At 63.0% G+C, this 53,500-nt stretch carries 58 protein-coding genes, 1 pseudogene and 1 riboswitch (2 of these 60 cut by a window edge); of the genes and pseudogenes, 29 read left to right on the top strand and 30 right to left on the bottom strand.

Annotated features, from left to right (window positions below; all coding sequences use genetic code 11):
• Positions 1-936 carry the beginning of a methyl-accepting chemotaxis protein gene (locus QZ497_RS04595; protein WP_295471471.1) on the bottom strand. It extends 1,203 nt beyond the left edge of the window, so the window shows 936 of its 2,139 coding nt (coding positions 1-936); the start codon lies at positions 934-936; its stop codon lies beyond the left edge, outside the window.
• A gap of 223 nt (positions 937-1,159) precedes the next feature.
• On the opposite strand from QZ497_RS04595, the gene QZ497_RS04590 reads away from it, so the two are divergent.
• Positions 1,160-1,978, top strand: coding sequence for a M48 family metallopeptidase (locus QZ497_RS04590; protein ID WP_295471469.1), 819 nt, complete (start codon positions 1,160-1,162; stop codon positions 1,976-1,978).
• Positions 1,979-2,020: 42 nt separating this feature from the next.
• Here QZ497_RS04590 and QZ497_RS04585 read toward each other — a convergent pair whose 3' ends face one another.
• The 3 genes from QZ497_RS04585 to QZ497_RS04575 form a co-directional block, all read right to left on the bottom strand.
• Entirely contained in the window at positions 2,021-2,605 is a 585-nt protein-coding gene (locus tag QZ497_RS04585) for a TMEM165/GDT1 family protein (protein ID WP_295471467.1), read from the bottom strand.
• 15 nt (positions 2,606-2,620) lie between these two features.
• Positions 2,621-2,815, bottom strand: a riboswitch (yybP-ykoY riboswitch).
• A 39-nt stretch (positions 2,816-2,854) separates the two neighbouring features.
• Complete coding sequence (locus tag QZ497_RS04580) at positions 2,855-3,853, bottom strand: class I SAM-dependent methyltransferase (RefSeq protein WP_295471466.1); 999 nt, start codon at positions 3,851-3,853, stop codon at positions 2,855-2,857.
• A 60-nt stretch (positions 3,854-3,913) separates the two neighbouring features.
• Complete coding sequence (locus QZ497_RS04575) at positions 3,914-4,879, bottom strand: 2-hydroxyacid dehydrogenase (RefSeq protein WP_295471464.1); 966 nt, start codon at positions 4,877-4,879, stop codon at positions 3,914-3,916.
• A 113-nt stretch (positions 4,880-4,992) separates the two neighbouring features.
• Here QZ497_RS04575 and QZ497_RS04570 point away from each other — a divergent pair, with 113 nt between their 5' ends.
• The 4 genes from QZ497_RS04570 (at position 4,993) to QZ497_RS04555 (ending at position 11,124) form a co-directional block, all read left to right on the top strand.
• Positions 4,993-5,622, top strand: coding sequence for a LysE family transporter (locus tag QZ497_RS04570; RefSeq protein WP_295471462.1), 630 nt, complete (start codon positions 4,993-4,995; stop codon positions 5,620-5,622).
• Positions 5,623-5,768: 146 nt separating this feature from the next.
• Positions 5,769-7,451: a fatty acid--CoA ligase gene (locus QZ497_RS04565; RefSeq protein ID WP_295471460.1), complete on the top strand. Its 1,683-nt coding sequence runs from the start codon at positions 5,769-5,771 to the stop codon at positions 7,449-7,451.
• A gap of 345 nt (positions 7,452-7,796) precedes the next feature.
• Positions 7,797-9,734: a DUF1302 domain-containing protein gene (locus QZ497_RS04560; protein WP_295471458.1), complete on the top strand. Its 1,938-nt coding sequence runs from the start codon at positions 7,797-7,799 to the stop codon at positions 9,732-9,734.
• 25 nt (positions 9,735-9,759) lie between these two features.
• A complete protein-coding gene (locus QZ497_RS04555; protein WP_295471456.1) occupies positions 9,760-11,124 on the top strand; it encodes a DUF1329 domain-containing protein in 1,365 nt (454 codons plus the stop codon).
• A 26-nt stretch (positions 11,125-11,150) separates the two neighbouring features.
• Here QZ497_RS04555 and QZ497_RS04550 read toward each other — a convergent pair whose 3' ends face one another.
• Entirely contained in the window at positions 11,151-12,320 is a 1,170-nt protein-coding gene (locus QZ497_RS04550) for an HD-GYP domain-containing protein (protein WP_295471455.1), read from the bottom strand.
• A 444-nt stretch (positions 12,321-12,764) separates the two neighbouring features.
• Here QZ497_RS04550 and QZ497_RS04545 point away from each other — a divergent pair, with 444 nt between their 5' ends.
• Complete coding sequence (locus QZ497_RS04545; protein ID WP_295471453.1) at positions 12,765-13,475, top strand: OmpA family protein; 711 nt, start codon at positions 12,765-12,767, stop codon at positions 13,473-13,475.
• 64 nt (positions 13,476-13,539) lie between these two features.
• Here QZ497_RS04545 and QZ497_RS04540 read toward each other — a convergent pair whose 3' ends face one another.
• The 3 genes and pseudogenes from QZ497_RS04540 to QZ497_RS04530 form a co-directional block, all read right to left on the bottom strand.
• On the bottom strand, positions 13,540-14,442 hold the full coding sequence (locus QZ497_RS04540; RefSeq protein ID WP_295471451.1) for an acyltransferase: 903 nt from the start codon (positions 14,440-14,442) through the stop codon (positions 13,540-13,542).
• Positions 14,443-14,500: 58 nt separating this feature from the next.
• Positions 14,501-16,591 (bottom strand): phosphate acetyltransferase, encoded by a 2,091-nt coding sequence (gene pta, locus QZ497_RS04535; protein WP_295471449.1) that lies wholly within the window; start codon positions 16,589-16,591, stop codon positions 14,501-14,503.
• An 88-nt stretch (positions 16,592-16,679) separates the two neighbouring features.
• Positions 16,680-17,031: pseudogene (locus QZ497_RS04530) on the bottom strand (DUF3565 domain-containing protein).
• Here QZ497_RS04530 and QZ497_RS04525 point away from each other — a divergent pair.
• Both QZ497_RS04525 and QZ497_RS04520 read left to right on the top strand, forming a co-directional pair.
• Positions 17,000-17,485 carry a peptidylprolyl isomerase gene (locus tag QZ497_RS04525; protein WP_295471447.1) on the top strand — a complete coding sequence of 162 codons (486 nt, stop codon included), beginning with the start codon at positions 17,000-17,002 and terminating at the stop codon, positions 17,483-17,485. The pseudogene QZ497_RS04530 and the gene QZ497_RS04525 sit on opposite strands and share 32 nt — an antisense overlap.
• A gap of 198 nt (positions 17,486-17,683) precedes the next feature.
• A complete protein-coding gene (locus tag QZ497_RS04520) occupies positions 17,684-18,166 on the top strand; it encodes a glutathione peroxidase (RefSeq protein WP_295471445.1) in 483 nt (160 codons plus the stop codon).
• A 39-nt stretch (positions 18,167-18,205) separates the two neighbouring features.
• Here QZ497_RS04520 and QZ497_RS04515 read toward each other — a convergent pair whose 3' ends face one another.
• On the bottom strand, positions 18,206-19,378 hold the full coding sequence (locus QZ497_RS04515; protein WP_295471443.1) for a glycosyltransferase family 1 protein: 1,173 nt from the start codon (positions 19,376-19,378) through the stop codon (positions 18,206-18,208).
• A gap of 282 nt (positions 19,379-19,660) precedes the next feature.
• Between QZ497_RS04515 and QZ497_RS21850 the strand changes: the two genes are divergently transcribed.
• Positions 19,661-20,083 (top strand): flagellar protein FlhE, encoded by a 423-nt coding sequence (locus tag QZ497_RS21850; protein ID WP_365354963.1) that lies wholly within the window; start codon positions 19,661-19,663, stop codon positions 20,081-20,083.
• Between the two features lie 12 nt (positions 20,084-20,095).
• Here QZ497_RS21850 and QZ497_RS04510 read toward each other — a convergent pair whose 3' ends face one another.
• A complete protein-coding gene (locus QZ497_RS04510) occupies positions 20,096-20,590 on the bottom strand; it encodes a hypothetical protein (protein WP_295471442.1) in 495 nt (164 codons plus the stop codon).
• 331 nt (positions 20,591-20,921) lie between these two features.
• Positions 20,922-21,677 (bottom strand): sulfate transporter CysZ, encoded by a 756-nt coding sequence (gene cysZ / locus QZ497_RS04505; protein ID WP_295471440.1) that lies wholly within the window; start codon positions 21,675-21,677, stop codon positions 20,922-20,924.
• A gap of 422 nt (positions 21,678-22,099) precedes the next feature.
• Between cysZ and QZ497_RS04500 the strand changes: the two genes are divergently transcribed.
• Positions 22,100-22,699, top strand: coding sequence for a peroxiredoxin (locus QZ497_RS04500; protein ID WP_295471438.1), 600 nt, complete (start codon positions 22,100-22,102; stop codon positions 22,697-22,699).
• Positions 22,700-22,821: 122 nt separating this feature from the next.
• Positions 22,822-23,784, top strand: coding sequence for a thioredoxin-disulfide reductase (gene trxB / locus QZ497_RS04495; protein WP_295471436.1), 963 nt, complete (start codon positions 22,822-22,824; stop codon positions 23,782-23,784).
• Positions 23,785-23,853: 69 nt separating this feature from the next.
• Here trxB and QZ497_RS04490 read toward each other — a convergent pair whose 3' ends face one another.
• The 7 genes from QZ497_RS04490 to QZ497_RS04460 all read right to left on the bottom strand — a co-directional run bounded on the left by QZ497_RS04490 (position 23,854) and on the right by QZ497_RS04460 (position 27,708).
• Positions 23,854-24,195, bottom strand: coding sequence for a HopJ type III effector protein (locus QZ497_RS04490; RefSeq protein ID WP_295471434.1), 342 nt, complete (start codon positions 24,193-24,195; stop codon positions 23,854-23,856).
• Positions 24,188-24,484 carry a DUF1244 domain-containing protein gene (locus QZ497_RS04485; RefSeq protein ID WP_295471432.1) on the bottom strand — a complete coding sequence of 99 codons (297 nt, stop codon included), beginning with the start codon at positions 24,482-24,484 and terminating at the stop codon, positions 24,188-24,190. Before QZ497_RS04485 ends, QZ497_RS04490 begins: the two co-directional genes overlap by 8 nt.
• A gap of 30 nt (positions 24,485-24,514) precedes the next feature.
• Positions 24,515-24,886 (bottom strand): dihydroneopterin triphosphate 2'-epimerase, encoded by a 372-nt coding sequence (gene folX, locus QZ497_RS04480; protein ID WP_295471430.1) that lies wholly within the window; start codon positions 24,884-24,886, stop codon positions 24,515-24,517.
• Entirely contained in the window at positions 24,886-25,449 is a 564-nt protein-coding gene (gene folE, locus QZ497_RS04475; protein WP_295471428.1) for a GTP cyclohydrolase I FolE, read from the bottom strand. The genes folX and folE overlap by 1 nt, the downstream gene beginning before the upstream one ends.
• 20 nt (positions 25,450-25,469) lie before the next feature.
• Complete coding sequence (folM, locus tag QZ497_RS04470; protein WP_295471426.1) at positions 25,470-26,180, bottom strand: dihydromonapterin reductase; 711 nt, start codon at positions 26,178-26,180, stop codon at positions 25,470-25,472.
• Between the two features lie 176 nt (positions 26,181-26,356).
• Positions 26,357-26,926 (bottom strand): antibiotic biosynthesis monooxygenase, encoded by a 570-nt coding sequence (locus QZ497_RS04465; RefSeq protein ID WP_295471424.1) that lies wholly within the window; start codon positions 26,924-26,926, stop codon positions 26,357-26,359.
• 176 nt (positions 26,927-27,102) lie between these two features.
• Complete coding sequence (locus QZ497_RS04460) at positions 27,103-27,708, bottom strand: hypothetical protein (protein WP_295471422.1); 606 nt, start codon at positions 27,706-27,708, stop codon at positions 27,103-27,105.
• A gap of 199 nt (positions 27,709-27,907) precedes the next feature.
• Here QZ497_RS04460 and QZ497_RS04455 point away from each other — a divergent pair, with 199 nt between their 5' ends.
• A complete protein-coding gene (locus QZ497_RS04455; protein ID WP_295471420.1) occupies positions 27,908-28,360 on the top strand; it encodes a flavodoxin in 453 nt (150 codons plus the stop codon).
• 43 nt (positions 28,361-28,403) lie between these two features.
• On the opposite strand, the gene QZ497_RS04450 is transcribed toward QZ497_RS04455, so the two are convergent.
• Entirely contained in the window at positions 28,404-30,014 is a 1,611-nt protein-coding gene (locus QZ497_RS04450; protein WP_295471418.1) for a hypothetical protein, read from the bottom strand.
• 72 nt (positions 30,015-30,086) lie between these two features.
• Entirely contained in the window at positions 30,087-30,530 is a 444-nt protein-coding gene (locus QZ497_RS04445; protein WP_295471416.1) for a hypothetical protein, read from the bottom strand.
• A 367-nt stretch (positions 30,531-30,897) separates the two neighbouring features.
• Between QZ497_RS04445 and QZ497_RS04440 the strand changes: the two genes are divergently transcribed.
• Positions 30,898-31,461 carry a hypothetical protein gene (locus tag QZ497_RS04440; protein ID WP_295471414.1) on the top strand — a complete coding sequence of 188 codons (564 nt, stop codon included), beginning with the start codon at positions 30,898-30,900 and terminating at the stop codon, positions 31,459-31,461.
• 7 nt (positions 31,462-31,468) lie between these two features.
• Here QZ497_RS04440 and QZ497_RS04435 read toward each other — a convergent pair whose 3' ends face one another.
• On the bottom strand, positions 31,469-32,269 hold the full coding sequence (locus QZ497_RS04435) for a transglutaminase family protein (RefSeq protein ID WP_295471412.1): 801 nt from the start codon (positions 32,267-32,269) through the stop codon (positions 31,469-31,471).
• A 166-nt stretch (positions 32,270-32,435) separates the two neighbouring features.
• Between QZ497_RS04435 and QZ497_RS04430 the strand changes: the two genes are divergently transcribed.
• The 4 genes from QZ497_RS04430 to QZ497_RS04415 all read left to right on the top strand — a co-directional run bounded on the left by QZ497_RS04430 (position 32,436) and on the right by QZ497_RS04415 (position 36,749).
• Positions 32,436-33,458, top strand: a complete 1,023-nt coding sequence (locus tag QZ497_RS04430; RefSeq protein ID WP_295471410.1) for a Glu/Leu/Phe/Val dehydrogenase dimerization domain-containing protein — start codon at positions 32,436-32,438, stop codon at positions 33,456-33,458.
• Positions 33,459-33,550: 92 nt separating this feature from the next.
• Positions 33,551-34,651 carry a pyruvate dehydrogenase (acetyl-transferring) E1 component subunit alpha gene (gene pdhA, locus QZ497_RS04425; RefSeq protein ID WP_295471408.1) on the top strand — a complete coding sequence of 367 codons (1,101 nt, stop codon included), beginning with the start codon at positions 33,551-33,553 and terminating at the stop codon, positions 34,649-34,651.
• Entirely contained in the window at positions 34,641-35,627 is a 987-nt protein-coding gene (locus tag QZ497_RS04420) for an alpha-ketoacid dehydrogenase subunit beta (protein ID WP_295471406.1), read from the top strand. The genes pdhA and QZ497_RS04420 overlap by 11 nt, the downstream gene beginning before the upstream one ends.
• A gap of 18 nt (positions 35,628-35,645) precedes the next feature.
• Positions 35,646-36,749, top strand: coding sequence for a dihydrolipoamide acetyltransferase family protein (locus tag QZ497_RS04415; protein ID WP_295471405.1), 1,104 nt, complete (start codon positions 35,646-35,648; stop codon positions 36,747-36,749).
• A gap of 81 nt (positions 36,750-36,830) precedes the next feature.
• On the opposite strand, the gene QZ497_RS04410 is transcribed toward QZ497_RS04415, so the two are convergent.
• On the bottom strand, positions 36,831-37,094 hold the full coding sequence (locus QZ497_RS04410; protein ID WP_295471403.1) for a YebG family protein: 264 nt from the start codon (positions 37,092-37,094) through the stop codon (positions 36,831-36,833).
• Positions 37,095-37,318: 224 nt separating this feature from the next.
• Between QZ497_RS04410 and QZ497_RS04405 the strand changes: the two genes are divergently transcribed.
• A complete protein-coding gene (locus tag QZ497_RS04405) occupies positions 37,319-37,792 on the top strand; it encodes a phosphate-starvation-inducible PsiE family protein (RefSeq protein ID WP_295471402.1) in 474 nt (157 codons plus the stop codon).
• Positions 37,793-37,880: 88 nt separating this feature from the next.
• Here the strand turns inward: QZ497_RS04405 and QZ497_RS04400 are convergent, their stop codons facing one another.
• Both QZ497_RS04400 and QZ497_RS04395 read right to left on the bottom strand, forming a co-directional pair.
• Positions 37,881-38,219, bottom strand: a complete 339-nt coding sequence (locus tag QZ497_RS04400; protein ID WP_295471400.1) for a DUF3509 domain-containing protein — start codon at positions 38,217-38,219, stop codon at positions 37,881-37,883.
• A gap of 219 nt (positions 38,220-38,438) precedes the next feature.
• Positions 38,439-38,861, bottom strand: coding sequence for an HPF/RaiA family ribosome-associated protein (locus QZ497_RS04395; protein WP_295471398.1), 423 nt, complete (start codon positions 38,859-38,861; stop codon positions 38,439-38,441).
• 74 nt (positions 38,862-38,935) lie between these two features.
• On the opposite strand from QZ497_RS04395, the gene QZ497_RS04390 reads away from it, so the two are divergent.
• From QZ497_RS04390 to QZ497_RS04375, 4 genes are all read left to right on the top strand, one after another.
• Positions 38,936-39,202 (top strand): hypothetical protein, encoded by a 267-nt coding sequence (locus QZ497_RS04390; protein WP_295471396.1) that lies wholly within the window; start codon positions 38,936-38,938, stop codon positions 39,200-39,202.
• Positions 39,203-39,533: 331 nt separating this feature from the next.
• Positions 39,534-39,851, top strand: a complete 318-nt coding sequence (locus tag QZ497_RS04385) for a DUF3649 domain-containing protein (protein ID WP_295471583.1) — start codon at positions 39,534-39,536, stop codon at positions 39,849-39,851.
• Entirely contained in the window at positions 39,848-41,437 is a 1,590-nt protein-coding gene (locus QZ497_RS04380) for a PepSY domain-containing protein (protein WP_295471394.1), read from the top strand. Before QZ497_RS04385 ends, QZ497_RS04380 begins: the two co-directional genes overlap by 4 nt.
• Positions 41,437-41,778 carry a DUF3325 domain-containing protein gene (locus QZ497_RS04375; protein ID WP_295471392.1) on the top strand — a complete coding sequence of 114 codons (342 nt, stop codon included), beginning with the start codon at positions 41,437-41,439 and terminating at the stop codon, positions 41,776-41,778. The genes QZ497_RS04380 and QZ497_RS04375 overlap by 1 nt, the downstream gene beginning before the upstream one ends.
• A gap of 62 nt (positions 41,779-41,840) precedes the next feature.
• Here the strand turns inward: QZ497_RS04375 and QZ497_RS04370 are convergent, their stop codons facing one another.
• Positions 41,841-42,710 carry an AraC family transcriptional regulator gene (locus tag QZ497_RS04370; protein WP_295471390.1) on the bottom strand — a complete coding sequence of 290 codons (870 nt, stop codon included), beginning with the start codon at positions 42,708-42,710 and terminating at the stop codon, positions 41,841-41,843.
• 134 nt (positions 42,711-42,844) lie between these two features.
• On the opposite strand from QZ497_RS04370, the gene QZ497_RS04365 reads away from it, so the two are divergent.
• Positions 42,845-43,747, top strand: a complete 903-nt coding sequence (locus QZ497_RS04365; RefSeq protein WP_295471388.1) for a DMT family transporter — start codon at positions 42,845-42,847, stop codon at positions 43,745-43,747.
• On the opposite strand, the gene QZ497_RS04360 is transcribed toward QZ497_RS04365, so the two are convergent.
• Positions 43,748-44,722, bottom strand: a complete 975-nt coding sequence (locus tag QZ497_RS04360; protein WP_295471386.1) for a D-glycerate dehydrogenase — start codon at positions 44,720-44,722, stop codon at positions 43,748-43,750. It lies immediately after the preceding gene.
• Between the two features lie 142 nt (positions 44,723-44,864).
• Positions 44,865-45,803: a LysR family transcriptional regulator gene (locus QZ497_RS04355; protein WP_295471384.1), complete on the bottom strand. Its 939-nt coding sequence runs from the start codon at positions 45,801-45,803 to the stop codon at positions 44,865-44,867.
• Positions 45,804-46,003: 200 nt separating this feature from the next.
• Between QZ497_RS04355 and QZ497_RS04350 the strand changes: the two genes are divergently transcribed.
• From QZ497_RS04350 to QZ497_RS04325, 6 genes are all read left to right on the top strand, one after another.
• Complete coding sequence (locus QZ497_RS04350; RefSeq protein WP_295471383.1) at positions 46,004-47,503, top strand: efflux transporter outer membrane subunit; 1,500 nt, start codon at positions 46,004-46,006, stop codon at positions 47,501-47,503.
• Positions 47,504-47,604: 101 nt separating this feature from the next.
• Positions 47,605-49,779 (top strand): FUSC family protein, encoded by a 2,175-nt coding sequence (locus tag QZ497_RS04345; protein ID WP_295471381.1) that lies wholly within the window; start codon positions 47,605-47,607, stop codon positions 49,777-49,779.
• The gene (locus QZ497_RS04340; RefSeq protein ID WP_295471379.1) at positions 49,769-49,969 is read left to right on the top strand and encodes a DUF1656 domain-containing protein; all 201 of its coding nucleotides are present in this window, start codon (positions 49,769-49,771) and stop codon (positions 49,967-49,969) included. Before QZ497_RS04345 ends, QZ497_RS04340 begins: the two co-directional genes overlap by 11 nt.
• Before the next feature lie 23 nt (positions 49,970-49,992).
• The gene (locus QZ497_RS04335) at positions 49,993-50,877 is read left to right on the top strand and encodes an HlyD family secretion protein (protein WP_295471377.1); all 885 of its coding nucleotides are present in this window, start codon (positions 49,993-49,995) and stop codon (positions 50,875-50,877) included.
• 71 nt (positions 50,878-50,948) lie between these two features.
• On the top strand, positions 50,949-51,329 hold the full coding sequence (locus QZ497_RS04330) for a type II toxin-antitoxin system RelE/ParE family toxin (protein WP_295471376.1): 381 nt from the start codon (positions 50,949-50,951) through the stop codon (positions 51,327-51,329).
• Positions 51,313-51,615: a helix-turn-helix domain-containing protein gene (locus QZ497_RS04325; RefSeq protein ID WP_295471374.1), complete on the top strand. Its 303-nt coding sequence runs from the start codon at positions 51,313-51,315 to the stop codon at positions 51,613-51,615. The genes QZ497_RS04330 and QZ497_RS04325 overlap by 17 nt, the downstream gene beginning before the upstream one ends.
• A gap of 119 nt (positions 51,616-51,734) precedes the next feature.
• On the opposite strand, the gene QZ497_RS04320 is transcribed toward QZ497_RS04325, so the two are convergent.
• From QZ497_RS04320 to QZ497_RS04310, 3 genes are all read right to left on the bottom strand, one after another.
• Positions 51,735-52,556 carry an SDR family oxidoreductase gene (locus QZ497_RS04320; RefSeq protein ID WP_295471372.1) on the bottom strand — a complete coding sequence of 274 codons (822 nt, stop codon included), beginning with the start codon at positions 52,554-52,556 and terminating at the stop codon, positions 51,735-51,737.
• Between the two features lie 269 nt (positions 52,557-52,825).
• The gene (locus QZ497_RS04315) at positions 52,826-53,290 is read right to left on the bottom strand and encodes a multidrug transporter (RefSeq protein WP_295471370.1); all 465 of its coding nucleotides are present in this window, start codon (positions 53,288-53,290) and stop codon (positions 52,826-52,828) included.
• Between the two features lie 68 nt (positions 53,291-53,358).
• Positions 53,359-53,500, bottom strand: the final stretch of a protein-coding gene (locus QZ497_RS04310) for a hypothetical protein (RefSeq protein WP_295471368.1). The gene runs 224 nt beyond the window's last position; 142 of the gene's 366 nt are visible here — the last part of the coding sequence; the start codon falls outside the window, past its right edge — the gene reads right to left on this strand; the stop codon is at positions 53,359-53,361.

Raw genomic sequence — 53,500 nt, 5'->3', positions numbered from 1 at the left:
GTGGCCGTGCTCTTCGTCCAGGTCGTAGCTGACCTGGTCGTTGGACAGCTTGGCGAGGTTGGCGATCTCGTTGGCGTCGAACAGGCTGCTGGCCTTCTGGCCGAGCTTGCTCTTGTCCTTGGTATAGGCCACCAGGCCGCCATTGCTGGCGATCAGGGCGATTTCACCGGCACCGTTGTAAAGACCCTGATCGGCCTTCTCCAGCATGTCCTGGATGAAATCCACTGAAAGGTCGGCACCGGCAATGCCCTGGAACTGGCCGTTGACCATGATCGGCGCAATGAACGAGGCCAGCATCACGGTGCGGTTGCCGATGGGGTAGGGCGCCGGGTCGACCACGCAGCCCTTGCCGGTTTCCTTGGCGCACATATAGAACTCGTTGGCGCGCACACCGGTTGGCAGCAGGGCACTGTTGTCCAGATCGGTGACCTTGTTCAGCTCGACGCTGCCATCGTCGTTGCGGTACCACAACGGAATGAAGCGTCCGTCGGTGTCAATGCCAGGGTATTCACGGTCGGTATACGCCGCGTCGTTGTGCAGCAGGCCATTGCGTTCCCAACTGATGTAGCTGTCGATCAGCCGTGGATTCTTCTCAAGGGCATCGCGGGTCAGGGTGATGAGGGCTTCGCGGCTCATTTCCAGTTGCGCACGGCCCTGTTTGTCAGGGGTTCCGGCCAGGGCGTTGACCTGTGCCAGGTTGGCGGCGATCTGCAGCGGTGTCTCCAGTTCGCGGCGTATAGCCTGGGCCTGGCTGTGGGCCAGGGCCTCGAGGCGTTGCCTGACCGCCAGCTCCGACTGCTCTCGGGTGCGCTGCTCGACCAGTGCCTGCGTCCGTGCTCCGGAATACAGGGCGTAACTGATGAACGCTACGGCCACACCCAGCACGACGGCGCCGGCGAGAAAGGCGATGGAGAACTGGATCGACTTGAATTTCATACCCGCTCCCTGGAAAAAAGGACGCTGTGCCTTAAGCGCTATCGCCCAGTGGGCGGAAATCATTAGGCCTATTCATGCACCTTTTACCGAGTTGATCTGACAGTTTGGCGGGCAGGGAACCAGTGGGCGGGGAGAAGAGACAAATACGGCAATTGGCCGGTATCTGGCGCGCCAGCGTATCGCGGCCTAGGATGAGCGCCACGTGAGTAAGGAGAACCCAGTAATGCGTCAGACTTTTGCCATGTGTGCCTTGGGCGCCGCCCTGCTGCTTGCCGGTTGCCAGGCGGTGAATACCACCGGCGGCGATTCGGTCGGTGTAGAGCGCAAACAGTACATGTTCAGCATGTTGTCTACCGATGAGGTGAACAAGATGTACGCGCAGTCCTACCAGGAGACGGTAGGCGAGGCGTCGAGCAAGGGTGTGCTGGACACCACCAGCAACGATGCCAAGCGAGTGCATGCCATCGCCGACCGGCTGATCGGTCAGGCACCGAAGCTGCGCCCGGATTCGGCGCAGTGGCAGTGGGAAGTCAACCTGATCAAGAGCGACGAGCTCAACGCCAACTGCGGACCAGGCGGCAAGATCATCTTCTATACCGGGCTGATCGATACCCTGAAACTGACCGACGATGAAATCGCCGCCGTGATGGGGCATGAAATCGCCCACGCCCTGCGCGAGCACGGTCGTGAGGCGATGTCCAAGGCCTACGGCGTGGCGATGGCCAAACAGGGCGCCGGTGCGCTGTTCGGCCTGGGGCAGGACAGCCTGGCGCTGGCCGATACCGTGGTCAACTACAGCATGACCCTGCCCAACAGCCGCAGCAACGAGAACGAAGCCGACCTGCTGGGGCTGGAGCTGGCCGCGCGTGCCGGTTACAACCCCAATGCAGCGATCACTCTGTGGAAGAAGATGAGCGCGCAGAGCGAGGGTTCGCCCCCCGAGTTCATGAGCACTCACCCGGCTTCGGACAGCCGTATCGCCTCCTTGCAGGCGGCGATTCCGAAAGTCATGCCGCTGTACGAAAAAGCCAAAAAATCCTGATCCACGACCAAGGCGTGGCGCCGGCCACGCCTTTTCCGGCCGTTACAGCCAGCCGCTGACCTGCATGGCCTTGTACACCGCCACCAGGGCCATGACGAAGAAGGCCGTGGCTGCCAGGCGGCGAATCAATGTCAGTGGCAGTTTCTCGGCAGCGAAGTTGCCAGCCAGCACCACCGGCACGTTGGCGATCAGCATGCCGAGGGTGGTGCCGAGGATGACCAGCCACAGGTAGCTGTACTGGGCGGCGAGCATCACCGTGGCGACCTGGGTCTTGTCCCCGATTTCGGCGATGAAGAAGGCGATCAGGGTGGTCATGAACGGACCGAACTGGCGCTTGGTGCTGGCCTCGTCATCATCCATCTTGTCCGGCACCAGGGTCCACAGCGCCGTGGCGGTGAAGCTGGCGGCGAGGATCCAGTGCAGCACGGCATCCGAGAAGAACTGGCTGAACCAGGCTCCGACGGCACCGGCGGCAGCGTGGTTGGCCAGGGTCGCAGCGACGATGCCGGCAATGATCGGCCAGGGCTTGCGGAAGCGGGCCGCCAGGATCAGTGCGAGCAATTGGGTTTTGTCGCCGATTTCAGCGAGCGCCACGATGGCGGTAGGGACGAGCAGGGATTCCAGCATCAGGGGTTCCAGAGGGCGGGTCGACACGGCTAATGACACGTACAACCTCCCCGCCCTGGGTAAGGATGTGCGTGTCATAGGTCTTGTCAAACCGCTGATCCGTCTGAGGCGGATTCTGGGTCGCACGCACCATGGTCTGCGGACCAAGTATGTTGATGCATGCCGGACGAGCTGAGCGCTCGTGGGAGACTACTCCCCTAGGACGGAGCGGATTCTGCCTAGCCGTTTCGCTTTGGGCAAGCGTTTATTTCATCCGCGCACGGCACTGTAGATCCTGAAGCCGTTACCTTCCGCCAGGGTCTGGCAAGCGCCCACATGCGCCTCGATGAGCGGTTGGTAACGCAGGAAACTATTCGCCACAAGGCGAAGTTCGCCGCCTTTTTTCAGATGTTCTCTGGCTTTTTTCAGCAGGTTTTCCGATGCCTGATAGTTGGTGTGAACCCCGGTATGGAACGGTGGGTTACTCAGGATGACCTGCAGCCCGGCGGGGGCGGCGTCGATGCCGTCACCGGTGATGACCTGGGCCTGCAAGCCGTTGGCGGCGAGGGTCAGTGTGCTGCTGGCAGTGGCGAAGGCGTCGACGTCGAGCATCACCACCTCGCTCTGCGGGCTGCGACGCTTGATGGCGGCTCCCAGCACGCCCGCGCCGCAGCCGAAGTCCAGCAGGGTGCCAGCGGGCAGGCCGTCCAGGTTTTCGAGCAGCAGTGCAGTGCCGCGGTCAAGCCGTCCATGACTGAACACGCCGGGCAGGCTGACCACTTGCAGCGGGCCGTCGGCCAGGGGCACTTCGTAAGTGCGTGCCAGGCTTTGCAACGGCCGTGCTTGCGGAGCCTGCTCCACACCGACCAGCCAGAGCTGGCAGTGCCGCGCGCTGTCGAGCTTGCGCGGCTTGCCGAACGGATGCAATTGCTTGGAAGCGGCTTCGATTCCGCCGCGTTTTTCGCCGACCAGGAAGAGTTGACGACCCTGCAGCCGTGCCGCCAGGGCATTGAGCAGGTAGTCGGCAAGGTCGCGCGCCTTGGGCAGGAACAAGACCGCGGCATCGAAATCGCCAGCAGGTGGCTCGACACCGAAATGCGTCCGTCCGGCGAAGCGAGCTTCAAGCGCGGCATGGTCACCGGCATGCCAGGACCAGCCGCAGGCGTCGGGCAGCTGGCCCATCAGGTCGTCGGCCGGCAACCCGGCCAGCAGTACCTTGCCTTGAAACCGCTCGGCCTGGCGGAGAATCACTTCACTGCGCGGGTCCATGTCCTGACTCCTGGAAAAAAGGGCGCAGTTTAGCAGGGGCGTCAGGGCGAGCTACAGGCTTCACGCCACGACGCGCAGCGGCGAGCCTGCGAAGAACTGCCGGGCATTCTCGGCGGTCTGCGCGACGATGCGCTGCCGCGCTTCTCGGGCGCCCCAGGCGCTGTGCGGAGTGACGATCAGCCGTGGGATGTCGGCAGCTAGCAACGGGTTGCCGTTCACCGGTGGCTCGACGCTCAGCACGTCGGTGGCCGCACCGCCCAAATGGCCGTTGCGCAGCGCGTCGGCCAGGGCCTGTTCTTCGATCAGCCCGCCACGTGCAGTGTTAACGACCAGCGCATGCGGCTTGAGCAGCGCCAGCTCGCGAGCACCGAGCATGTGGCGGGTCTGCTCGTTGAGCGGGCAGTGCAGGGTCAGGGCATCGACCTGTGGCAGCAGTTCTTCCAGGGGCAGGCGGTCGGCCCGTGCCGGACGGCCTGGCACCTGGCCGAGCAGCACGCGCATGCCGAAGGCTTCGGCCAGCCGCGCCACGGCACCGCCCAGCTCGCCATGGCCGAGCAGGCCCAGCGTCTTGCCTTGCAGCTCGACGATCGGGAAATCCAGCAGGCAGAACTGCGTCGACTGCTGCCAGCGACCTTGCCGGACGGCCTGCTGGTAATCCGGCAGGCGAGTGGCCAGGGCCAGCAGCAGGGTCAGGGTGTGCTGGGCAACCGAGGGGGTGCCGTAGCCCTGGCAGTTGCACACCGTTACCCCGTGTTCGCGGGCCGAGACCAGGTCGACATTGTTGGTGCCTGTGGCGGTGACCAGCACCAGCTTGAGCTGCGGGCAGGCGGCGAAGGTCTGGGCATCGATCACCACTTTGTTGGTGATCGCCACTTGCGCGCCCTGCAGGTGCTCGACCACTTGCTCGGTCGAGGTGCTGGCGTGCAAGGTCAGCTCGGTGAAGCTGTCACGCAGGACGCCGAGGTCGAGGTCGCCCAGGTCGAGGGAGGAATAGTCCAGAAAAACGGCGCTGCCAGCGTGTTTCATCAGCTGTACCTTTTTTGTTGATCGATGAAGTTGTAAGGTGATGTGTCGTTTTTCTACCACATACCGTCCGTCGCCGAGGCGGTTTTTGTCGATCTGCCTCGCTGGAGCGCACCATGTACTGGGCCGAGTTTCTCACTGTCGCCTTGATTCACCTGCTCGCCGTGGCCAGTCCGGGGCCGGACTTCGCCGTGGTGGTGCGTGAAAGCGTGGCGCATGGCCGCAAGGCCGGGACCTGGGCCGCGCTCGGAGTCGGTTCGGCGATCTTCCTGCACGTCGGTTACTCGCTGCTGGGCATCGGCATCATCGTTTCCCAGTCCATCGTATTGTTCAATGCGCTGAAATGGGCGGCCGCCGCCTATCTGCTGTACATCGGCATCAAGGCCCTGCGTGCCCGGCCGGCCGAGGCGCGCGCCCAGGAGCCCGAGGCCGCGAGTGTCGAGCGCTCGGCGCGTGGTGCGTACGTCAGCGGCTTCGTGACCAACGGCCTGAACCCCAAGGCCACGCTGTTTTTCCTGTCGCTGTTCACCGTGGTCATCGACCCGCATACCCCGCTGATGGTGCAAGCCGGCTATGGCCTGTACCTCGCCGCCGCCACGGCGCTGTGGTTCTGCCTGGTGGCGCGCCTGTTCAGCCAGGCGCGGGTACGTGCCGGTTTCGCACGTATGGGCCATTGGTTCGATCGCGCGATGGGTGGCGTACTGGTTGCCCTGGGCGTGAAACTGGCGTTCACCCAGGCCAACTGAAGCCAATGCGGCGCGCCGGGCAATGGCTGCGCCGGCTTTTTACCGCCGTCTGCCTGCCTGCCCGTGCTTTGCCCGATGCCACTGGCGAGAGTGCCCTGCTGCGTCCATAGTTGAGCTTCGCCTGTGAACTCTGGAAAGGGACTCTTATGTTGCAGACTCGCGTTCTGGCGCCGGCCGAAGGCGCCTACCGGTATCCACTGTTGATCAAAAGCCTGCTGGTTTCCGGCAGCCGCTATGAAAGAACCCGCGAGATCGTTTACCGCGACGCAGTCCGCTATACCTACCCCACCCTCAATGAACGGGTGCGACGGCTGGCCAACGTCCTGAGCGAGGCGGGAGTCAAGGCCGGCGACACCGTGGCGGTCATGGACTGGGACAGCCATCGCTACCTGGAATGCATGTTCGCCATCCCCATGATCGGCGCCGTGGTGCACACCATCAACGTGCGCCTGTCCCCGGAGCAGATCGTCTACACCATGAACCACGCCGAAGACCGCTTCGTGCTGGTCAACGGCGAGTTCGCGGCGCTGTACAACGGCATCGCCGGGCACCTGACCACGGTACAGAAGACCCTGCTGCTCACCGACACCCCCGAACAGCCTGCAGAGCTGCCCGGCCTGGTCGGTGAATACGAGGCGCTGCTGGCAGCGGCCAGCCCCGAGTACGACTTTCCGGACTTCGACGAGCACTCGGTCGCCACCACCTTCTACACCACCGGCACCACCGGCAACCCCAAGGGCGTGTACTTCACCCACCGGCAGCTGGTGCTGCACACCCTGGGCGTGGCGACCATCATGGGCAGCGTCGAAAGCGAGCGGCTGCTGGGTGCCGATGATGTCTACATGCCGATCACCCCGATGTTCCACGTGCATGCCTGGGGCATGCCGTATGCGGCAACCATGCTGGGCATCAAGCAGGTCTACCCGGGTCGTTACGACCCGGAAATGCTGGTACAGCTGTGGGAACGGGAAAAGGTCACCTTCTCGCACTGCGTACCCACCATCCTGCAGATGCTGCTCAACGCCAAGTCGGCCAAGGACAAGGACTTCGGCGGCTGGAAGATCATCATTGGCGGCAGCTCGCTGAACCGCAGCCTGTACCTGGCGGCCAAGGCCAAGGGCATCCACCTCACTGCCGCCTACGGCATGTCGGAAACCGGGCCGCTGATCTCCGTGGCGCACATGTGCGAGGAACTGCTCAGCAGCAGCGACGACGAACGCATTCGCTACCGCATCAAGGCCGGCGTGCCCGGCATGCTGGTGGAGGCAGCCATCGTCGATACGCAAGGCAACTTCCTGCCGGCCGATGGCCAGACCCAGGGAGAGCTGGTGTTGCGCGCGCCGTGGCTGACCGAAAGCTATTTCCGTGAGCCGGAAAAGGGCCGAGAACTGTGGGCCGGTGGCTGGCTGCATACCGGTGATGTGGCGACCCTCGACGGCCTGGGCTTCATCGACATCCGTGACCGTATCAAGGATGTGATCAAGACCGGCGGCGAGTGGTTGTCGTCCCTGGCCCTGGAAGACCTGTGCAGCCGGCACCCGGCAGTGCGCGAGGTGGCGGTGGTCGGCATCCCCGACCCGCAATGGGGCGAGCGGCCTTTCGCGCTGATCGTGCCACATGAAGGGCAGCGGCTCGATGCGGCGGCGCTCAAGGTGCACCTCACGCCATTCGTCGAGCAGGGGCACATCAACAAGTGGGCGATCCCGCAGCAGATCGCCGTGGTCAGCGAAATACCCAAGACCAGTGTCGGCAAGCTGGACAAAAAGCGCATGCGCCTGGACATCGCCGAGTGGCAAAGCAGTAACAGCGCGTTGTTGTCCCATCTGTGAGGTCTCGCCGCCATGCCCACGGGCATGGCGGATTGCCCTGTGTACCGGCCGGCCCCGAGGCTTGCCAATTCGTCAAAACCAGCCATCCTCCCCCCGTGCCTGTCACGCGGTCGGGCAGCAGTGGGCTGGCCAGAACGTCTGACGTTGTAACGCATGCTTACAATTTTAAAAGGAGCGATACAGACTGCTGGCTATAGTCGGCACAGGGACCTGGCACCGTGCGCTGCGTCGTGTTGGAGCACACGTCGCATCTTCCAAGCGTCGCCACTCGGTTTCACTTGATCGATCGAGTCGTATTCGAGCGTCCCGTCTGCCATAAAAATAAAAGCACATGGAGTAGCTTAAATGACTACAGCAATCCCTTTCTGGCGCCGGGCCCGGTTGCCCCTGGCGGTCAGTCTCGCATCGTCTCTCGCCGGCCCTGCCTTCGGTGTCAGTTTCAACATCGGTGAGGTGGAAGGCAGCTTCGACTCGTCGCTGTCGATCGGCGCCAGCTGGTCCACTGCCAGTCCCAACAAGAACCTGATCGGTGCCAACAACGGCGGCCGTGGCCTGTCGCAGACCTCAGACGACAGCCACCTGAACTTCAAGCGTGGCGAGACCTTTTCCAAGGTCTTCAAGGGCATCCACGACCTGGAACTCAAGTACGGCGATACCGGCGTGTTCCTGCGCGGCAAGTACTGGTACGACTTCGAACTCAAGGACGAAGGACGGCCGTTCAAGGACATCAGCGACGCCAACCGCAAGGAAGGCGCCAAATCGTCCGGTGCGCAGTTGCTCGATGCCTTCATCTACCACCGCTATTCGATCGGTGACGAGCCGGGCAACGTGCGCTTCGGCAAGCAGGTCATCAGCTGGGGCGAGAGCACCTTCATCGGTGGCGGTATCAACAGCGTCAACCCCATCGACGTTTCCGCGTTCCGCCGGCCAGGCTCCGAGGTCAAGGAAGGGCTGATTCCGGTCAACATGTTCTACCTGTCCCAGGGCATTACCCAGGACCTGTCGGTCGAAGGTTTCTACCAGCTGGAGTGGGACCAGACAGTGGTGGACAACTGCGGCACCTTCTTCTCCCAGCCAGACGTCATTGCCGATGGCTGCAACAACAACCTGGCGGTGTTGCGCAACCAGCAGGGCCTCAACGCAGCCCTGGCCGGCGCCGGCCTGCCGGCAGCGGCCCGTGGCGCGGTGTTCAACTCCCTGGCGCAGCAGGGCGTGCTGTTCGGCTCGCCGGATGAAGGCGCCATCGTGCGTCGCGGCCCGGATCGTGATGCGCGGGACAGCGGCCAGTTCGGCTTCGCCATGCGCTACAACTTCGCACCGCTGAACACCGAGTTCGGCGCCTACATGATGAATTACCACAGCCGTGCGCCAATCTTCAGCGGCCGTGGCGCGCCGGCGTCGGCCTTCAGCCCGGCAGGCCTGGTCGGTTCTCTGGTGCGCAACGGCATCCCGGCGGCCACCGCCACCGCGTTGGCGCCGACCCTGCTGCCTGTCGTGGTGGCCGGCAACTCCAGCTACTACGTGGAGTACCCCGAAGACATCCGCCTCTACGGTCTGAGTTTCTCCACCACGCTGCCCACCGGCACGGCGTGGAGCGGCGAGATCAGCTACCGGCCCAACGCGCCGGTGCAGATCAACACCACTGACATCCTGTATTCCGGCCTGTCGCCGTTGAACCCCAACGTCTCGGTACTCACCGGCCTGCCCAATACCGATCAGCAGGGCTACCGGCGCAAGGAAATCACCCAGCTGCAGACCACCTTCACGCACTTCTTCGACCAGGTGATGGGCGCCGAGCGCATGACCCTGGTGGGTGAGATCGGCTGGACCCACGTCGGTGGCCTGGAAAGCACCTCCAAGATCCGCTACGGCCGTGATCCGGTCTATGGTCCAGGCCCACTGCCCGGCGGGCAGTGCGTGGCGCTCAACGCCGGGACCCTGACCGGCGCGGCGCAGAACAACCTGAGCCGCTACTGCGAGAACGACGGCTTCACCACCAGCGATTCCTGGGGCTATCGCGCACGCGCCATCTGGGACTACAACAACGTCTTCGCTGGGGTCAATCTGCGGCCCAGCGTGGCCTGGTCGCATGACGTGAAGGGGTATTCCCCAGGCCCTGGCGGCAACTTCGAAGAAGGTCGCAAGGCCGTCAGTCTCGGGCTGGATGCCGAGTACCAGAACACCTACACCGCGAGCCTTTCCTACACCAACTTCTTCGATGGCAAGTACACGACGGTCGATGACCGCGACTTCGTGGCGCTGAGCTTTGGCGTGAACTTCTAATAATCGGTTTTTCAGGACGACGAACATGAATATGACCAAGGGTCTGTTGCGAGCCGGTGTACTGGGTCTGTCGATGCTGGCCAGTGGGGTGATGGCAGCGGTGTCGGAATCCGAGGCGGCAAAACTGGGGGCGGCGCTGACGCCCATGGGCGCGGAGAAGGCCGGCAACGCCGATAACAGCATTCCGGCCTGGAGCCCGATGCCGAAGAATGCCGGGGCGGTGGATAGCAAGGGGTTCCTCGCCAACCCGTATGCCAGCGAGAAGCCGCTGTTCATCATTACCGCGAGCAATGTGGAGCAGTACAAGGACAAGCTGGCGCCGGGGCAGTACGCGATGTTCAAGCGCTACCCGCAAAGCTACCGGATTCCGGTGTATCCCGGGCATCGCGGGGCGACCGTGCCGGACAGCGTGCTGGCCGCCATCAAGCGCAACGCGGTGAATGCCCGGCTGGTAGCCGGTGGCAACGGCCTGGAGAACTTCGAGACCGCCATCCCGTTCCCGATTCCGGCCAATGGCGTGGAGGTGATCTGGAACCACATCACCCGCTATCGCGGCGGTACGGTCAAGCGCCTGGTTACCCAGGCCACACCGCAACCCAACGGTTCGTATTCCATCGTCAAGTTCAGCGACCAGTTCGTGTTCCGCGACCGTATGAAGGACTACGACCCGAAGAACCCCGGAAACATCCTGTTCTACTTCAAGCAGCAGGTCACCGCGCCAGCACGCCTGGCCGGCGGTGTGCTGCTGGTCCATGAAACCATCGACCAGGTCAAGGAACCGCGTTCGGCGTGGGTCTACAACGCCGGCCAGCGTCGCGTACGCCGCGCCCCGGAAGTGTCCTACGACGGGCCGGGCACCGCGTCGGACGGCACCCGTACCTCCGACAACCTCGACATGTACAACGGCGCTCCGGATCGCTACGACTGGAAACTGGTGGGCAAGCAGGAGATGTACATCGCCTCCAACAGCCACAAGCTCGACGACACCTCGCTCAAGTACGACGACGTCATCAAGGCCGGGCACATCAACCAGGACCTGACTCGCTACGAGTTGCGCCGTGTCTGGCACGTGACCGCCACCCTCAAGTCTGGCCAGCGGCATATCTATGCCAAGCGCGACTTCTTCATCGACGAAGACACCTGGCAGGCAGCGGTGATCGACCACTACGATGGTCGCGGCCAGCTGTGGCGGGTGGCCGAGGCCCACTCGGTCAACTACTACGACAAGCAGGTGCCGTGGTACGTGATCGAAACCCTCTACGACCTGCAGTCGGGGCGCTACATGGCACTGGGCATGAAGAACGAGGAGGCGCGTGCCTACGAGTTCGACTTCAATGCCAGCAGCAGTGATTTCACCCCTAATGCCCTGCGCCAGGAAGGCGTGCGCTGAAGGTTGAGCGAGCCCGCGCCGTCGGTTCAGACGGCGCAGGCTCCGGCCCAGAGTTCATTGTAGTTCTCGATACCCCATTGCTCGGGTGACTCGATCCTGACGATGCTGTCCGTGTCCTGGGCCTTGCCCAGGTGCAGGGTGCGGTGTTCGAGCGGGCGCCGGGTACGTGCCGACATGATGACCTTGACCTTTGGCGTGAGCAGCGAGTGCTCGCTCTGTTCCATGACCACCGCCAGGCGTTCGCTTTCCAGGCGCACCAGGGCACCGATCGGGTAGATACCCACGGTCTTGACGAAGTGCTGGAACACCTGGTCGTCGAAGTGGCCTTTCCAGCCGGCCATCTCCCGGATGGCCCGGGCCGCGCACCAGGCTTTCTTGTAGGGCCGGTCGGAGGTCACCGCGTCATACACGTCGCAGACCGCACCCATCCTGGCGAAGATGCTGATCTCGTCGCCGACCAGACCGTGGGGGTAGCCGCTGCCATCGAATTTCTCGTGATGGTGCAGGCATACGTCCAGCGCGGCACGGGTCACCCGGCAGGTTTCCTGAAGGATCTTCAGCCCGGCTTCAGGGTGAGACTTCATGGCCTGGAACTCGTCATCGGTCAGGCGCCCGGGTTTGTTGAGAATCTCCGGGTCCATCATCATCTTGCCCACGTCGTGCATCAGGCCGGCGACGCCCGCATCGCGCACCTGTTCTTCGTCAAGGCCCATGCGCCGGGCGAGGGCGACCATCAGCGCGCAGACCGCCACCGAATGCATGTAGGTGTATTCGTCGGAGCTCTTGAGCCGTGACAGGCTGATCAGTGCATGGGGGTGGCGCATGATCGAACTGGCAATTTCGTCGACCAGCAGCCCGATATCTTCGACATTCATCGCGCGGCCCATCTTGGCCTCGTCGAACATGGCCATCACCAACTGCCTGGCCCGGCCGCATATCTGCCGGGCGCGCTGCAGCTCCTTTTCCAGGCTGGTCGGCGCCGTATCGCCAGCTGGCGGAGCATCGGGCGCCTTGCCGCGACTGATATCGATCCACAGCTCACGCAGGCCCGAGTGGCGAATACGCTGCAGCACCTGTGTGTCGTTCAATTGGGATTCGATCTGGGCGATCCAGAAAGGATCGTCGTCCCAGGGGCGGCAGAATTCGTGAATGTGCATCCCTAACGCGAGTTCGGACACCATTATTTTTCTTAGCATGTCGGGTCACCCTGTTTGTTCGTACGGGCGTCCTTTGCCGCATGGTGCAGTAGATGGGTAAAGCGACATCGTCCGAGCCTGTTCTGGCGTCTGAACGATGAACAGCGCAAGCGAATCAGTGATCGCTTTTTGCCAGTATAGAGGGAAGTTCGTTACTGGGAATGACAGCGTGAAAACGTCAAAACCTTGCTGTCCCGGCTTTGTCTTCGCCAATCAACGACTTGTAAAGTTGCGGATATATGGCGCCAAAAAGCGGTGAAAAATATTTCATCGACGAACATCTTCCACCCTTCGCCGCGGGCACTATGATCACCCTGCATCGAGTTACGCAGGCCGTTCGGGTCAGCTTTCGGCGGCTGCGGCAACTGGCCTGAGGCCGGAATTAATTGCCGTCTTCGCGTTCCAACGGTCAATAAAGCGTTCGTAGAAAACCAGGAGCATTTCATGTTGACCACGCCCCGTCTGATCATCGCAGCCACTGCCGTGGCCTTGCTGGCCGGCTGCGCATCGCCCAATCCCTATGACAACCAGGGGGGATATGGCGGCCAGGAACAGCAGGGCATGAGCCGCACCGCCAAATATGGCGGGCTGGGCGCCCTGGCCGGTGCCGTGGCCGGCGCCGCCATCGATCACAACCACCGCGGCAAAGGCGCCCTGATCGGTGCTGCCGTAGCCGGTGCGGCATCCGCCGGTTATGGCTACTACGCCGACCGCCAGGAGGCCGCGCTGCGTGCCAAGATGGCCAACACGGGTGTCGAGGTGCAGCGCCAGGGTGACCAGATCAAGCTCATCATGCCGGGCAACATCACCTTCGCCACCGACTCTTCGGCGATTGCCAGCAGCTTCTATGCGCCGCTGAACAATCTCGCCTCGTCACTCAAGCAGTTCAACCAGAACAACATCGAGATCGTCGGCTATACCGACAGCACTGGCAGCCGCCAGCACAACATGGACCTGTCCCAGCAGCGTGCGCAGAGCGTGGCGACCTACCTGACGTCCCAGGGCGTCGATCCGACCCACCTGTCGGTACGCGGCGCCGGCCCCGATTCGCCAATCGCCAGCAACGCCGATGTGAACGGCCGCGCGCAGAACCGCCGTGTCGAGGTCAACCTCAAGCCGATTCCGGGCCAGCAGTACGATCAGTACCAGCAGTAAGCGACCGGAAAGCAAAAAAAGGGGCGGCCACTGGCCGCCCTTTTTTTGCGTGATACCGCAGTGTTCAGCGCTCGCCGTACTGCGCCTGCATCTGCTCCAGCAGGCGATCCTTCTCTTCCCACGCCTCGTTGATCCAGGCCTGGAAGGCCTGGCGATAGTCCGCGTCCTGGTCATAGCTCTTGCCGATGAACCCGGCCGGAATGCGTACCTCCTCGAAGTGTGCCACCACCTGGCCGACCCGGCCGCACAGCAGGTCCCAGTAACCCGGCCGTCCTTTGGGATAGTGCAGGGTCACGTTGACGATCGATTCCAGCTGCTCGCCCATCGCATCCAGCACAAAGGCGATACCACCGGCCTTGGGCTTGAGCAGGTGGCGAAACGGCGATTGCTGCTCGGCATGCTTTTCCGGGGTGAAGCGTGTGCCTTCGGCGAAGTTGAAGATCGCCACAGGCTTGTCGCGAAAACGCGCGCAGGTGCGGCGTGTGGTTTCCAGGTCCTTGCCACGCTTTTCCGGGTGCTTGGCCAGGTAGGCCTTGGAGTAGCGCTTCATGAACGGAAAGCCCAGCGCCCACCAGGCCAGGCCGATCACCGGCACCCAGATCAGTTCCTGCTTGAGGAAGAATTTCAGGGGGCGGATACGTCGGTTCAGCAGGTATTGCAGCACCATGATGTCCACCCAGCTCTGGTGGTTGCTGGTCACCAGGTAGGAGTGCTGGTAATCGAGTTGCTCCAGGCCGGTGATGTGCCAGCGGGTGCCGCTCAGCAGGCGGATCCAGGCATTGTTGTTGCCGATCCAGGTTTCCTGGATCAGATTCATGATCGCGTCGAACAGGCGCTGCGCAGCCTTGAAGGGCAGGCACAGCTTGAGCAGTGTCACCACGAACAGCGGCAGGCAGCACGCGAGCGTATTGAGCCCCAGCAACAGCGCGGCGAGGACGCCGCGCAGGGGAGCAGGCAGGAAAGCCATGGCAGGGAATAACTCCAGGTGAAATGGGGGGCCGGGACCGATCGGCACCCCCTGTTTATCAGAGCAATGTGTCGGCTTGAATCGCGGTCAGGGCGATGGTGTGCACGATATCGTCGACCTGGGCACCGCGTGGCAGGTCGTTCACCGGCTTGCGCAGGCCCTGCAGCATCGGGCCAAGGGTGACGCAGTCGGCGCTGCGCTGCACCGCCTTGTAGGTGGTGTTGCCGGTGTTCAGGTCGGGGAACACGAATACCGTTGCGCGACCGGCCACCTGGCTGTGCGGCGCCAGTTGGCGGGCGTCATTCTCGTTGGCGGCGGCATCGTACTGCAATGGACCATCGATCAACAGCCCCCGGCGTGCTTCACGGGCCTGCTGCGTGGCCTCGCGGACCTTCTCCACTTCCTCGTCGTTGTCCGCATGGCCGCTGGAGTAGCTGATCATCGCCACCCGCGGGGTGATGCCGAACGTCTCGGCCGAGTCGGCGCTCTGCAGGGCAATTTCCGCCAGCTCGGCCGCACTGGGGTGCGGGTTCATGATGCAGTCGCCGTACACCAGCACCTGCTCGGGAAACAGCATGAAGAACACCGAAGACACCAGGCTGCAACCCGGCGCGGTCTTGATCAGCTGCAAGGCCGGGCGAATGGTGTTGGCCATGGAGTGCACCAGGCCCGACACCAGCCCGTCGACTTCATCCAGGGCCAGCATCATGGTGCCGATCACCACCGGGTCTTCCAGTTGCTGCTCGGCCATCGGCGCATTGAGGCTTTTGCTCTTGCGCAGTTTGACCATGGGTTCGACATAGCGCTGGCGGATCAGGTCCGGGTCGAGGATTTCCAGGCCCGGCGGCAGCACGATGGCCTGAGCCTTGGCCACGGCGTGGACTTCCTCCGGCTTGGCCAGCAGCACGCAGCGGGCGATGCCGCGCGCCTGGCAGATGGCGGCGGCCTGGATGATCAGCGGCTCGGCGCCTTCGGGCAGGACGATGCGCTTCTGGCTGGCCTGGGCCCGCTGGATCAGCTGGTAGCGGAATACCGCAGGCGACAGGCGCAGCTCTCGCGGTGTGCCGCAACGCTGGTGCAGCCATTCTGCGTCCAGGTGGCCGGCGACGAAATCGGTGATGATCTCGGCTCGCTCGCGGTCGTCGATGGGGATTTCCTTGTTCAGCTGGTTGAGGCGGTTGGCCGTGTCATAGGTGCCGGTATTCACGGCCAGCACGGGCAGGCCGGCCTGCAGGGCGCCCCGGCACAGTTCCATGATGCGTGGGTCGGGCGAGATGTCGCTGGTCAGCAGCAGGCCGGCCAGCGGTACGCCGTTCATGGTCGCCAGGCTGACCGCGAGGATGATGTCGTCACGGTCGCCTGGGGTTACCACCAGCACGCCCGGCTTGAGCAGATGCACCGTGTTCACCAGGGTGCGTGCGCAGATGATGATCTTGGTCATGCGCCGCTGTTCATAGTCGCCGGCGTTGAGCACCTGGGCGTCCATCAGCTCGGCTACATCGCGGGTGCGCGGGGCATTCAGGTCGGCCTGGTAGGGGATGCAGCCCAGCAGGCGGAAGTCGCCGCTGCGCAGCAGTGGCGAGTGTTCCTTAAGCCGCGCGGCGAAGTCCTGCATGCTCTCTTCGGTGCGCACCTTGTTGAGGATCACCCCCAGCACCTTCGGGTCCTTGGGGCCGCCGAACATCTGCGCCTGCAGTTCCACGCGCCCGGACAACTCGGTGAGTACTTCGTTTTCCGGTGCCGAAACCAGGATCACCTCGGCATCCAGGCTCTTAGCCAGATGCAGGTTGACCCGCGCCGCATAGCTGGCGTGGCGGGTAGGGACCATGCCTTCGACGATCACCACGTCGTTGCCGGCGGCGGCCTGTTGATACAGGCGTACGATTTCTTCGAGCAGTTCATCGAGTTCACCCTCGCCGAGCATGCGCTCTACATGGGACAGCGCCAGCGGACTGGGTGGCTTCAGGCCATGCGTGCGCGCCACCAGTTCGGTCGAGCGTTCCGGCCCGGTATCGCCCGGGTGAGGCTGGGCGATGGGCTTGAAGAAGCCGACCTTGAGCCCGGCGTGTTCCAGTGTACGAACCAGGCCGAGGCTGATGGAGGTCAGGCCAACGCCGAAATCCGTGGGCGCGATGAAAAAAGTCTGCATGCGGGCTTCCGAATTGAGCAGTGCAAGGGTCGTGGCACAAGAACGGACCGTGACCGGTGAGTGAGTCGGCGCCGTCTGTCGCGGCGCTTCACGAAGCGCCAAGACTATCGCCATCGGGGGGCTGTGCGCACCATCCGCAGTGAAACGGCAGGCCGATTTTTTTCGCCCGCTGCCCGGGGTCCAGCACCCAGGCCCGGGATTGCCAGGGTGGCTGATGGCGCAGATGTTGGGTATGGCCGCAAGACAGTATGGCGACCCAGTGGCCTTCTTCGTCCTGGCGCCAGCCGGTCAGTGTGGTGATGTGCGGTGTCGTGTTCATGGATTCACCTGTCGGTGTTCCGTTAGCTTTCGCGGCATGGCTTGGTTAGACTTGGGCGTTCATTCATATCAAGCAAAGGTCTTGTCCCCATGCCTATCGCTGCCAAAAAGGCTGTCTCCATTGACTATACCCTGACCAACGATGCTGGTGAGGTCATCGACAGCTCGTCCGGCGGCGCGCCGCTGGTCTACCTGCATGGCGCCAGCAACATCATCCCGGGTCTGGAAAAGGCCCTGGAAGGCAAGGACGTCGGTGACGAGCTGAGCGTTTCCATCGAGCCGGAAGATGCCTACGGCGAATACTCCGCCGAGCTGGTCAGCACCCTGAACCGCAGCATGTTCGAAGGTGTCGACGAGCTGGAAGTCGGCATGCAGTTCCATGCCTCCGCGCCAGACGGCCAGATGCAGATCGTCACCATCCGCGACCTGGACGGCGACGACGTGACCGTCGACGGCAACCACCCGCTGGCTGGCCAGCGCCTGAACTTCAAGGTCAAGGTCGTCAACATCCGTGACGCCAGCGATGAAGAAGTTGCCCATGGCCACGTCCATGGCGAAGGTGGCCATCATCATTGATCCGGGCTGCTAAGCTCAGGTGACCGCAGCGGCTGTTACGGATTCGGCCTTTCTGTCGAAACCGCGCAGCCCTGAGGCGTCCGGGTGGTCCTGCTTTCAGGCAGGCCGCCGGGCGCTTTTTTTTGCGGTACTGCCGAGGGTTGGTCGGGAGGCGGGCTGGCAATGACGCCCGTGACGGACTGTACAAGGGGGTGACCGATGAGTGCGTTTCATGAAATGACCCTTCAAGGGCTCGATGGGCAGCCGCTGCCCCTGGCGCCGTTCAAGGACAAGGTGGTGCTGGTGGTCAACGTGGCCTCCAAGTGTGGCCTCACGCCACAGTATGCAGCGCTCGAGTCGCTCTACGAGCGCTACAAGGACAAGGGCTTCGTGGTCCTGGGCCTGCCATGCAACCAGTTTGCCGGTCAGGAGCCGGGGTCCGAAGCCGAGATCCAGTCGTTCTGCTCCTTGAACTACGGGGTGACCTTTCCCATGGGCGAGAAGCTGGAAGTCAACGGCGCGCATCGCCATCCGTTGTACCGTTTGCTGGCCGGTGAGGGCGCCGAGTTTCCCGGTGATATCACCTGGAACTTCGAGAAGTTTCTGGTGGCCCGCAACGGTGCGGTCATCGCGCGGTTTTCGCCGCGTACCCTGCCGGACGATCCGGCGGTCATCCAGGCCATCGAAAAAGCGCTGGCCTGATCTCGCGGGCTGAAGCTTGTCGCTGCCGGGGCCGCTGGCTCAGGACAGCGACTTGACCGGTAGCCCGACCTCCTGCGGGCAGACCTCCCGCAATTGCCGTTCGAACTGATCGATGATGAGGTTCCAGCCCTGGCGGCTGGCATGTTGGCGTGCGTTGAGCCGGACCCGGCGCAGCGTTTCGCTGTCTTCCAGCAGCCAGCGTGCCGCGTCGATGAACGCCTCGGCATCGCCTGGCATGGCCAGCGCACCGTTATGGCCATGGCGAATGTGCTGGCCAGCGGCTGCCTCATCGTAGGCCACCACCGCCAGTCCGGAGGCCAGGGCCTCCAGAACCACGTTGCCGAAGGTTTCGGTGAGGCTGGGGAACAGGAACAGGTCTCCCGAGGCGTAGTGGCTGGCCAGCACCTCGCCGCGTTGCGAGCCGCAGAACACCGCATTGGGCAGTTGCTGTTCCAAGGCGTTGCGTTGCGGTCCGTCGCCGACTATCACCAGTCGCAGACGCTGCTGCGGATAGCTGTGCTGCAGCGCTTCGAAACAGGTCTTGAGCAGGCTCAGGTTCTTTTCCGCCGCCAGCCGACCGACATGCAGCACGGCAATCTCGTCGTCGCCCACCCCCCAACTGGCGCGCAGCGCCTGAGAGCGGCGGCTGGGATTGAACAGCTGGCTGTCCACGCCGCGTGACAACAGCTCGATGCGCTCGAAGCCACGCCGTTCCAGTTCGAGTTTCTGGCTGACGCTGGGCACTAGAGTGAAACGTGAGCGGTTATGGAACCAGCGCAGGTAATGGGTCAGCAGGCGGGTGATGAAACCCATGCCGTACTGCTGGGTGTATTGCGGAAAGTTGGTGTGGAAGCCGCTGATCACCGCAATGCCCAGACGCCGCGCCGCGCGCAATGCCGCCAGGCCCAGCGGCCCTTCGGTGGCGATGTACAGCACATCGGGGCGCCGCCGTTGCCAGCGCCTGAGCAGCTTGTGCATGGAGATCTGGCCCCACTGCAGGTCCGGGTAGCCGGGAATCGGCCAGCCACGGCAGAGCATCAGCTCCTCCGGCACGGTAGGCGCCGCCTCGCCGTTCTGCCGTGGCCGCACCAACTCCACCTTGTGGCCCCGCTGACGCAAGCCCTCACACAGGCGCCCGAGGGTATTGGCCACGCCATTGATCTCGGGGGCATAGGTTTCGGTGACCAGGGTGACATGCAGGAATGTGCTCATGAACCCCAGTGTCGAGGCCGCAGATTGCCGTTGCGTGAGGGTTTTGTGACGGGTTTGTGATGCTTGCGCGGGCTGGAACTATGGGCTTTTTGTAATGAGGCTGCCCGTTTGGTTCCGAGGTGTTCGTAAGAAACTTCTGAGATCTACGAATTCCCTCATTTGGGTGTTGATAGAAGTAACTTTCTGAATAACGTCGGTGGCTCAAGTTTAATGGCTTGAACATAGATGAATGTCTGTATTTTCAGATGTTTTGTCCTGACTTGTTATTTTGGAAAGTTTTGAATGAGATTTGATCCTAGAAGGTCGAAGTGGATTGGCTTGGTCTCGATTTTGAGTTTTTTGATGCTAGGAAGCCTAAGTTCTGCGCAGGCGGCCAATTACAGCGCCTCGGTAATATTGCCGACGGTTCACTCAAAAGGGTATTTGTATAAGGCGGTTGTTCCCGTTATGGCACGACCCGCGGCCGGGGCTGTTATTTCTGACGTCAGTTGGACCTGGAATGTCGTAGGTTGGCCGAACTATTTGCAGGTCAGCCTTTGTATTGAGGTGGGCCACTGCCTGGATGTGTCTCGCCTGCGTTCAGGTTCTACCCGTTTCTTCGCAGGACGTCCGGCCAGGCAGCCGCTCTACTTCACCATCAGAATGTCGCCCTCCGGCTTGGTGCCTGTAGCCGGTCAACAGGCTCAACTGACCGTCAACTGGTAGCGCTTGCGCGGCTCACCAGTTAGCCATGTCACGAAACCGTTTTGGCTGTGAGTCATTGAAGTCGAGAATTTTTTCCAGAATCTGCGCGGGCGGTGTGCCTTTCAGAAGTTCTGATTCGTAGAGCGCCGAGCGCTGCAGTTGCATGTGTTTAAAGTACGACTCGAACCCACTGCTGGACTCGTCCGTGACGATTTCTCCAGTCGCGCAGTAGCGAATGACCGGATAATCGGTCAGGTCGATACCCTGACCGTTCAGCGAGTGATAGGCATACCCATGCGCGAGTTCAGCGGCCTCCTGGGGGCTTCGGTTGGCTTTTTCCATCAGCCATTGGCGTTGTGCACTGCCGCGAGTGCTGTCGGTCTCAGCGGTTTTATATTTTCCTTCTGCCGCCTGCAAAAGGTTGGCAAATGGGGAGGTTGGAATACCTGTCTTTGCGACAGTCGGCTTTTTTGCGCGAGGTCCCAAGCAGGTGACGTTGGGCAGCAGCGTAGTATCGTCTGTGGTCATGGCGCCTTTCCGATTTTCATAGTGTGGGTGCTGAGGCGCACTCAAGGCCTCGGGCTTCATTTACTTGAAATGAGTTTCACAGCATGAGCAAGGTCGGTGCCAGGTAAAAGAGCGAATTTGAAAAGTGTGATGAAGTGTCAAGATTCGGTTTTGTAATTAGTCTTTTCGGAAGAGTCTTACAAGAGATGTTGGTGATGATGACGGCAAGCTTTTGCCAGTCAGGTCATCGGTTGCCGCTTTCTTGTTTGGATGTAACTGTTGAAGCGCTGAAGGCAGCATTTCAATACTGGACTGGCTTCAGCGCTTGGACGCTCGAGCGGTTCCTGCGTCGTCAGGTGCGCTGCTGGAGAATTTCTCCTTCAGTACGCTCCCTCACCCAGAACAATGTCGCGCCCGCCACTGCCGCCGGCATCATCAGGATATTCACGAACGGAATCAGCAGCGCGGCGTACACGCAGCCGCCGAAGCTCAGGCAGGCCCAGCGTTTGCTGCGCAGCCAGGCGAGCATGTCCTGCCAGCTCATCTTGTGGTTGTCGGCGGGGTAGTCGATGTACTGGATGGCCATCATCCATACGCCGAACAACAGCCACAGCGGCGTGGCCACCAGGTTGACCACCGGGATGAACGACAGGATGAACAGGCCGATCACCCGGGGCAGCATGTAGCCCAGCTTGCGGGCCTCGCGGCTGAGGGTGCGCGGGATCATCGCCAGCAGTTCGCCCCAGCTGAAAGGGGGCGAGGTATCGACGCCGCGCACTACGGCTTCGACCTTTTCCGACAGAAAGCCGTTGAAGGGCGCGGCGATGACGTTGGCCAGCATGGTGAAGGTGAAGAACACCATCAGCAGCACCAGCAGCACGAACAGCGGCCAGAGGATGTAGCTGAGGAAACTCAGCCAGTGCGGCAGGGTCGGCATGAAAGTGTCGACCCACAGGCCGAACTGGTGCACCGCCAGGTACACCAGGCCAGCGAACAGCAGCAGGTTGATGCTCAGGGGCAGCAGCACGAACAGGCGCAGGCCTGGGCTGAGGATCAGTTTCAGGCCTTCGGAGAGGTATTGCGGGCCTGAGAGGGCGTGTGTCGGCATGGCAGCTTCCGATGAAAGAGACGAGCCGACCTTACCGGCTTTGCCGGGGCGGTTAAAGAGCATGCCGGTCTGTTAGAACGTTGGAGCTTGCTCGCTAAAGCTTTGTCACGTTCACGGCAGGTGCATGGGCTTCGCCGGTCTCTTCGTGAGCAAGCTCGCTCCCCCGGTCTGAACTGTATTGCGGCCAAGGCCGCTTCCCCCAGCCAGGACCCAGCACGGTGCTGTTAAACAAGAGCATGTCGGACTGGGAGGCGGTCGCGTGACAATCGGCGCTGGCGTAGAGTAGTGGCTCTGGAGCTTTTCTGAATAGGTGCAGTCTATGAGGTGGATTGTGAAACGAAATTTCCTTAATCTGCCCTCCCCGGATAGGCTGGCGATCCTTTTCCTCACCTATCCTTTCCATTTCTGACTGGAGTCCATTCATGAGCGTACTGGTAAACAAACAGGCCCCTGATTTTGATGCAGCAGCCGTACTCGGCGACGGTTCCATCGTCGACAGCTTCAAGCTGTCTTCGCTGCGCGGCAAATACGTGGTGCTGTTCTTCTGGCCGCTGGATTTCACCTTCGTGTGCCCTTCGGAAATCATCGCCCACAACAACCGCATGGCCCGCTTCCGTGAGCTGGGCGTTGAAGTGGTCGGCGTTTCCATCGACTCGCAGTTCACCCACCACGCCTGGCGCAGCACCCCGGTCGAGAAGGGCGGCATCGGCGAAGTCGAGTTCACCATGGTCGCCGACGTCAAGCACGAAATCACCCGCGCCTACGGCATCGAACACGATGCTGGCGTAGCGCTGCGTGCTTCGTTCCTGATCGACAAATCCGGTGTGGTACAGCACCAGGTGGTCAACAACCTGCCACTGGGTCGTGACGTCGACGAGATGGTGCGTCTGGTCGAAGCGCTGCAGTTCACCGAAGAGCACGGCGAAGTCTGCCCAGCCGGCTGGCGTCCAGGCCAGAAAGGCATGAAGGCCGATGCCAAGGGCGTCGCCGATTACCTGGCGTCCAACGCCACCAGCCTGTAAGGCTGCCAGGCCACGGCGCTCGCCGTGGCCAACCGAATTCCGGGCCGCTGCACCTGTGCATCGGCCGTCATTTTCGAAACGTTGCGACCCCCGCGTGATTGGCCGGTCGCCAGGAGTGTGTCATGTCCGATGTACGCCATTCCCGAGTGATTATTCTCGGCTCCGGCCCTGCCGGTTACAGTGCGGCGGTCTACGCCGCCCGTGCCAACCTCAACCCTCTGCTGATCACCGGCATGCAGGCGGGTGGTCAGCTGACCACCACCACCGAGGTGGACAACTGGCCTGGCGATCCGCACGGGCTGACCGGTCCTGCGCTGATGGAGCGGATGCGTGAGCACGCCGAGCGCTTCGAAACCGAGATCGTCTTCGACCACATCAACTCCGTGGACCTGGCCGGCAAACCGTTCAGCCTCAAGGGCGACAGCGGCACCTACACCTGCGACGCACTGATCATCGCCACCGGCGCCAGCGCCCGCTACCTGGGCCTGCCTTCGGAAGAGGCTTTCATGGGCAAGGGTGTTTCGGCCTGCGCGACCTGCGACGGTTTCTTCTATCGCAACAAGCCAGTGGCCGTGGTTGGCGGCGGCAACACCGCCGTGGAAGAAGCCCTGTACCTGGCCAACATCGCCAGCAAGGTGACCCTGGTACACCGTCGCGATACCTTCCGCGCCGAGAAGATCCTCATCGACAAGCTGCATGCCCGTGTTGCCGAAGGCAAGATCGAACTCAAGCTCAATGCCACCCTGGACGAAGTGCTGGGTGATGACATGGGCGTGACCGGTGCGCGCCTGAAGAACAACGACGGCAGCTTCGATGAGCTGAAGGTCGATGGTGTGTTCATCGCCATTGGCCACACGCCGAACACGTCGCTGTTCGAAGGTCAGCTGAACCTCAAGGACGGCTACCTGGTGGTGCACGGCGGCCGTGAAGGCAACGCCACCGCCACCAACGTCGAAGGCGTGTTCGCCGCCGGCGACGTGGCAGACCACGTTTACCGCCAGGCGATCACTTCCGCTGGCGCCGGCTGCATGGCTGCCCTGGACGTGGAGCGCTACCTGGACGGCCTGGCCAACGCCTCGTTCTGAGTCGCGGCTGTGGCGCAAAAAAACCGGCTCAGAGCCGGTTTTTTTGTGCCTGCGAGACAGCCTGAGGTATCAGGCCTTGCGGGTCAGGGGTTGAGTGGCGAATTTCACTCCGGCCAGGCCATGGGCGATCAGCGCACGGATATTGGCGTGGTCACTGCCCTCGGGAGTGGCTTGCACCGAGCGGTAGTGCTCACCGAAGGCCAGCAGGGCTTCTTCGTCGCTCAGGCCTTCGAGCAGGGCCAGGCCCAGGGTCTTGCAGGAGCCTTCGTTCTGGCCGGCGGCGTTTTCCACCTCGCCGTTACGGAAGGCCTGGGGCTGATAGTCGTAACCTTCGGCGATGAAGGCCAGGGTATCGGCGAACGCGTGTTGGCCGCTGCGCAGGCTGGCGCGCAGGGTGTTCAGATCAGTCATGCTTGGGTTCCTTGGCGAAGGCCGCTAGCTGCTCGGCATTGGCTTCTTTCTGGTAGAGCGACTTCCAGTCGGCGTAGGGCATGCCGTAGACCACTTCACGGGCGTCATCGAGGCTGATGTCGATGCTGCGCTCGTCGGCGGCGGCCTTGTACCACTTGGACAGGCAGTTGCGGCAGAAGCCGGACAGGTTCATCAGGTCGATGTTCTGGACGTCCTTGCGGCTGTCCAGGTGCGCGACCAGGCGGCGGAAGGCGGCGGCTTCGAGTTCGAGGCGTTGTTGCTCGGTCATGAGAGGCTCCATAAACGGCCCGCGATGATATCAGCGGTGGCCGGCCAGGGTGATCGAAACCGACTCGGCAAACCGCAGGGCATGGGGTTTGTCGACCTCGACTTCGGCGTAGGTGACAGCCTGGTAGCTCATCACCAGGTCCAGGACCTCCTGGGTCAGGCGTTCGAGCAGGGCGAAGCGGTTGCCCTCCACGTGCTGGATGATCGCCTTGGTGATGGTGCGGTAGTTGAGGGCGTGATCGATGTCGTTGTCACGCACTGCCTCTTGCGCCGGGTAGCAGATCGTCAGGTTGATCAGCACGTCCTGCTTGTTGAGGATTTCATCTTCGTTGATGCCGATGAAGGTCCGCAGGCGCAGGTCTTTGACCCTGATGCGTGCAGTACCGGGTTCAAGTTTGGCCATCAGCCCTTGCTCCGTCCGATCAGTTGCATGAACTCCATGCGCGTGGTGCTCGATTCGCGGAAGGCGCCGAGCATTACCGAGGTGTTCATCAGCGAGTTCTGTTTCTCGACGCCGCGCATCATCATGCACATGTGCTGCGCTTCGATGACTACTGCCACGCCGGCAGCCTGGGTGACGCTCTGGATCGCCTCGGCGATTTGCCGCGTTAGGTTTTCCTGGATCTGCAGGCGGCGGGCGAACATGTCCACCACGCGGGCGATCTTCGACAGACCCAGCACCTTGCCGGTGGGGATGTAGGCCACATGGGCCTTGCCAATGAACGGCAGCAGGTGATGCTCGCACAGCGAGTAGAGTTCGATGTCCTTGACGATCACCATCTCGTCGTTGTCGGAAGCGAACAGTGCGCCGTTGACGATCTCATCCAGGCTCTGCGCGTAGCCGTGGCAGAGGTACTGCATGGCTTTGGCGGCACGTTTCGGGGTATCCAGCAGACCTTCACGCTCCGGGTTTTCACCCAGGCCAATGAGAATGTCTCGGTATTGCTGTGACAGGGGTTCGCTCATCATCAGGTCCTCGGGGCGGCCTACTTTAGGTGCCGTCCGCCGTTTACGGTCAAGGTTGTGCCGGTTACATAAGGGGTGTCGAGCAGGTAGCGCAGGCTCTGGTAGACGACCTCGGGGCCGGGCTCGATGCCCAGCGCCGATTTGGCCAGGGTCCTGGCGCGGTAGTCCGCGTCGTCACCGGGCTGGAACATCACCAGCGCCGGGGCGATGCCATTGACCTTGACCTGTGGCGCCAGGCGTGCGGCGAACGACAGGGTCAGGCTTTCCAGGCCAGCCTTGCTGGCGCAGTACGCAATGTGCTTGCTGCTGCCCTTGCGGGTCACGTCGTCACTGATGTGGACGATGTCCGCCTGCGGGCTGCGCTGCAGCAGTTCGGCACCGTGCAGGTTGATCAGGTAGGGCGCCAGCATGTGGATGCTGAACATCCGGGTGAACACTTCGGCTTCGTCGCCGGGTGTTTCGGCGAGCCATTCCGACGCATTGTGGACGATGGCGCGCAGGCTTGCCGTGTGCTGCCGGAGTTCGTCGATGAACGCCAGGATGCCTGCCTCGGACGAAAAGTCCGCCTGCAGGGCTACTGCACCGGCAGCACGCAGCTGCTCCACGCCGGGGCGCAGGGTGCGATAGCTGACGATCACGGGCTGGCCTTCTTCAAGCAGGCGCTGCGCACAGTGCAGGCCGACCCGCTGGCTGGCACCGGTGATCAATATCGGTGCATTGCTGGATACCATCGACGGCTCACGATCAATCGCGCGTCAGACCAGAAAGGTCTGTTCGCAGGCGTGGAGGAAACGGCTTGTGGAGCTGTAGTAACTGGCAAAGTTATACCAACGGCCAAGGTTGTACAACCTTGTGGGAAGGTGGCCGGCTCATCCGTCGGGCTTGAGGCCGGCCACGTGGCGCGTTGTTAGCGCGCGGAGGAGGATTTTGCCTTGGCGGCAGTGGGTGTCGGGTCACCTCTGAGCCAGTTCGCCAGCAAGCGGGTGGACAGCGGGATGAACAGATAGACCATCAGCGGTGTGAGAATCAGCGTGCTGAACAGGATTCGCGGAACCAGCTCGAGTTGGCCGAGCACCGGCTCCAGCAGGTAGTTGAACAGCAGCGAAACGGGAAAGAACGCCAGCCAGATGGCGATGGACTGCTTCCAGCGCGCGGGGCGCATGTCGGTGGTGCCGAACCAGCCGGCCGTGCCGTTGACCCGGTGTTCGGAGGGGCAGTCGAACAGCCCGCTGCCACGCACCAGCCAGGCGCGTCTTGAGGCCGAATGCTCCCAGGCGTGCAGGGTTTCGGCGTCGCGAAAGCGGAAGATCATCTGGAATTCGTCGTCTCCTGGGGGCGGTGCAAGTACGCCAGAGCCCAGGTAGCCGGGAAAGTCGGTGGCCAGCCGTTCGCCTTCATGCAGCCAGGCGATAAGGTCCTGGTAGCGGCCGTGGGTGACACGGCGAGCCACCATCAAGGTGACAGGTGCGGTAGACATTGTGTATCTCCAAGCGGTGCACAGGCCTCCTGGATAAGGATGCCCGCAGGGCACGGCACCGGGGGTGGTGGTGCCGCGGCTGCTTCAGCTGATGAAGCAAGCAAGGATTATTCCTGAAAACTGCGAACAGTCCAGATAATCCGACCGCCTGGCGTCGTGCAGGCGCGCCAAAGGGGTCAGGCGTAAAGCGAGGGGTTGGCCTTGCGGTGCTCGTCGAGCAGGTACTGGCGCAGGTTCTCGGCTTCGAGCGGGTCATTCTGGCTCAACCGGTAGGCCGCCAGGCCCTGGTCGGTCAGGCGCTCGAAGCGCCCGCGCAGGGCGATGGACTTTCTTCCGGCAGGGCGCAGCCAGGCCGAGAATCGCTGTGGCGGAGTGCCGGGGCGGCGATATTCCAGCAGGACACCCTTGAAGGAGATGTCATGAACCCAGAGGGCCGTGCGGGCGCCACGCAAGTTTTCCAGTGGCACGGGGGCGGGCAGGGCAAGGCGCCAAGGGCGAACCTGCGGGCCGTCTTCATAGATGCTGGGAGTGCCCAGTTCCAGATGCTGGGCATGGAATTCGTCTTCCACCAGTTGCAACGGGAAGGTCATCTGCTGATTGTTGAATTGCGCCTGGATGGTCACCTGCTCATGCGCAGCCAGACGCGCCAGCAACCGCTGGATGCGCTCACCCCCGTTCACGCTCATCTGCTGCGTGTTGTCACGCACGTTGAGTTTGGGGTTGTGCTGCATGTCCAGGATGAAATCCAGTTCGTCCTGGGTAAGTAGGGAGTCAGCTTGCATGGCAGACATCTGGGCTCGGACCGGTCCGTAATTACTGAAAGTGACCATAAATTCCCGGTCGAGTTCTGACCGCTGGTCGGTTTGGTTCAGCGTGGCGCACTCGTTGGCGCCTACGTCTCGTCATTTCATCCCGAGTTGACGAGCCTGCAAGCGCAATGGAGCATAATGCCCGAATTTTTACCGGGCCATGGGACAAGTTATGAAAATTGCCATTCTTTGCGGTTCTGTCTTCGGTGCGGCGGAAGACGTTGCCCGCCACGCCAGCGGTTTGCTGCGCCATGCAGGCCACGAGGTGCTCTGCAACATCCGTCTGACCCAGGCCGAACTGCTGGCCTTCGCCCCCCAGGCCTTGCTGGGCGTCACGTCGAGCACCGGCATGGGCGAGCTGCCCGATAACCTGCAGCCGCTGTTCTACCAGCTGCGCGACGAATTGCCTGCGGCGCTGCGCGGCTTGCCGGGCGGGGTCATTGCTCTGGGTGACAGCAGCTACGACGACACCTTCTGCGGCGGCGGCGAGCAACTGCGCGAGCTGTTCGGCGAACTGGGCATCAATGAGCTGCAGGACATGCTGCGCCTGGATGCCAGCGAAACCGTCACGCCCGACACCGACGCCGAGCCTTGGCTGGCGCAGTGGATGCAACGGCTGGCCTGAGCCATCCGGGCAGGCAGATCCTGCCGTGAATGGCTCGTAGCGCTTACGGCCTGCGGACCCGCCCTTGGGCCTTGTACTTGGCCACCATCATCATGAAAGGGTGCAGCAGGCTGGCTTTTTTGACACGCTGCTGCACCCAGCCTGCCATGTTCTCGTCCGTCTTCGGTGCAGGCATGGCGCTTGGTGTGTGAATCACCAGCCCGCCGCTCACCGGGTCCAGCCCGAAGCCGGCGGCCTTGCCCTTGGCGGTAATGGCCCAGCCGTCTTTGGTGCTGACGAACATAGGCTCCCAACGTGGTGACCGTTCGGCATGGCTTGAGCGGTGCACGATCTTGTCTTTGGTCTTGGGGTCGTGATCGTAGTGCGCGAAGCGGGCGTCCAGAGCATAGTCCTTACCGCCTTGGGCCGAAAAGCGTGTGACCATCTGCTCCAGGAAGCGCTTGTCGCTGCCGTTGCTGAAGGGACGAAAGCCGGGGTCGAAAGCGAATTCCAGAAAGCGGGTATCCAGAAGTGTCGTCTTGAACGCTTCGCTGCTACGGATACGGTTGATGATCTCTGCATTTTCAGGGGTGAAGTCGTACGAAAGGCGGAATCCCTCTTGGTCGCGCTGTTTATGAGCGTTCAGGTTCAGCATCACACGACCATCGTCCAATTCTCGATAGCCCCCGAGTTCGTAGGCTAATTTGTCGACGTAACGCAGATCTGCCCCTTGCCCCTGCGAATAGTCATACATCTGTGCCAGCAGAAAACGATCTTCCTGAGTCAGGAAATCATATAGACCCCGGCCCATGTTCACTAAGCTGCGCCGCTGCGATGGCTCGATCAGCGGATGTTCGAATTTCCCATACAGCCGCTCGACCAGCGTGCGGTAACCCTGGGTGTCTTTGGTACGCGGAACGTTCAAGGTATCGTCTTCGACTGCGGCTGCAACCGCTACGCCACTGCGCGACAGGAATAGTTCCTGGATCAGGGCTGGGGTATCCAGCCGTGCGCGCTGGGCACCTTCCGAACCCGCAGCGCGGGCTAGGGCCTTTTCAAGCCGCTCGATATAGCCCTCCGGGAGCTGGGCCTGCTCCATCGCCGACAACTGCCGGTAATGCGTGAGAGCCTGTTTGAGGGTGTTCTCCACCCTGCCGGTGCTCGCCAGTTCCTGCTGAGCATCGGCGGCGAAGCGGTGCTGCTGCACGTTCTGCATGCTCTTGAGTGTCAACCAGGCGGCTCGGCGCTCATTGATGGTGAAGGTCTGGCTGTCGTCCCATGCCACCAGCGCCAGTTGTGGTTGGGACAGGCCCTGAAAGGGATCGCTGGCCCTGCCTTCGAGAAAATCTGTGGCCTGGCGCGTGCGGCTTAGCCATTCTCCATCCTGGGTCGCCGGTGTCTCGGCGTCATGGGTGGCCTTGTTCTGTTGATAGACGTCGTCGGTCAGGGGGGCCAGCAGGCGGGCCGATTCGAGCCTGGCCTGCTGGAGCGACGGGGCGGGTTGACAAGCCCATGAGCTGGAAGCGGCCCTGCTTAAATGCTGGGCCATGAGTGAAAGCCGGTCTGATGATTGCGGCTCTATTAATTCGATGCCTGCAGCGTAGGCTTCTTTCGAGGAAGTCATGGCTGGAGTGGACAGAGGACTTACGCGCAATGTTGTGATGTCGCTGATCATGATGAACCCACTCTTGTCGTTGTGGAAGGGCCTCGCTAGGTGAGGCCCGACATCAAAGTTTTTTAATATTAATTAGTAGCTGTAATAGAAAGTGACGCGGTCTTGATCGCTGGCGCGCCCAGGCTGGCTACCTCCATTTATTCGGTGTTTGATGACGGCGTACGAGTAACTTTCAAACTTGTAGATGTTGAAAAGGTCTGTCTCGCCTGTCGATCCGGGGTTAATGGGCGTGCAATGCTCTTGCTTGAGGCTGCCGTGCGGGTAATAGCAAAGTTCTACATGTTCTTGGGCATTATCTGGATAGGAGGTAGTGTGCCATTCAATTTTCTTCAGATGCTTTTCCTTACCTATCGACGCTTTCGGAAAATCTCCAAAACGAAGGTTGAAGAAAGCCAGGCCGACGCCATCCTTGACGATGTTGACTTGGCCTGGCTTGGAGACCTTGGTGATCGAATGATCCTCGGCCATTGTCAGGGGCGAGGTGAGTGCCAAAGTGGCGAAGATAATCTTTTTCATGTCGTGTTCTTCATATCTATTTATGCCCTTTCAGGCAAAGAGTCCTTTCTTTTATCGTGCTGACGATCAACGCGTTGCTTGAATTCATTCAGCACTTTTAATTTTTAAACATATTTTCGTTTTGCAGCATGTAGTCCCGGATCCGAAACTAAGGTAGGAATAATCTCGGTGGCTTTGGGTGGTGAAATTGTCGCGGTTTTTCGTGGGGTGTTGAACCTGTGCAGCAGATTTGCAAAACGCCTGCAACCTAATAAGGAGCGTTTTCCGGCAGGCGTGTCATCCCGTTCCGAAAACTCTTCAGCGACTCAGCAAATTAGTCCGGCCGACCGATAGTTCGATAACTGCCTTCGCTACTTGGAGTTCGATCATGGCCAAATCCATCTGGGGGGATTTACCGCCCTTCACCATCAAAGCCCTGCCGGCCAGGAAAGAAGCGGCCGCGCCAACGTCCATGCAGGCCCAGCAAGTGCTCAGCGAGATCGGCCAGAACGCCCTGGCCCTCAATGCGCTGGAAATGGAAAAACAGAGGCTCAAACCGCTGTTCAAGGGCTTCAATCCTGCGCACATCAGCCCCAAGGCGCTGGGCGAGGCGGGCATGCTGCTGTTCAAGCTGGGCTTCATCGACAACCTGACCGCCGACCTGATGAGCCGCACCGGGGCGGAGTTCGACGCACAGGGCAAGGTGTTGAACGTCGAGCAGCCGATCAACGCGCTGGAATTTCTCGCCAACCGTATCGCGCAGATGAAGGAAAGGACCCAGTGGGGCGATCGCTACGCCGAGACACTGCTGCCGGACTACGTGCGTACCATTCACGTGATGCAGAACCTGCAGGCCTTCGCCGAGTCCGGTGACAGTTACGAGATGCTCAAGATCAAGGCCCAGGAGCGCAACGGCAAGCGCGCTCCCACGCCAACCCCCAAGCTGCCCTGAGGCCCGGTCAATGCAGTCGGTTGGTTGGCAACTGGCCGAGCCGTTCGGTCAGCCGCAGGCGCTGCAGGGGGTCTTCGCTGAGCAGCAGCGCATGTTCCAGGTCGAAGCGTTCGGCCTGGGGGCACTCCAGCGTCTGGTAGAGGCTGGCGCGGGCCATGTAGTCGCTGCCGGTGGCGTCGCCCAGTTCGATGATCCGGTTGGCATCCTGTAGGGCGGCGAGGAAATCGCCGTTGATCTGGTGCAGGTGGCGCAGGTTGCGCGACAGGCGCTGCACCAGGCTCAGTGGGCTGGCGCGGACCATGTGTTCGGCACGTAGCGGCATGTCCGGGCCGTACTGGCGCACCAGCAGTTCACGGCAGTCCTTGGGGTACAGGCGGCGACCGTTGCACGGGTCCAGTACATGGTCAGCGCCGGGCACCCGGAGCAGGAAATGCCCGGGAAAGTTGACGCCTTCGAGGGGGATCTCCAGGCGCCTGGCCAGCTCCATGGCGAGCAGCGCCAGGCTCAGGGGCTGGCCGCGCTGGCGTTCGAGCACCCGGTGCAGCATGGCCGACTCCGCCTTGGGCGGATTCCATTCGTCACGCTGGAAGCCCAGGTGGTTCATTTCACGCAGCAGTGGCTGCGCCAGCTCGACGGCAGGGGCTGCGGGCAGCGCGGTACTGATACGCCGCAGCAGGCGATCCATGGCCTCGACGATATGCGCCGGCTGGAAGCCAGGGTCGTGTTCGGCGGCGATCCACAAGGCGGCCTCGAATACTGCCGGCGGGGTACGCTGCATGCAGTTCAGGCACTGTTGACGGGGAGTCATGGGGTCCTCCTTCTGAACGCCGTGACGCGGCTGCTCCTTTTTTAGACCCTGCGGACGGTGTTCGTCCAGCCTCGGCTGCTTCCTCCCGAACGGTCAGGTACAGGCCACTGTGCAGCCTATACTCCGGCTTGAAAGACGTTCACTGAGTCTGCACAGGAGTATGCCCATGTTCGCTCTCCTGCATGGCAGCCGCGCCGAAACCCTGCATCTGGCCTGCGACCCCAGCACGGGGCTTAGGGCCGTCATCGCCATTCACCATGCGCGCATGGGCCCGGCGCTGGGCGGCTGTCGCTACCTCACCTATGTCGATGAAGAAAGCGCCATCGAAGACGCCATCCAGCTGGCCAGGAACATGAGCTACAAGGCCGTGCTCGCCGGCCTGCCACTGAGCGGTGGCAAGGCGGTGATCATGCGCCCGGTGCACCAGCCTGATCGCGCCGCGCTGTTCGAGGCGTTCGGGCGTTTCGTGGAAACCCTGCAGGGCCGCTACATCACCGCCGTGGACAGCGGTACGTGCAGCGCCGACATGGATCGCGTTGCGCTGCATACCCGGCATGTCACCAGTACCAGCGAGGAGGGGGACCCGTCACCGCATACCGCGCTTGGGGTGTTCGCCGGCATCCGGGCGACTGCCATGGCACGCCTGGGCAGTGACAATCTGGAAGGGTTGCGGGTGGGCATCCAGGGACTGGGGCACGTGGGCTATGCCTTGGCCGGGCACCTGCATGCCGCCGGCGCCGAGTTGCTGGTCAGCGACCTGGACAATCGCAAGGTGCAGCGCGCCATGCAAGCGTTCAACGCGCACCCGGTGGCCTGCGAAACGCTGCTCGGCACGCCTTGCGACATCCTGGCGCCCTGCGGCCTGGGCAAGGTGCTCAACAGCGCCACGCTGATGCAGTTGCGCTGCGCCGCCGTGGCCGGTGCCGCCAACAATCCGCTGAGCAGCCTGGAGATGGCCGATCAGCTGGAGCGTCGCGGGATTCTCTATGCCCCGGATTACATCATCAATTGTGGCGGGCTGATCAAGGTCGCTCTCCAGCACCGCGGCGACAGCGCCGCGACGATCGCCGCGCACATTTCCCGAATAGGGCTACGATTGACAGAGGTCTATGCCCATTCTCAAGCACACAAGCGCTCACCCGCGCGAATTGCCCAGGCCTTGGCAGAACACCTCCTGAATGTCGGCTAGCGCACCTATACCCGGTGCCGCCCGACGGTTCCATGCAGCCACAAGCCGCGAACCACGATCATCACGCACGACCTGCGTGTCTGGAGTAGGCAATGTCCAATAACAAGAGTGAGCTTGCGTACACCCGCTACCTGGCCCCCGACGGCCAACTGATTGCCCCCTTGCCCGGTTGGGCCGATGATTTCAACCTGCTGACCCGTCTCTATCGGCAGATGGTCCTGACCCGTCTGTTCGACCAGAAAACCGTCGCCCTGCAACGCACCGGCCGTATCGGCACCTTCGCCCCGACCCTTGGCCAGGAAGCCATCGGCGTGGCGCTCGGCAGCCTGATGCGCGCTGAAGACGTGCTGGTGCCTTACTACCGCGACACCGCCGTGCAGTTGATGCGTGGCGTGCGCATGGACGAGATTCTGCTGTACTGGGGCGGCGACGAGCGCGGCAGTGCCTACGCCGAGCCTGCTGCGGCGCAGGACTTCCCGATCTGCGTGCCTATCGCCACCCAGGCCCTGCATGCCTGCGGCGTGGCCAGCGCCTTCAAGGTACGTGGCGAACATCGTGTCGCGGTCACCACCTGTGGTGATGGCGCCACCAGCAAGGGCGACTTCCTCGAAGCGCTCAACGTGGCCGGTGCCTGGCAGCTGCCTGTGGTGTTTGTGGTCAACAACAACCAGTGGGCGATCTCGGTGCCACGGCGCATCCAGTGCGGAGCGCCGACCCTGGCGCAGAAGGCCGTGGGGGCGGGCTTTCATGGCGAACAGGTCGATGGCAACGACATCCTCGCGGTCTACGATCGCATGCAGGTCGCGCTGGAGCGTGCCCGCAAGGGCAAGGGCCCGGTGTTGCTGGAGTGCATGAGCTATCGCCTGGGCGACCACACCACCGCCGACGACGCCACCCGTTATCGTCCGGCCGACGAAGTGCGCCAGGCCTGGAACGAGGAACCGATCAAGCGTCTGCAGACTTTCATGGCTGCCCAGGGCATCTGGGACGAAAGTCGCGAGCAGGCGCTGGTCAGCGAATGCCAGGCGCAGATCCAGGCCGCCGTGAGCGCCTACGAGGGCACCACTGCGCAACTGGCCGAGTCGGCCGTCGACCATGTCTATGCGCAATGGCCGGCGGCCCTGGCCGAGCAGCGAGAGTGGTTCCTAGAGCGTGTCGCACGGCGTGGGGGAGGCGAGCATCATGAACAATGACAAAGTGACCTTGCTCGAAGCGGTCAACCTGGCCTTACACCGGGCCATGGCCGAAGACGAGAACATCGTGGTACTGGGGGAGGATGTCGGGGTCAACGGTGGGGTGTTCCGCGCCACTCAAGGCTTGCGCGACAGCTTTGGCTTCAAGCGGGTGATCGACTCGCCACTGGCCGAAACCATGCTCGGCGGCCTGGCGGTGGGCATGGCTGCCCAAGGCCTGAAGCCTGTGCTGGAGATCCAGTTCCTGGGGTTCATCTATGCGGCCATGGAACACCTGGTGTCGCATGCCAGCCGCCTGCGCAACCGCACCCGCGGCCGACTGACCTGCCCGATGGTGTTGCGCAGCCCGATGGGCGCCGGCATTCGTGCGCCGGAGCACCACAGCGAAAGCACCGAAGCGCTGTTCGCGCACATTCCCGGCCTGCGCGTGGTCATCCCGTCGTCCCCAGCGCGCGCCTATGGCCTGCTGCTGGCGGCCATCGATGATCCCGACCCGGTGATCTTCCTCGAACCCACCCGGCTCTACCGCATGAATCCGCAACCGCTGGTCGATGACGGCAAGCGCCTGCCGCTGGACACCTGCTTCACCCTGCGCGAAGGCAGCGACATCACCCTGATCAGTTGGGGCGCCAGCGTGCATGAAACCCTGCAGGCGGCGCAGGCCCTGGCCGAGCGCTGCGTGTCGGCGGAAGTCATCGATGTCGCCTGCGTCAAACCCCTCGATCTCGACACTCTGGAAGCCTCGGTACGCAAGACCGGGCGCTGCGTGATCGTCCATGAAGCGCCACGTTCCTGCGGGGTAGGGGCGGAAATCGCCGCCAGCCTCTACGAACGTGCGCTGCTGGACCTGCATGCGCCGATCCAGCGCGTCACGGCGCCGGACATTCCGCCGCCGCTGTACCGCCTGGAACAGCTGTACATGCCCGGTGTGGAAGACATTCTCCACGCCTGCGATAGCGCACTGGAATACGCCTGAGACCCGAGGAGGCTTGCGATGAAATTCTTCAAACTGCCCGATCTGGGCGAAGGACTGCAGGAAGCGGAAGTGGTGCAGTGGCACGTCAAGGTCGGCGACAGCGTCAAAGCCGATCAGTTGTTGGTCTCGGTGGAAACCGCCAAGGCCTTGGTGGACATTCCGGCGCCCTATGACGGGGTGATCACCAAGCTGTTCGGGGGGGACGGCGACATTCTGCATGTCGGTGAGCCGTTGGTGGCCTTCGACGGCGATGGAGACAACGGTACGGTGGTGGGCAAGCTCGAAGGCGGTGGCAGCCTGGAAGACCAGTTCTTCGTCGGTGCCGCACCCTCGACCCGCGAACACCTGGCGACCCGCGCTACGCCAGCGGTCCGCCAGCTGGCCCGGCAACTGGGGGTGGAACTCAATGGCCTGGAGGGCAGCGGCAACGATGGGTTGATTACTCGCGCGGATGTCGAGCGCGCCGCGCAGGCCGAGCGTGATCGCTTCGGTGGCCAGAAGCTGCGCGGCGTGCGCCGCAGCATGGCGATCAACATGGCGCGCTCGCATGCCGAGGTGGTGCCGGTGACCCTGTATGCCGATGCCGACCTGCACCGTTGGGCCGAAGCCCGGGACCCGCTGATTCGCCTGGGCAAGGCCATGGCCGAGGCCTGCAAGGTCGAGCCGGTGCTCAACAGCTGGTTCGATGGAAAGTCACTTTCGATCCGCCAGCATGAGCGGCTCGACCTGGGGATTGCGGTGGATACCCCGGACGGGCTGTTCGTGCCGGTGCTGCGTGACGTGGGTAACCGCGAGGCGCAGGACCTGAAGGAAGGGCTGAGCCGCTTGCGTGCCGACGTGAAGGCGCGGTCCATTCCGCCACAGGAAATGATGGGCGCGACCATCACCCTGTCGAACTTCGGCACCCTGTTCGGCCGCTATGCCAACCCGGTGGTGGTCCCGCCCCAGGTGGCTATTCTCGGTGCTGGCGGCATTCGCCAGGAGCCGGTGGCCGTCGACGGCGAAGTGGTGATCCACCCGATTCTGCCGTTGTCGCTGTCCTTCGATCACCGTGCGGTGACCGGTGGGGAAGCCGCGAGATTCTTCAAGGCGCTGGTGCAGGCCCTGGAGCAGGCTGAATAGCCCCATGCAGGAAACCCGTCGGCGGCGTTCGCTCCGCTGACGGGTCTGCAATGCCCTCATTCCCCTGGCGTCGCCAAATCGTCATTCGGCTTCGGCATCATTGAGCAATTCGTTCAGGGCGTCTGGCTGGCTCTTGAAGGCGCGGGCGAACACGTCGCGGTTCTTCGCCATATAGATACCGGCTTCTTCGACCTGGTCTTCGCTCAGCGACGGAACCGCCTTGCCCAACACTGTTGCCAGCAGTTCAGCGAGTTCGAGCATCTTGTCATGACGATCAGCTTCGGCTTTATCCATGAACAGGCGCTCCAGATCTCGGCTGCTGCGGTATACCACTTCGACGGCCATTCACCACCTCACGAGCCTTCCAGAAAGAAATAGGGTTAACTGTATTTATATACAGTGTTCAGCATAAGCCATTGGCAGCGTATCTGGATAGTGGCACGTGAATTTCTTTTCACGCCAGGACCGCCCTTGCGACAACTGGCCACAGCGCCGATGCTGGATATGGCCTTGATCCTGCTTTAAAAAGCCTGCGCCCACAACGGGTTGGGAATTCGAGGACACGCAAGATGAAATGGGCGGACAACGGCCGTAAACGCATGCACGACGGTGCCAACTCCATCGGCAACCTGCTGGTCGAGGGCTTTCATTACCTGGGGCTGTTCGCCATCGGAGCCGTCACCGCCTGGGCGTCGGTCATGGCCTTTACGGGCATGATCGACAAGGGCCAGGCCAGCGTCGATGACATCCTGCTGCTGTTCATCTATCTGGAGCTGGGCGCCATGGTGGGGATCTACTTCAAGACCAACCACCTGCCGATCCGCTTCCTGCTGTACATCGCCATCACCGCACTGACGCGCTACCTGATCGGTGATGTCTCGCATCACAAGGCGCCGGACATCGGCTTGCTGTACCTGTGTGGCGGCATCTTCTTCCTGGCGCTGTCGGTGCTGGCGGTGCGTTATGCCTCGTATCGCTTTCCGTCGAGCAAGGCCATCGATGCCAGTGGCGAGTATGTCGGGGATAACCTCACCGAGAAGTGATGCCCGCTGTCGGTGGCCCCTGCAGATGCGCAAAGCCCGGTGTTGGAGCACCGGGCTTTTTTATGGGGCATGCTGCCAGGCGAGAGTTTCACATCGCCATGCCTACGCGGTTGCCTTGTGGCAGGCGACGGCTGGCTGGCGCGGCGAGCTGTTTGAGCCGATCCTGGTCGGTCATCGCTTCGAGCAGTGTCACGGCGCTGTGGCCTTGCTCTATGGCAATGCCGAACTGCACGCTTTCGATCAGGCGCCGCAGCCGTTTGGGTTCGTTGCGCTGTTCCGGGCTGATCAGGCGCTTGGCGACCACACCGGTTTCATTGGACAACGTGAGCATGATGCTGCCATCCAGTCCCTGAATGCTGAGGTTCACCCGATACTCCGGGGCGAACGTATCAGTGATCATCTGAAAAGGATTGTCAGAATTATCCATTGTCGGTACCTGCTCATGGGTTCTGCATAAGTTGACCGGCCATTAATCCTTTTGGTTCTCAGTGGCGGATAAGCGGTCGTCCCTGTCCGGCCGTTTGCCGATCTCCTCAGCCATGCCGTCGTTCCCATCCATGCACGCATCAGGCCACTTCGCGGATAAAAATCCGGGCACAAAAAAAGCGGGCCGTTACAGGCCCGCTTTGCGGTGACGGGGGAGGGGTCAGGACAGCCGCTCGGCTTCCTTGGCCTGCTCGTTCTCGAGAAACTCTTCCTGCAGCAGCGCATCGGCGTTTTCAGGATCGAAGGGCGCGGTGGTCTGCGCGTGGCGCTGCTTGTCTCGCAATTTGCCGATCAGGTGTTCCAGGGCGTGGTCCAGCTTGCTGGCTGCGCCGTCCACCGCCAAGTCCAGTGTGTCGGCCTTGTGGGTCACGGAAATCGGTTGATGGCCCTTGGGGCGTGCCTCCATCTGGCAGCGAATGTCGTTGGGGCCGGCTTTGTCGCCGTTTTCGTCGCGCAGATGGACTTCCACGCGGGTGATGTAATCGTCGTAGCGTTCGAGTGTGCTTTCGAGGGTAGAACGAACCCAATTCTCCAGTCGGATACTGCTTTCGATGTGGTTATCGCTGTTGACCTGGATTTGCATAGTCGATCCTTACTAGGGCTAACTCGTGCTTGAAGCGAGGCGGCTCGTTCGGCGTCTGAGCATTCAGTCACTGCATGTCCGCGCTCGATTACAGTGTTGGCGCCATTTGTTTTTTATTTCAAGCCCTTGGCTTGAAGAAATATTTGGCAGCAAAGGCCCGGGCGTTTTTTTCGGGTGCGAAATTGGCCGCGAATCCCTTGATTTTCGTCATCATTTCCAGACGTTTTGCCCCTAACCCGGCTTCGCCGAAAGTGGCTTCTGTGCGTCAGAATGTCACTGAAGTTTGCAGGCCTGTGGGGATTAACCATCGCTTACCAAGTGCCCATGTAGTTGGCGTGTAAAGCCCGAGTGAAAGATTCGTGAAAGAACAGACTTCGCGCGTCCGTTATGTGCGAGTCAGGTTGCAACTTCCATACTCAAATAACGGGGGAAGAAGAACGGCCTGTCAGGCGGTGAAACCCGTTCTGGAATACCCAGCCGCCAATTTGTCGCGATCAACGAGCGGGGCATGAGGCTGCGGCGCAGGCCGTAAGGGCGCCATCCGGCGTCTTTGCTTTTGAGAATATTTATCATTATTATCGCTGCGTTTTGGCACGCCGCTCTGCCCGGCCTCGCCTCCTGTTACCGGCCGCGAGTCTCCTGATGGACGACACTCTGATCCACCCTGTACCCATGGCGAGTGCGCGCCGTACCAGGCCCGAGAAAACCGGCCCTTCCACGACCTATCGGCTGGCCGTGGCTTCGCGCTTCATCGTCGCTAGCCTGGGCGGCTACCTGTTCGCTTCGCTGTTCAGTGTGTGCGTCAGCCAATGGCTGCCGCTGCCGCGTGGCGAAGCCGTGATGGCCGGCATGATGCTGTCGTTCCTGGCTTACCTGGGGGTATTCATCGGCTGCTTCGCCTGCCGCACGGCATGGCGCGCCTGGACTGGTGTCGCGCTGGGCTGCGCGGTGTTGGCGGTGGTCTGGGCAGCAGGACGCTGGCTGTCATGAGGGAGGGCCTGCGCCAGGCCATGGCGTGGCTGCACACCTGGCTGGGGCTGGTCTTCGGCTGGCTGCTGTTCGCCATCTTCCTTACCGGCACGCTGTCGTATTTCCGCGCCGAGATCACCCAATGGATGACACCGGAACTGGCTTCCCATCCGCTGGACAGCGCGCGTAGCGTCCAGGTGGCGCAGGACTACCTGCAGGGCCATGCACCGAGTGCAGCGCGCTGGATCATCAACCTGCCCGACGCGCGCACGCCCGGCATGCAGCTGCTCAGCATCGGTGCCGCCGCCCCCGGCCAGCGGGGGCGCGTCGAGCGAACCCTTGTCGACGCGCAGAGCGGTGCGCCCGTCCAGGCGCGGGAAACCCGAGGCGGGGACTTTTTCTATAACTTTCACTATCAGCTTGAAGTGCCGTACCCGTGGGGACGCTGGCTGACCAGCATCGCCGCGATGGTGATGTTCATCGCCCTGGTCACCGGCATCATCGTGCACAAGAAACTGTTCAAGGAGTTCTTCACTTTCCGTCCCGGCAAGGGCCAGCGTTCCTGGCTGGACGGGCATAACGCCCTGGGCGTGCTGATCTTGCCGTTCCATCTGATGATCACCTACAGCAGCCTGCTGTTCTTCGCCTCGATGGTCATGCCGGCGAGCATCATCGCCCACTACGGCAGCGACACCCGGGCTTTCTACGACGAGGTGTATCCCGGTTTCGCCCAGCCGCCGGCCAAGGGCGTCGCGGTGCCGCTGGCACGCCTCGAGGCGCTGGTACCGCTGGCCGATGCCCGCTGGGGGGCTAACCGTATCGAGCGCATCGTGGTCAACAACCCGGGCGATGCCAGTGCCACGGCGTTGCTGTATCGCGATGGCCACGACCGCGTGGTGCGTCGTGACGGCGACACCCTGAGGTTCGACGCCACCAGCGGCCTGTTGCTGGGCGACACGGAGCCGGTGCGGGGCGCGCCTTCGGTGATCACCGAGGGCTTCTGGGACCTGCACATGGGGCACTTCGCCGGCACCCCGCTGCGTTGGCTGTACTTCGTGTTCGGCCTCGGCGGTACCGCCATGATCGGTAGCGGGCTGGTGATGTGGCTGGGCAAGCGCGCCGCCAGACATGCCAAGACGGGGGTGCTGCCTTTCGAGCTGCGGCTGGTGCAGGTGCTCAACATCGCCAGCATGGCCGGCCTGCTGCTGGGCGTAGCGGCGCTGTTCTGGGCCAATCGCCTGTTGCCGGTGGGCATGGCCGGGCGAGCCGCTTGGGAGGTCAAGGTGTTCTTCCTGATCTGGGCCCTGGCGTTGCTGCATGCCCTGTTGCGTGACGGCCGGGCGGCCTGGCGTGAGCAACTGGGACTTGGCGCCGTGCTATTCGCCTGCCTGCCTTTGCTGGACCTGTTCAGCGCCGGGCCTTACCTGTTGGCAGCCTGGCAACGCGGCGACTGGGTATTGCCCGGCTTCGACCTGGCGGCCCTGGCGACCGGCCTGTTGCTGGGCTGGCTGGCCTGGAAATTCCGTCAGCGCCCGCCGGTATCGGCACCACGCGCGCAGCACCGGCAAGCGACTGTCGCGGCGGCGGCTGCCAGGGAGCTTCACTGATGCTATTGCCCGCGCTGCTGTGCTACAGCGGCTTCACCGCCCTATGCCTGTCGATGGAGCGCCACTACGCCGACCTGTTGGGTGGCAAGCCGGGTACTCGACGCTGCCTCTTGCTGCGCAGCGCGGGCTGGTTGCTGTTGGCGCTATCGCTGTGCGGCGCTGTCGCTACCCGTGGCGTGACCATGGGGCTGGTGGAGTGGGCAGCGGTATTGATGGGCAGCGGTGTGTTGCTGGTGTTCCTCATGCCGTACCAGCCACGCTGGGTGGTACGCCTGGCGCTCGTTGGCCTGCTGGCCAGCCCTGTCGTGGCCCTGCAAAGCTACATCGTCTGGGGCGGTTAGGACCTTGTTGCTGGCTTTTCGCGGCTAAAACCAATACGGGTCAGTCAGGCCGGGTAGGAGGCTCAGGCAAACGCCTGCCGGTATTCCCCCGGTGTCGCGCCCATGGCCTGGCGGAAGCGATTGGTGAAGTGGCTGGCGCTGGCGAAACCACAGGCCAGGGCGACGTCACCCAGCGGCACGGCGGATTCGCGCAGCAGGTGCCTGGCCCGTTGCAGGCGGCGTTGCAGCACGTAGCGGTGCGGCGGCATGCCGAAGCTGCTGCGAAACATCCGTGCGAAGTGGTATTCCGACAGCGCGCAGAGTTCGGCCAGTTGCCCCAGGCTCAAGCCTTCGTCCAGATGTGTTTCGATGAAGTCCACCAGCCGCTTGCACAGGTGCGGCGCCAGGCCGCCCTTCAGGCGCAGGCCATCGCGCAGGCCGACCTGGGTCAGCAGCGCATGGCTGAGCATGTCGTGGGCCAGGCTGCTGGTCAGCAGGCGTTCGCCGGGTTCATGCCAGTTCAGGCCTATCAGGCGCCTGAAGTTGTCGGCCTGGCAGGCATCGTCGAGAAAGGTGTTTTCCTGCAGCTGCAGGGTGCGGGGCTCGCGGTCCAAGAGGGTCACGCAACCCAGGGCGAACTGCTCGGGGCTGATATACAGGTGCGCCAGACGAATGCGGCCATTGATCACCCATGCCGACTCATGGCCGGCCGGCAGCACACAGAGCTTGCCGGGCGAGCCCTTCTGGTCCGGGCGGTCACGACGGAAGGTGCCGGTGCCGTCGGCGATGTAGCACGACAGCGTGTGATGGTCAGGCGCGTGATACTCGCGGATGTCATGGTGGTTGCTCCATAGCGCGGCGTTCAGGCCGTCACCCAGCCGCGCGCTCTGCTCCAGATGGGCATGGGGCGAACTGTTGAGCGACTGGAAGACCTGGATGCTATCGAGCGACATGGCAACTCCTTGAGGCCCTTCATCCTACTCCGCATGGCGGCGCTTGCCAGCGGGGCAACCGCTAAATGCGCAAGATTGTGCAAGCGGCCCGGGCCTGCCGTGCAGAGAATCCAGGCTCACACAGGAGCCACATCATGAACCTCTCGCTTTACCTGCTCACCGTGCTGATCTGGGGCACCACCTGGATCGCCCTGAAACTGCAATTGGGCGAGGTGGCCATTGCCCTGTCGATCGCCTATCGCTTCGGCCTGGCGGCGCTGCTGCTGTTCGTCGTGCTGCTGTTCAGCGGGCGCCTGCAAGCGGTCGACCGGCGCGGGCAGTGGATCTGCCTGGCCCAGGGCCTGTGCCTGTTCTGCCTGAACTTCATATGCTTCTACACCGCCAGCCAGTGGATTCCCAGCGGCCTCATCGCGGTGGTGTTCTCCACCTCGACGCTGTGGAATGCCCTCAATGCCCGGCTGTTCTTCGGCCAGCGCATCGCCCGCAACGTGCTCACCGGAGCGGCCCTGGGCCTGACCGGGCTGGCCTGCCTGTTCTGGCCCGAGCTGGTCGGTCATCCCGCCAGCCAGGAGACCCTGCTGGGGCTGGGCCTGGCCTTGCTTGGCACGCTGTGCTTCTCGGCGGGCAACATGCTCTCGACCCTGCAACAGAAGGCCGGCCTCAAGCCGCTGACCACCAATGCCTGGGGCATGCTCTACGGCGCTGTGCTGTTGAGTCTGTATTGCCTGGTCAGTGGCGTACCGCTGCATTTCGAGTGGACGACGCGCTATGTCGGCTCGCTGCTGTACCTGGTGATTCCGGGTTCGGTGATTGCCTTCACCGCCTACCTGACCCTGGTCGGGCGTATGGGCGCGGAACGTGCCGCCTATTGCACGGTGCTGTTCCCGGTGGTGGCGCTGAACATTTCGGCCTATGCCGAAGGCTACCAGTGGACGCTGCCGGCACTGGCCGGCCTGGCGCTGGTGATGGCGGGTAACGTGCTGGTGTTTCGCAAGCCGCGCGCCGTGGTGGCCACGGCGGCGGGCAAACTGGCCTGATCAGGCCTTCCAGGCCTGCGGGTTGACCAGGTTCTGCGGACGCTCGCCGAGCAGGGCGCTGCGCAGGTTCTGGCAGGCCAGGTCGGCCATCGCCTGGCGGGTCTCGGTGGTCGCCGAACCGATATGCGGCAGGGTCACGGCATTGCTGAGCTGGAACAGTGGCGACTCGGCCAGCGGTTCCTTCTCGTAGACGTCCAGGCCGGCGCCGCGCAGGGTACCGTTCTGCAACGCCTCGATCAGTGCCGGCTCGTCGACCACCGGGCCACGCGAGATGTTCACCAAGATGGCACTCTTCTTCATCAGCGCCAGTTCGCGGCGGCCGATCAGGTGGCGGGTCTTGTCACTCAGCGGCACCACCAGGCAAACGAAGTCGGCTTCGGCGAGCAGTTGATCAAGCGTTCTGAACTGCGCGCCCAGTTCCTGCTCCAGGGCGGTCTTGCGGCTGTTGCCGCTGTACAGGATCGGCATGTTGAAGCCCAGGCGGCCGCGACGGGCCACGGCGGCACCGATGTTGCCCATGCCGACGATACCCAGGGTCTTGCCATGCACATCGGTGCCGAAATGCGGCGGCTCGATGCTGCGTGTCCAGTGGCCGGCCTTGGTGTAGGCGTCCAGCTCGGCGACCCGGCGGGCGCTGCTCATGATCAGCGCGAAGCCCAGGTCGGCAGTACTCTCGGTCAGGACGTCCGGGGTGTTGGTGAGCAGGATGCCACGCTCGGTGAGGTAGTCCACGTCGTAGTTGTCGTAGCCCACCGAAATGCTCGACACCACCTGCAGATTCTTCGCGTCGGCCAGTTGCTCGCGGCCCAGCTTGCGTCCGGCGCCGATCAGGCCATGGACCTCGGGCAGCGCTTCGTTGAACTGCGCCGCGATATCCCCCTGTTTCGGGTCGGGGATGATCACATTGAAGTCCTGCGCCAGGCGTTCGGCCATTTGCGGATTGACACGGCTGAAGGCGAGTACGGTTTTTTTCATTGTGCGGTCACTCTCGAGCGGTTGAATGCGTAGCACGCTAACATTCCGGGCCTTCGTGGTCAGCCGTTTTCTTATCGGACGACTGACGAGAACTCGCCTGGTCCTTTAAGGCTGGAGCCGTTCCTGCCGATGTGCGCCAGGCCTAGGCCGGAGTATGCGCCTGCAGGTCTGTCTCGTCGGCGGCGAGGATGGCCGGGAGGGTGCTGCGCAGGTATTCCACCCAGGTTTTGATCTTCGCGTCCAGGTACTGGCGCGAGGGGTACACGGCGTACAGGTTGAGTTCCTGGAAGCGGTAGCGCGGCAGCACGCGCACCAGGGTGCCATCGCGCAGGCCGTCGATGGCCGAGTAGATCGGCAGGATGCCCACGCCCATGCCGCTGGCGATGGCGGTCTTCATGGCTTCGGCGGAATTGACCAGGAACGGCGAGCTGTTGAGGCTGACGCCTTCCTGGCCATCCGGCCCGGTGAACTGCCACTTGTCCAGCGGGAACACCGGGCTGACCAGGCGCAGGCAGTCATGGGTGAGCAGGTCGGCGGGTCGATGCGCCATGCCGCGCCGCGCGATGTAGGCGGGGGAGGCGCAGACGATGCTGTAGGTGATGCCCAGGCGTTGCGAGACGAAGCCCGAGTCCGGCAGTTCGCTGGCCAGCACGATGGACACGTCATAGCCGTCTTCCAGTAGGTCGGGCACGCGGTTGGTCAGGGTCAGGTCGAACGACACGTCCTTGTGATCCTGGCGGTAGCTGGCAATGGCATCGATGACATAGTGCTGGCCGACGCCGGGCATCGAATGCACCTTCAATAGGCCGGCGGGCCGGGCATGGGCATCGCTGGCCTCGGCTTCGGCCTCTTCGACATAGGCGAGGATCTGCTCGCAGCGCTGCAGGTAGCGTTTGCCGGCTTCGGTCAGGGCGATGCGCCGGGTGGTGCGATTGAGCAGGCGGGTCTGCAAGTGCGCTTCCAGATTGGATACGGCGCGCGAAATGTTGGCGGTGGTGGTATCCAGTTGTGCGGCGGCCGCAGTGAAGCTGCCCGCTTGCGCCACGCAACTGAAGGCGCGCATGTTTTGCAGGGTATCCATGAAGTTTCTCGGAAGAAAAGGCGTACACGGTTTGGGTAAATTGTGACACGAAGTTACCAGTCCCTGTCTATCCACCCAGCGGCATTCTTGCCGTTCCTGCAATAAAGATTCACATTCGGCCCCGCTTATCGCTGCCTCGGCCGCCCCCTAGAATCGCGGCATTCACAGTCGTTTCATTTCCTCCTGGGGAATTTGCAGCAGTGCCGCGTTGCATCGTCAGAGGGCTCAAGACCCTCAGTGTCCTGGCAGCCTCCGTGTTGCTCAACGGCTGTATTTCCACTCACGGCATCCAGCCGCTCAGTGACGACCTTCCCACCCATGACCTGGGCATCGACCTGGCCGACCGTGAAGCCAGCTGGCCGGCTGCGCAGTGGTGGCGCGCCTACGGCGACCCGCAGCTTGACGCCTGGGTGGCGCAGGCCAGTGCCGGCAGCCCCAGCCTGGCTGCGGCTGCCGCACGGGTGCGCCAGGCCCGGGCCATCGCCGGCCTCAGCCAGGCGCGTGAAGCGCTGCAGGCCAATGCTACGGGCCACCTGGCGCGACGCGGCTGGCCCGACGATGGTTTCTACGGCCCCGGCAGCCTCGCCAGCACCCAGACCTGGGATAACGACCTGGCGGTGGCGCTGAGTTTCGACCTCGACCTGTGGGGGCGTGAGCACAACGCCAGCGAGCAGGCACTGGACCGGGTGCACCAACGTGCCGCCGAACAGCGTCAGGCGCAGCTGGAGCTACAGGGCAACGTGGTGCGTGCCTATATCGAGCTGGCCCTGCAGCATGCGCGGCTGGAGATTCTCGAATCGACCCTGGGCCAGCAGCGACAGATCCTCGACCTCGCCCAGCAGCGCCTGCAAGCCGGTATCGGCACGCAGCTGGACGTGACCCGCGCCGAGGCGCCGCTGCCTGAGACCCATCGGCAGATCGACGCCTTGCACGAAGCTATCGCCTTGAGCCGTCAGCAACTGGCGGCCCTGGCCGGGCTGGGGCCGGAGCAGGGGGCCAGCCTGCGGCGGCCAACCCTGGCGCTGCGCCAGGCATTGGCGTTGCCAGCGGCGCTGCCGGCGCAATTGCTCGGGCAACGCCCGGATGTGGTCGCCAGCCGTTGGCAGGTTGCGGCCGAGGCGCGTGGCATCGAGGTCGCCCGGGCCGGTTTCTATCCCGACGTCGATCTACGCGCCAGCTTCGGCTACATGGCCACCGGCGGTGGCGTGCTGGCATTTCTCGACGCTCGCAAGCAGGCCTGGAACGCCGGCCCGGCGCTGAGCCTGCCGATCTTCGACGGTGGCCGCCTGCGCAGCGAACTGGGTCAGGCCAATGCCGGTTACGACTTGGCGGTCGCGCATTACCGGCAGGTGCTGGTCACGGCCTTGCAGGAGGTGGCCGGCCAGTTGTCGCGCCGTCAGTCGTTGGAGCAGCAGCAGGCCCTGGCCGCAGAGTCGGTGAGCAAGGCGGCCAAAGCCTGCGACCTGGCGCGGCTGGCCTGGCAGCGTGGCCTGGTGGACTACCTCGATGTGTTGCAGGCCCAGACCCAGCTGTGGCGTCAGCAGGACATTCAGCAGCAGGTCGAGGCCGCGCGCCTTGGCGCCTACGCGGGGCTGCTGGTGGCCTTGGGTGGTGGCCTGCAGGCCGGCGCAGACAGCCCCGCCGAGCCGCGCTTGCGCGCCCCTGCCACGGCAGGCGGACTCGCCCAGCTGAACCCTTGATTCCTGATTCCGCAAACCCCTTTGGCGATGACTGAACCGATGAATGCTGAAATGTCCCGAACGGCCCTACGCGCCTGCGCTCGTTTCATGGAGTGGCGGCAGTGAGCCTGGCCCTGCAACGCGTTGGCGGCCTGCCCTGGCGTCGTGAATTCGACCTTTGGCTGCGCAGCGATGGCGTGACTTGGGTGTACGTCGCCAAGGTGCTGCTGGCCGCTTTCCTGACCTACTGGCTGGCGCTGCGCCTGGAATTGCCACAGCCGCGTATTGCGGTGATCACCGTAGTGCTGGTGATGCAGCCGCAGAGTGGCCAGGTGTTTGCCAAGAGCTTCTACCGGCTGCTCGGCACGCTGGCCGGCTCGGCGATGATGGTGCTGTTGATGGCTCTGTTTGGTCAGGACTCGGTGCCCTTTCTCGGTTGCCTGGCGTTGTGGGTGGGGCTGTGCGCGGCGGGGGCTGCGCGCTTTCGCAACTTTCGCGCCTACGCCTTCGTGCTGGCCGGCTACACCGCCGCCTTGATCGGCCTGCCGGCCCTGTCGCAACCCGAGACGGCATTCATGGCGGCGGTGTGGCGGGTCCTGGAAATCTTCCTCGGCATTCTGTGTTCCACCCTGGTCAGCGCGGCGATTCTGCCGCAGAGCGCCAGCGCGGCGCTGCGCAACAGCCTGTTCCAGCGCTTCGGCCGGTTTGCCCGGTTCGTCGTCGATGGCTTGCGCCATGGCCACGATCAGGCGGCGTTCGAGGCCGGCAACCTGCGCTTCGTCGGCGAGGCCATCGGCCTTGAAGGGCTGCGCAGCGTGACCCTGTTCGAAGACCCGGCCATGCGTCGGCGCAATGGTCGGCTGAACCGCCTCAACAGTGAGTTCATGGCCATCACCACGCGCTTCAATGCCCTGCACCAGCTGCTGGAGCGCCTGCGCAGCCAGCGCCTGGGCTTCGTATTGCGGCAGGTCGAGCCAGGGCTGCACAGCCTGGCGGCGTTGCTCGAACACTGCGCCGACCAGGCGCTGACCCTGGATGACGCCGCGCGCCTGGTGATCCGTCTGGAACACTGGCAGGCCGACCTGCCACCCATGGTGCGGCGCCTGCGCCGGGAGCTGGAAGCGGCCGCTCCCAGCCAGGATGAACGCCTGGATTTCCACACCGCCTTCGAGTTGCTCTACCGCCTTGCCAGCGAACTGCATAACTACGCCCTGACCCACGCGTCGCTGGCTGACCATAATCACGTGCGTGAGCAGTGGGAGGAGCCCTTCGTCAATCGCACCCATGGCATGGCGGTGCTGGGCGCCGGTGTCCGCGCCACCCTGGTGGTGGCGCTGATGAGCGCCTGGTGGGTACTCACCGCCTGGCCCAGTGGTGCGACGCTGATCCTGGTTGCGGCAGTGACCGTGGCGCTGTCATCGATGAACGCCAATCCCTGGCGCATGTCGCTGCAGATGGCCTGCGGCACCGCACTTGGCGCGCTGTTCGGCTTCGTCGAGACTTTTCTGGTGTTTCCGCGTATCGATGGCTTCCCCTTGCTGTGCCTGGTGCTGGCCCCGGTGTTGGCGCTGGGCACCTTTCTGTCGTCGCGGGTGCAGTGGTCGGGCATCGGGCTGGGGCTGATGCTGTTCTTCTGCATGGGTACGCTGCCGGGCAACCTGACGCTCTACCAGCCTTACCCATTCATCAACGATTACCTGGCGATGCTGGTCGCGACCCTGGTGTGCAGTGCCGCAGGGGCCGTGGTGCTGCCGCCCAACAGCCGCTGGATGTGGCGCCACCTGGAGGATGACCTGCGCCGTCAGGTGGTGTTCGCCATCAGCGCGCCGCTCAAGCGTCTGGGATCAAGCTTCGAGAGCCAGACCCGCGACGTGATGCACCATGCCGATGCCCTGGCCGCCGGCCGACCCGAGGTTCGCCAGCAGTTGCTGCGCTGGATGTTCGTGGTGCTGGAAATCGGCCACGCGATCATCGAGTTGCGCCGCGAACAGGCGTTGCTGCCGGTGCACCCCAGCTACGCCGAGCACCGTTCGTGGCGTTTGTCGATCCGTAGCATGGGGCGTGCGCTGATCCGCCTGTTCATTCAACCAGACGCGCGCAATCTAGCGCGCAGCCTGGCGGCGGTGGAGCGGGCCATCATGCGGGTCAGGCAGACCGACGAGCCCTTCGCTTCGCATTTCGACACCTCGCCGCTGCGGCGGGTGGAGAGCTACCTGCACTTCATCCGCACCTGCCTGCTGGACCCGCGTTCACCGCTGGCTGCCCATACCCGCCGAGGGATTGCCAATGCCGCGTGAAATCGCGTTCTTCGACCTGTACATGCCAAGCATGGGCCTGTTGTTCGTGCTGGCCATGATCCTCGCCTGGCTGCTCGACCGGCTGCTATCCGGGCTGGACCTGTACCGGCTGTTCTGGCACCCGGCGCTGCTGCGCCTGAGCCTGTTCGCCTGCCTGTTCGGCGCGTTGGCGCTGCCCCTTTATCGTTGAAGCCTGGCTCGGGAAAACCTGGGATGAAAAAGCTGTTCAGTCTTGCCGCGACGCTGTCGATTCTCGCTCTGGCCGTGGTGCTGGGGCGTGCCGTGTGGGTGCACTACATGGATACGCCCTGGACCCGCGACGGGCGGGTCAGGGCCGACATCATCAACGTCGCGCCGGATGTCTCGGGGTTGGTGGAGCGGGTGGCGGTGCGTGACAACCAGGCGGTCAGCAAGGGTGACCTGCTGTTGCAGATCGACGCCGAGCACTATCGCCTGGCGGTGCGCCAGGCGCGTGCCGAAGTCGCTGCACGCAAGGCCGCCTGGGACATGCGCGCCGCCAACGCGCGGCGCCGCGCCGACATGGATGCCCTGGTGATCTCGGCGGAGAACCGCGATGACGCCGGGCATCAGGCCCTGGCCGCACAGGCCGAATACCAGCAGGCCCAGTCGCGCCTTGAGGCTGCCGAACTGAACCTGGCACGCACCCAGGTGCGCGCCTCGGTGGATGGCTATGTCACCAACCTCAACGTCCACCCCGGTGACTATGCCCACGCCGGCGAAGCCAAGATGGCGCTGATCGACCGCCACTCCTACTGGGTATACGGCTTCTTCGAAGAAACCAAGCTGCCACAGGTGCACGTCGGTGACCGCGCCGAGCTGGAAATGATGAGCGGCGAACGCCTGACCGGCCGAGTGGACAGCATTGCCCGCGGCATCTACGACCGCGACAACCCGCAAAGCCGCGAACTGCTCGCCGACGTCAACCCGACCTTCAACTGGGTCCGCCTGGCCCAGCGCGTGCCCGTGCGCATCCACCTCGACCCGATGCCGGAAGATTTCGTTCTCGCGGCGGGCATGACCTGCACGGTGATTCTCAAGCCAGAGGGCACCCAGCAGAGCAGGGCCACAACTCGATAGATATGTACCGCATGGCGTTGACGTGCCCATGGAAAAGTATGCCCGTTACGGGTATGTTCGGAGGCGTTGGCATGCAGGTACTCAAGCGCAGGGATTTCATGCGGTGGCAAGCGCAGCAGGGGGTGGCAGATGCCTGCCTGTGTCGTGCGGTCGAAGATATGCAGCGTGGCCTGATCGACGCCGACCTGGGGAGCGGCTTGTACAAACAGCGCATCGCTCGGGAAGGCAGCGGTAAAAGCCGGGGCTATCGAACCCTACTGTCTGTCAAGTTCGGCGATCGATGTGTGTTCCTGCATGGTTTTGCCAAAAGCGAAAAGGCAAGCGTCTCGGCAATCGAAAAAAGAGCGCTACAACATGCCGGTAAGGTTTTTCTAGAGCTGTTATCACATCAGCTCAATGAGGCTATTTCCCTGGGGCTGCTGATAGAGGTTCGTTGTGAGCAAAATCATTGAATCCCTTTCCCGCGACATGAGCGCTCTTTACCAGGCGGGCTTGATCGACAAGGTTACGATGCGAGAATTCGAAGCCCTGTCACCTTCCCCTGTACGCGAGTTCAGCGCGTCAGATATCCGCCTGTTGCGTGAACGGCTGAGGTTCAGTCAGCCAGTATTTGCCCTTCACCTGCATACCTCGGCGTCCACGGTCAGGAAGTGGGAGCAGGGAGAAACGCGCCCGGCTGGCCCGGCGCTCAAATTGCTGAATGTCATTGCCGAAAAGGGCATTCAAGCGATTCTCTGACTGTCAGCGATACCCGGGGGCCGTTCAACCTACAGGTAGAAGCGGCTTCAGCGGGGCAGAGGTCGGTAAGTCACCGCGTCTGCCGGGAATCTGCACCGGCCTTCTCCTTTGCCAACGTGCTAGGGCAACTGGCGGTCGAGGCCGAAGCGTTTTTTCAGCACCCATTCCAGCAGCCCCTGCGGCAGCCAGCGGGCCATCAAGGGCAGGGAGCGAGCACCGTTGCCCAGGCGCAGCAGGCGCGGCGGGTTCGAGCGTTGCAGGGCGCCCAGCACGCCCTGGGCGAAGGCCTCGGCAGAGGTCGGGTGGTCCTGCGAGGCGCGGGCGCGGGCGCGGATGCCTTCGCGCAACGGCCACCAGGGCGACTGCTCGGCCATCAGCTGTTCGGCCTCCTGGCTGGCATTGCTGGCGAACTGCGAGGCAATGGCGCCTGGCTGCACTTCCATGACCCGAACCCCGAACGGTGCCAGTTCCATGCGCAGCGCGTCGCTCAGTGCATGCACGGCGGCCTTCGACGCGCAGTAGGCACCCGCGAATGGGGTGACTAGCACCCCGGACACGCTGCCGATGTTCACCACCAGCCCGCGCTTGCGCCGCAGTGCCGGCAGCAGGGCCTGGGTCACGCCGACCACGGCGAAGACGTTGGTCTCGAACTGGCGCTGCATCGCGTCCACGCCGCCGTCCAGCAGTGGCCCCATGGCGCCGTAGCCAGCGTTGTTGATGAGGATGTCCAGCCCCTCGGGCTCAAGGCGCGTGGCCAGGGCCTGCACGGCCGGCGCGTCGTTGACGTCCAGTTGCACGGCGCGGAAACCGGCGCCTGCCAGGGCTTCGACGTCAGCCGGCTTGCGCGCGGTGGCCCACACATCGTGGCCGGCCGCACGCAGGGCATCGGCCAGGGCGCGGCCGATACCGCTGGAGCAACCGGTGATTAGCGTTACGGGCATGAAGAATCCTTAGGTTTTGTACGAAAAGTGCCTGCGCTCGGCCATGCTGCGTTAAAAACCGGCTGGATCGCCAGTCCGGTGGAGCGCCACCCGGTGGATCGCCACCCGGTCGGAATGCTCATTTACTCCAGTAAAGTCGGCCGCGACTCCGAGCTTTCCTCGCCTGTTTTGACTCGCTGGCGCTCGCCCTTCGGGTCAGCCTGCGGCTGTTACTCGCTTCGCTCGTTGCGCCTTGCCTGACCTTCGCTCGGCGACTTTTCGTACAGAACCTAGTTCGAGAAGCTGCCTTGCAGATGCTCGGCGCGAAATTCGAGGCTGTCGGGGCGGTAGCCGCTGCGCAGGGTGGGGAGGGGCAGGCATTCCTGCCATGCGGCGCCGGCCTGGAGTTCACCCGGGCCGCGGTAGCGCGCCGAAGTATAGGTGTTGTCGACCAGGTTGACCGTGTCGCCCGGTGCGTAGGCGCCCACCTGCCAGCGCAGCTCGACCAGCGGCACGCTGTTGGTGTTGGTCAGCCTGATCTGCAGGGGCCGGTCGGCCGGGCAGCTTTGTCGAGCCAGACTCAGGCGCAGGTCGAGACGTTCGAGCTGGCGGGTTTCACGGTGGTCTTGCCAGATCACCAGGGTGGCGACCAAACCCAGCGCCACGGCGGCCACCAGCGACACTGGCAGGGCCTTGGCCGGGTAGCGCAGCAACAGGATGAGCCAGGTGACGATCAACAGCACGCCGATCAGCATGGAGGTGCTCCCGCATGACAATGCGGCTCATCCTACCCAAAGGCGAGGGGACTTGGCCATGCACAGGCTCAGCAGAAGATCGCCGTTTCCGAACCCGGCGAGCGCACCCAGCGTTGCGTGCCTCGGCGGCGCAGCAGGGCGACGGCGACCACTTCGTCGTCCAGGTCGAAGACGGCCTGCAGGTCATGCTTGTAGAACTCGGCCTGGGCG

The organism is uncultured Pseudomonas sp., assembly GCF_913777995.1.
Lineage (GTDB): Bacteria > Pseudomonadota > Gammaproteobacteria > Pseudomonadales > Pseudomonadaceae > Aquipseudomonas.
Note: the sequence above shows the minus strand (reverse complement) of the source record. Positions and strands in the feature narration are given on the sequence as shown.

Bases quoted from the DNA above. Each gene is read 5' to 3' on its own strand.
- QZ497_RS04570 (WP_295471462.1), top strand. From the start codon at position 4,993: ATGTACTGGGCCGAGTTTCTCACTGTCGCCTTGATTCACCTGCTCGCC.
- QZ497_RS04510 (WP_295471442.1), bottom strand. From the start codon at position 20,590: ATGACCACAGACGATACTACGCTGCTGCCCAACGTCACCTGCTTGGGA.
- QZ497_RS04455 (WP_295471420.1), top strand. From the start codon at position 27,908: ATGAAAATTGCCATTCTTTGCGGTTCTGTCTTCGGTGCGGCGGAAGAC.
- QZ497_RS04385 (WP_295471583.1), top strand. From the start codon at position 39,534: ATGGCGAGTGCGCGCCGTACCAGGCCCGAGAAAACCGGCCCTTCCACG.
- QZ497_RS04390 (WP_295471396.1), top strand. From the start codon at position 38,936: ATGTCCGCGCTCGATTACAGTGTTGGCGCCATTTGTTTTTTATTTCAA.
- pta (WP_295471449.1), bottom strand. From the start codon at position 16,591: ATGCAGACTTTTTTCATCGCGCCCACGGATTTCGGCGTTGGCCTGACC.
- QZ497_RS04465 (WP_295471424.1), bottom strand. From the start codon at position 26,926: ATGTCTACCGCACCTGTCACCTTGATGGTGGCTCGCCGTGTCACCCAC.
- QZ497_RS04540 (WP_295471451.1), bottom strand. From the start codon at position 14,442: ATGGCTTTCCTGCCTGCTCCCCTGCGCGGCGTCCTCGCCGCGCTGTTG.
- QZ497_RS04380 (WP_295471394.1), top strand. From the start codon at position 39,848: ATGAGGGAGGGCCTGCGCCAGGCCATGGCGTGGCTGCACACCTGGCTG.
- folM (WP_295471426.1), bottom strand. From the start codon at position 26,180: ATGGTATCCAGCAATGCACCGATATTGATCACCGGTGCCAGCCAGCGG.
- QZ497_RS04375 (WP_295471392.1), top strand. From the start codon at position 41,437: ATGCTATTGCCCGCGCTGCTGTGCTACAGCGGCTTCACCGCCCTATGC.
- QZ497_RS04565 (WP_295471460.1), top strand. From the start codon at position 5,769: ATGTTGCAGACTCGCGTTCTGGCGCCGGCCGAAGGCGCCTACCGGTAT.
- QZ497_RS21850 (WP_365354963.1), top strand. From the start codon at position 19,661: ATGAGATTTGATCCTAGAAGGTCGAAGTGGATTGGCTTGGTCTCGATT.
- QZ497_RS04315 (WP_295471370.1), bottom strand. From the start codon at position 53,290: ATGCTGATCGGCGTGCTGTTGATCGTCACCTGGCTCATCCTGTTGCTG.
- QZ497_RS04370 (WP_295471390.1), bottom strand. From the start codon at position 42,710: ATGTCGCTCGATAGCATCCAGGTCTTCCAGTCGCTCAACAGTTCGCCC.
- QZ497_RS04445 (WP_295471416.1), bottom strand. From the start codon at position 30,530: ATGAAAAAGATTATCTTCGCCACTTTGGCACTCACCTCGCCCCTGACA.
- folE (WP_295471428.1), bottom strand. From the start codon at position 25,449: ATGAGCGAACCCCTGTCACAGCAATACCGAGACATTCTCATTGGCCTG.
- QZ497_RS04395 (WP_295471398.1), bottom strand. From the start codon at position 38,861: ATGCAAATCCAGGTCAACAGCGATAACCACATCGAAAGCAGTATCCGA.
- QZ497_RS04435 (WP_295471412.1), bottom strand. From the start codon at position 32,269: ATGACTCCCCGTCAACAGTGCCTGAACTGCATGCAGCGTACCCCGCCG.
- QZ497_RS04490 (WP_295471434.1), bottom strand. From the start codon at position 24,195: ATGACTGATCTGAACACCCTGCGCGCCAGCCTGCGCAGCGGCCAACAC.
- QZ497_RS04415 (WP_295471405.1), top strand. From the start codon at position 35,646: ATGAAATTCTTCAAACTGCCCGATCTGGGCGAAGGACTGCAGGAAGCG.
- QZ497_RS04580 (WP_295471466.1), bottom strand. From the start codon at position 3,853: ATGGACCCGCGCAGTGAAGTGATTCTCCGCCAGGCCGAGCGGTTTCAA.
- cysZ (WP_295471440.1), bottom strand. From the start codon at position 21,677: ATGCCGACACACGCCCTCTCAGGCCCGCAATACCTCTCCGAAGGCCTG.
- QZ497_RS04410 (WP_295471403.1), bottom strand. From the start codon at position 37,094: ATGGCCGTCGAAGTGGTATACCGCAGCAGCCGAGATCTGGAGCGCCTG.
- QZ497_RS04560 (WP_295471458.1), top strand. From the start codon at position 7,797: ATGACTACAGCAATCCCTTTCTGGCGCCGGGCCCGGTTGCCCCTGGCG.
- QZ497_RS04575 (WP_295471464.1), bottom strand. From the start codon at position 4,879: ATGAAACACGCTGGCAGCGCCGTTTTTCTGGACTATTCCTCCCTCGAC.
- QZ497_RS04555 (WP_295471456.1), top strand. From the start codon at position 9,760: ATGAATATGACCAAGGGTCTGTTGCGAGCCGGTGTACTGGGTCTGTCG.
- QZ497_RS04405 (WP_295471402.1), top strand. From the start codon at position 37,319: ATGAAATGGGCGGACAACGGCCGTAAACGCATGCACGACGGTGCCAAC.
- QZ497_RS04585 (WP_295471467.1), bottom strand. From the start codon at position 2,605: ATGCTGGAATCCCTGCTCGTCCCTACCGCCATCGTGGCGCTCGCTGAA.
- QZ497_RS04440 (WP_295471414.1), top strand. From the start codon at position 30,898: ATGGCCAAATCCATCTGGGGGGATTTACCGCCCTTCACCATCAAAGCC.
- QZ497_RS04515 (WP_295471443.1), bottom strand. From the start codon at position 19,378: ATGAGCACATTCCTGCATGTCACCCTGGTCACCGAAACCTATGCCCCC.
- QZ497_RS04545 (WP_295471453.1), top strand. From the start codon at position 12,765: ATGTTGACCACGCCCCGTCTGATCATCGCAGCCACTGCCGTGGCCTTG.
- QZ497_RS04360 (WP_295471386.1), bottom strand. From the start codon at position 44,722: ATGAAAAAAACCGTACTCGCCTTCAGCCGTGTCAATCCGCAAATGGCC.
- QZ497_RS04485 (WP_295471432.1), bottom strand. From the start codon at position 24,484: ATGACCGAGCAACAACGCCTCGAACTCGAAGCCGCCGCCTTCCGCCGC.
- QZ497_RS04450 (WP_295471418.1), bottom strand. From the start codon at position 30,014: ATGATCAGCGACATCACAACATTGCGCGTAAGTCCTCTGTCCACTCCA.
- QZ497_RS04460 (WP_295471422.1), bottom strand. From the start codon at position 27,708: ATGCAAGCTGACTCCCTACTTACCCAGGACGAACTGGATTTCATCCTG.
- QZ497_RS04330 (WP_295471376.1), top strand. From the start codon at position 50,949: ATGCAGGTACTCAAGCGCAGGGATTTCATGCGGTGGCAAGCGCAGCAG.
- pdhA (WP_295471408.1), top strand. From the start codon at position 33,551: ATGTCCAATAACAAGAGTGAGCTTGCGTACACCCGCTACCTGGCCCCC.
- QZ497_RS04520 (WP_295471445.1), top strand. From the start codon at position 17,684: ATGAGTGCGTTTCATGAAATGACCCTTCAAGGGCTCGATGGGCAGCCG.
- QZ497_RS04355 (WP_295471384.1), bottom strand. From the start codon at position 45,803: ATGGATACCCTGCAAAACATGCGCGCCTTCAGTTGCGTGGCGCAAGCG.
- QZ497_RS04500 (WP_295471438.1), top strand. From the start codon at position 22,100: ATGAGCGTACTGGTAAACAAACAGGCCCCTGATTTTGATGCAGCAGCC.
- QZ497_RS04525 (WP_295471447.1), top strand. From the start codon at position 17,000: ATGCCTATCGCTGCCAAAAAGGCTGTCTCCATTGACTATACCCTGACC.
- QZ497_RS04340 (WP_295471379.1), top strand. From the start codon at position 49,769: ATGCCGCGTGAAATCGCGTTCTTCGACCTGTACATGCCAAGCATGGGC.
- QZ497_RS04320 (WP_295471372.1), bottom strand. From the start codon at position 52,556: ATGCCCGTAACGCTAATCACCGGTTGCTCCAGCGGTATCGGCCGCGCC.
- QZ497_RS04420 (WP_295471406.1), top strand. From the start codon at position 34,641: ATGAACAATGACAAAGTGACCTTGCTCGAAGCGGTCAACCTGGCCTTA.
- QZ497_RS04550 (WP_295471455.1), bottom strand. From the start codon at position 12,320: ATGCTAAGAAAAATAATGGTGTCCGAACTCGCGTTAGGGATGCACATT.
- QZ497_RS04430 (WP_295471410.1), top strand. From the start codon at position 32,436: ATGTTCGCTCTCCTGCATGGCAGCCGCGCCGAAACCCTGCATCTGGCC.
- QZ497_RS04365 (WP_295471388.1), top strand. From the start codon at position 42,845: ATGAACCTCTCGCTTTACCTGCTCACCGTGCTGATCTGGGGCACCACC.
- QZ497_RS04400 (WP_295471400.1), bottom strand. From the start codon at position 38,219: ATGGATAATTCTGACAATCCTTTTCAGATGATCACTGATACGTTCGCC.
- QZ497_RS04590 (WP_295471469.1), top strand. From the start codon at position 1,160: ATGCGTCAGACTTTTGCCATGTGTGCCTTGGGCGCCGCCCTGCTGCTT.
- trxB (WP_295471436.1), top strand. From the start codon at position 22,822: ATGTCCGATGTACGCCATTCCCGAGTGATTATTCTCGGCTCCGGCCCT.
- QZ497_RS04335 (WP_295471377.1), top strand. From the start codon at position 49,993: ATGAAAAAGCTGTTCAGTCTTGCCGCGACGCTGTCGATTCTCGCTCTG.
- folX (WP_295471430.1), bottom strand. From the start codon at position 24,886: ATGGCCAAACTTGAACCCGGTACTGCACGCATCAGGGTCAAAGACCTG.